Below are 56746 nucleotides of genomic sequence, written 5' to 3' on the forward strand. Positions count from 1 at the left end.
CACCAGGGCATATGTACTGGCCAGCCACTGGGCGATCGGCGGGCCCGGTATCTCGAAGAGGGCCTTGTGCAAGGCATTGCCCACCTCGACCCACATCGAAGAAGCCCCGTCCGGATCATGCTCCAGCCACACCGCGACATCGCCCTGGCCCGCTGTGGCCGTGAGCCCTTCGGCCAGCAGTTCCCTGGCGAACACCCAGCGCACCGGCCGTTCGCCTTCGGCATCGAAGATCAGGGTCACGGCGTAGGGGTCCCTGGGGTGGAAAGAGAACTCGCAGTTGATGGGCACGGGCAGCCGTCTGGCGACCCAATGCGTGCTCTCCACGGTGAGGTGGCACTTCCTCATCTGTTACCTCCAAATACCGAGGACCACGACGGCTCGGTCGGGAAATTCGAGCGATATTTCAGTTGGATGAACGAAATCTCTAAGGGCGCGGCCGGAGGGCGCTCACGGCCTCACTGAAACGAACAGAAGCAAGCAAGACAACGCTTGTCAGATGGCTGCGTAGGAAGGAGGGGATGCGGTCACGCGCACCGGCAAGCGTGGAGATCCGCTTCTCACACGAGTCCGCACCACCGCGCCCGCCCGCGCACTGAGGCGAACGGCCCGCGTTTCATACCGAGTGATCTCCAACTGTGCCATCGATTCACTTCCCAACACCTCGAGGCCCGGTGCATCAAGCACACCCGGCGCGCTCCCCATCTTGCTGGTACGGCCCTGCGCCTTCCCATACGTCATCTGACTGTGAACGCCCAGGGTCACCCTCGGGCAACCGAGCAGCAGCCGGTGACCTGGGAACGCGCGGTCGCCGAGGAGGCCGGCGCCCCTGTCGACGCGGCCGTCGGGAACGGCGTACAAGGGTCCCCAACGGGCCAAGGGCTGTCGCGCGCCCTTACGGCGAACAAAAAAACGTCATCGCACGAAAGGGTGCCGATTCACGGACCGAATTCCTGTCCCCGGTTGCGATACGGGATGCCCTGGAACGAGGAATAACCCACATATCGTCGTCGGTCTTGCGTCATCAGGGATCCTTTTCCAACCTCAGGTTGAGGCGTGATGAAGGACGAGAACGGTCTTCACGATGTCGGTGATCCGGTTGGTGCTGCAGCGGAGCTTTCGCAGGAGGCGCCAGCCTTTGAAGGTGGCCGTGGCCTGTTCGCGGATGCATCGGATCTTGGCATGGCTGCCGTGGCGGAGGCGTACTGGCCGACGGCCGCGCCCGCGAGGAGACGGCGAGGCCGTTCCCGGTGACATGCACCGGGGACGGGCCCTCGCCCGTTTGTTCAGGAAGCCCGGATCGCCCGGTCGATCTCCGCGCCGGTACGGGCCGTGACGACGGGCCACTCGTCCCTGAGGGAGGCGGGCAGAAGCTCTCGGTCCTCGTCCCGCTGGATCATGGTCGGCCCGCCCGGGACGACGAGCACGGCATCCAGCCGTTGCAGCAGGACGGCCAGGAGGTCCATGATCCCGTCCCCTCCGAAGCGGTTGAAGGTGATGCCGGTCGGGTTGTTGAAGTACACACCCGCCTCCTCCCCCTCCGCCGTACTCACCAGCAGGAAGTCCGTCTCGGGGTCCCGCACCACCGTGTAGGGGCCGAGGACCTCGTGCGCGGCACTCATGTCCAGCGGCGCCGGCTCACCGTTCTCGAACCGGCACACGAAGATGTCAAAACTCATGGAGTCCTTTCTAACCTCAGGTTGAGGCGTGGTGAAGGACGACGACAGCCTTCACAAATGTCGGTGATCCGGTTGGTGCTGCAGCGGAGTTTTCGCAGAAGGCGCCAGCCCTTCAGTCTGGCTATGGCTGTTCGCCGAGACAGGGATCTTGGCATGGGTGCTGTTGTGCCGCCGCTTCCAGCGTTTGAGCCGACGGCCCCTGGACGGCACCCGGACGGGGCGCCCGGCGCCCTGGTAAGCCTTGTCCGCCCAGCACGTCACGTCGGCCTCGGCGAGCGCGTCGATGATGCCGTGGCGCCGGGCGGCGGTCAGGTCATGGGTCGATCCGGGCAATGCCGGCGAGGCCCACAGCAGTCGGCCGAACGGGTCGGTGAGGACCTGGACGTTCATGCCGTGGCGTTTGTGTCTCCCGGAGTAGTACGGGGTGTCGGCGGCGATCCGGTCGATCGGCAGCAGGGTGCCGTCCAGGATCACGAAGGCTTTCGCCCGTACGGTCTTCATCGCCTCGGTCAGGGTCGGCGTGGCGGCGGCCAGGACGTCGATCACCTCGCGTATGTATCGGTACACGGTCGCGACGCCGATGTCGAACCCGGCGGCGAGCCGCGCGTAGGTGTCCCCGCACCGCAGGTGGGCGGGGACGAGCAGGGCCTGACGGCCGACAGGCAGCCGTCGCCACCGGGTCCCGATCTCTCGCTGCCGGGCACGCAGCCGTGTGGTCAGGAAGCGCAGGGTGCGGCCGGACAGATCGATCGACGACGGGTAGACAAGCACGCGAAGTTCCTGGCGGACACGGGTGATCTTGGTCGAGAACCCGTCTACCAGGAGCTTCGTCGTTCCGTACAGCTGGCAGCCTCCAACACCTCACCGCCGCAGTCAGGTTGGAAAAGACTCAGGGTCTCTGTCCCGGCCCGCGCCGCCTGTAGTGCGTCCCTGAGAACCGCGGTGGGGAAAGCAAAGCGTCCGACGTAGGCCTGACCCCACATGTCTTCGAGGTGGGCACGAGACGGCGCAGGCCACCCGCCCCGAGTGATGACGACGGCGGTACGGGCCCCGGCAGGCGGTGCGGTCCAGGGTGTGCCCACCGGCCTGTGGGGTTGTCCCGACATGTCCCGTGGGGAGACCCCGGAGCATGAGTCAGGTGGCCTCGACAGCCACTGGACACCCGGTCCGCCCACCATATGGAGGACGCGGGAGACGTCGCGCGCCCTGCACAGATCCTGCTTCAGCCGAGCGGACGAACTCTCGATCGTCAGACCGTCAGACCGTCAGGCCGTCGGACCGTCAGGCCGTCGGCCCGCCGCACGGCCGGTGTCGCAACTCTGCCGCCTCGGGCCGTTTCTGCCCGTCCGTCGCAGCGAACAGGACCAGTGGAGGGTGCCTTGAACCAGGCGATCGACATCTCATGGACGGCGTCGGGTGGCACCGACGAGGCTGTGCTCCCGGTGCGCGGACGCGCAGCGGAGCAGGAACGCATCACCCAGTGGGTACGCCGACTCATCCACCGCCGCGCCGGAGGCGTGCTGTGGATCGAAGGACCGGCGGACGTCGGCAAGTCCCGCATGCTGGCCTGTGCCGCGGACGAGGCGGCATGGGCCGGCGCCCGGGTACTGGTCGGCGCCGGCCTGGCGGGCGGCGAGATGGCTCCGCTGGCGCCGCTGCTGGACGCGCTCACGCACGACGTCGACGACTTCGCCCATGGCCTGCGTATCCGCTCCTTCCAGCGGAACGTCCCCTACTGGCTGGTGCAGGAGATCAGGAACCGGTTGCGGGTCCTGACGCGCGACCAGCCTGTCGCGCTGCTCCTCGACGACCTCCAGGACTGCGACGAGCTGACCCTGCTGACGGTCCGCACGCTCACCGTGCAACTCGCCGACCTGCCGGTTCTGTGGGTGCTCGCCGCCCGGGCGCATGGCGAGCGTCCCGCCGTGGAAGCACTGCGCCGGAACCTGCTCACCGGGCGCGCCGCCCACCTCGAGCTCCTGCCGCTCGCCGAGGCGGCAGTCCGGGAGATGGCCCAGGACCTGCTGGGATCACGTGCCGTCGAGGCGGCTCCCTATCTGGGTTACCTCGACGGGTTGCCGGGCGCGGTCCGGCACGTGTGTGCGTACCTGGCGAGCGAGCCACCCGCCACCGGGCCCGGCTCCCTCGGCACACCGGGGCACGAACAGACGGTCGTCGCAGCGGCCGTCTCCCGCCGTCTGAACCAACTGTCCGACGACGGACGGCAGTTGGTGCAGATCACGGCCGTCCTCGGCGAGAGTCTGTCCGCCCGGCACCTGGCACGGGTGCTCGGCCGTTCCGAGTCCGCCCTGCTCAGGCCGTTGCGCGAGGTGCTTGCCGCCCGCCTGCTCAGCACGGACGAGGACCGTCTCGCCTTCCGCCACGCACTGGTCCGGCAGACGGTGTCGGCCACCCTGCCCCGGCCCGTGCGGCAGTCCGTCCGCCGTCGTTCGGTCGACCTGCAGTTGAGGGCGGGGGTACCGGCCGCCTCGGTCGCCGCCGAACTGGGCGACGTGGCGGAGCCGGGCGACACGCGCGCTCTCGAGATCCTCCGGACCGCCGCGCGGGAGCTGGCCCCCGTGTCGCCGTGTGCCGCGGTCGGCCATCTGCGGCGCGCGGTGGCCCTGGCCCAGGGCGTCCCCCAGGAGCGGCAGCGGCTCGCGGCGGAGCTGATCCCCCTGCTGTGGCAGGTGGGCGAGGTCGGCCAGGCGCGCGACCTGGCCCACGAGGTCCTCCAGGCACCGCCGGACCCCGTGGCGCACGCCGAGGCATGTCTGCAACTGGTGCGCATGGGCAGCCAGTTCCGCCTGCCCCGCCCCGACATGCACCTGCGCTTTGTCCATCGCCGCCGCGACGTCCCGGTGCCCCTGAAGGACCAGTTGCTGTCCATGACGTTGCTCAGCGAGCTGCTCACAGGGGACGCCGAGGAAGCCGGCGGGGGCATGTCCGACGCGCTGATGCGGACCCGCGGGGTGCATGCGGTCAGTGAGCTGACCCTGCGCACCGTGCAGTCGATGAGTGCCTGCCACCGGCAGAACTGGGGCGACGCGCTGAAGCACAGCGACGGCGCGGTCGCCAACATCGCCCACCTGGACCTGGTGCACGGTTCCACCCTTCCCGAGGTCGCCCTGTCGACCAGCTGGCACGCCTCGGTGCTGAGCCTGGCCGGCCATGACCGTGCTGCCCTGGAACTCGTCGACGACGGGCTCCGGGCAGCGGAGGCGCGCGGTCGCCGCGCCTTCCTTCCGCTGTGGCGAACGGCCCGCGCCAGGCTGCTGCTCGACGCCGGCCGGCTCGCCGACGCGGCGGGCCAACTGGCCGCCGCGGAGGCGCTCGTCGCCACCACCGGCCTGCCCTCAACCGGTGAGGCCTCCGCCCTGTGCACCCTCGTGCAGGTGGCCCGTCGCCTGGGCGACGAGGCGGCCATGGAGAAGTGCGTGACGAGGGCCGACGCCTATCTCTCCGGTGACGATCCGCATCAGCGGCGCGTGGGCGCCTGGCTCACCGTGGTCACCGCAGCCCACCGCGTGGAGCGCATGACACCCGAGCACCTCAGCCTTGCCGCGGCCTGCCTTCAGCGCGGTTTCGTCCATGCTCTCTGTGCCGACCCCGGGGACGTGGTCGTGCTGGTGCGCGTCGCCCTGCACTCCGGTCAGCGGGACATCGCCACCGCGACGGTGGAGTTCGCCGAGCACCGGGCCCGGCGCAACCCCGGCTTCGCCCTGTTCCAGGCAGCGGCCGCGCACGCGAGAGGTCTGCTCGACGGTGACCGGGACCGGCTGCTGACCGCGACCGAGCTGTACGGGGACGCACGGCCGCTGCTCAAGGCCGGGGCGCTCGCGGACACGGGGGAGCTGATGCCGGAGGCCGGGGAGGCACGGACCTGCTTCGAGCAGGCACTGGAGCTGTACGACTCGTGCGGGGCGCACCAGGAGAGCGGACACCTGCGGAACCGGCTGCGCAAGCCGGGCATCAGGTCGGCGGGAGCCGTTTCCCGCGCGCCGGAGGCCGCGTGGCGTGGTCTGACCCCGGCGGAGCTGGGCGTCGTACGGCTGATCGCGCACGGTGCGACCAATCGTGAGGCGGCGCAACGGCTGTTCCTGTCCCCGCACACGGTCAACACGCACCTGCGGCACGCCTTCGACAAGCTGGGTGTCCGCTCGCGGGTTCAGCTGGCCCGTCTCTATCTGCGGGAAGTGGACCAGCCGGGCGAGGAGTCGCGAGACGGGATCCCGGCCGGCCCCCATGGGGATGTGGGGTAAACCCCACATCCCCCGTGTGGCCGGCGCACCCACTGCTGTGGAGACGCCTCGACAGATTGATGCGCCGCGGCTCAGCAGACTGAGAACACACCGCGCGGCCCGTACTGCTCGGTGGGCCGGAGGAAGGCTCCGCTGGCCGCACACGCAGCGGGACCGGCTTCGAACCGAAAGCGAGAGACGACATGTCCCACCACCTCGATTCCCCCATCGCCCGCCAGGACCCTCGACTGGACATCACGGATCTGTATGTCTTCCGGGGTGAGCAGGGCACCGTCTTCGTCACCGACCACAGTCATTCGCTCGCAGGCGAGGACATCCCCCGGGGTCTGCACCCGGAGGGTAAGTACGAATTCAAGATCGACTCCAATGGCGACGCGGTCGAGGACGTGACCTACCGCTTCACCTTCGGCGAGGCCGACGCGAACGGCGTCCAGCCCTACCAGGTCCGCCGACTGTCCGGCCCCGACGCGCGGAACGACTTCGCCGAGGGCACGCTGCTCGGCGAGGGCCGCACGGGCGAGACGCTGGAGCTGCCCGGTGGCAGCCGGGCCTGGGTCGGCAAGGCGGGCGACCCCTTCTGGATCGAGCCCGCCGTTCTGCACGCCGTCGGCCACGCCTTCCAGGACGGCACGAAGGTCGACCTGTCCGACTGGAACCCCGCCGAGGCGACGAACCTCTTCGCGGGCCACACGGTCTACTCCGTCGTCCTGGAGGTAGCCGACGAGGAACTGCTGGGGATCGCGGGCGCCGATCGCAAGATCGACGTGTGGGCCGTGGCCTTCCTCGCCACCGACGCCGGCGGCTGGCGTCCGGTCAACCGGGCGGGGCTGCCGATGATCCACCCGCTGTTCACGCAGTACAACGAGACGCTCGGCGACCGTCTCAACGAGAACGTGCCGTCCGATGACGTCGAGCTGTACGGGAAGGCGCTCACCGAGTCGGTGGCCGGTGTGGTCCGTGCCTACGGCACGGCGGAGGACCCGGAGGCGTACGCCAGGACGGTCGTGGACCGCATCCTCCCCAACGTCCTGCCCTATGAGGTCGGAACGCCGGCGTCGTACGGCTTCGCACGCTGGAACGGCCGCACGCTCACGGACAACGCGCCCGACGTGATGTTCTCCTTCGCCGGCAACACCCCGGTGACGCTGGGCATCACCAAGGAGTCGGTGACCGCCAAGCCCACCAAGACCTTCCCGTACGTGCCTCCGGCTGCGTGAACGGTCTGACGCAACAAGCCGTGCGGGCCCGAACCAGGTCCGCACGGCTTGCTCATGGCCGCTCGCCGCTTGCCGCTCGCCGCTCGTGCCCGCGGCCGACACCACAGCCCACGGGAAGAGGAACCGACATGTCCGCCGCACCCAACTTCCCCTACGGCTGGGCGTTCAGCAAGCCGGTCCGCAAGGCGTACTGCCACCTGACCATCACCGGGCTCTCGGTGGCGGTCGCCCTTCTGGTCGGCACGGTCGAACTGTTCGGACCCCTTGCCTCGAAGGCCGGCCTGCCTGCTGCCGCTGGCCCGGTCCGCCGGCAGCGGCCTGACCGTTCTGATGGACCGTGTCGCGGTCTTGGACGGTGCCCTTGCGATCGACGCGCCGCCGGGAACGGGCACGTCGGTACGTGCGAGATCCCCGTTTCCGACCGGCGGAAAGCGTGGGGCTGCCCCTATGGTTCCCTACTCGGCGGACGAGGCATCCTGGTGAGCATGTCCGTCAACATCGTCGTCGTGGACGACGACCCAGGTTTCCGTCGCATCGCCAGGACGCTGCTGACGGCGCGCGGTCTGCACGTCGTCGCGGAGTCGGAGGACGGAGCGTCGGCCTTGGCGGCAGTGCGCGAACACCGACCGGACGGCCTGCTGCTCGACCTGCACCTTCCCGATCACGACGGCGTGGCCGTCGCCCGTATGCTGCGTCGCGAGGACCGCCGTCCCAGGATCGTGCTCACCTCCACCGAGCAGTCGTTCTGGTCGGCGGAGGAACTGGAGCAGGCGGGCGTCGAGTCCTTCATCGCCAAGGACCGGCTCTTCGACGCCGATCTCAAGGGCATCTTCGGCAAGACTGCCTGACCTACCGCAGGACGGACTCCCACTGCCTGAGGTACCGCAGGACGGTCACTGCTTGAGGTATTGCAGAACGGCCAGCACCCGGCGGTGCTGACTTGAGGTGGCCTGGCTGAGGCCGAGTTTCATGAAGATCCCCGTGACGTGGCGTTCCACGGCGGGAACGGTCACGAACAGCCGGCGTGCGATGCCGCTGTTGGAATGTCCTTCGGCCATCAGGGCCAGCACCTCCCGCTCCTTCGGGGTCAGCGAGGCGAGCGGATCCTCTCTGCGCTTCCGGCCGACGAGGGTGGCGATGACGTCGGGATCGAGGGCCGACCCGCCGGCGACCACCCGCTGGACGGCGTCGGTCAGGATCTGCGGGCTCGCCACCTTCTCCTTGAGCAGATAGCCCACGCCACTCGCGTCGTCCCCCACCAGGTCGAGCGCGTACGAGGCGTCGAGGAACTGCGAGAGCACGATGACGGCGGTCTCCGGCTGGGCGGTGCGGATCTCCCGCGCGGCCTGGAGACCGTCCGCATTCAGGTTCGGCGGCATCTGGATGTCGGTGATCACGACGTCGGGCCGATGCTCCTTGGTGACGGAGACCAGGTCCACGGCGTTGTCCACGGCCGCGACGACAGTGATGCCGGCACTGCGCAGAATGGTCGCGATGCCCTCGCGGACGATGGCCTGGTCTTCTCCGAGCACTGCTCGCAGAGGTTCACTCATGAAGTGCATCCTATGTCAGTCATGTGTCTCCGCCCCAGGGGCATGCTGACTCAGCCACCTAAGCTCACTGGTCTGTTCATGCGTCCATACCTGTTCGGCTGAGGCGATTGTGCAGCCTGTAGTTGGCAGATAACTCAATAAGCGTGTGGTGTGATGCCTTTTGTTACGGCAGCGTGAGACTGTCGGGGCTGATCGAAGACCTGACCTTCGTCACCGTTGAGGGCGGTCCGCACAGCATCCATCGCGTGGACCCACCCCCGAAGAGTCAACCGAGCAGTCCTGGACTACCTCGCGAAGTGACCTCCCGGCCACCGCACCCCCTTTCGGCTCGTCCCACGGAGTTCGGTGGCGGCCGATGGCGGGTTCGCGCCCTGCCCGGACCGGCCCCCGCGCGCTCGGCCGGTTCCCCTCTCCGCGCCCGCAGAGCGGCTGTCATCTCCCACCAGGCGGGGCTGTCCGAGGGGGCACCACACCGCACCGCGGGCCTCACGCAGGAGGAGGTCGCGCTCCTCGCCGGGGTTCAGCAAGGGCCACTACGCCCGGCTGGAGCAGGGCCGCGAGACGTCCCTGTCGAACCAGGTCCTGCGGTCTCCCGCCCGTGTCCTGCTGGGTCTGATCGAGCTGAGGGACGCGGTGACGCAGGACCGACCACGCGTTGGATGTCCGGCGTTCGTTGTGGGGTCTTCCCCACACAGGGGCAAGGCGGGCCACACGCCGTAGGTCCAGCCTGCTCGATGGTGACCCATGTGTCCCGGCGGAAGACTGGGCTGCGTGCTGAAGGACTCCGGCCGGGGAGCGAGGTTTAGGCCAGCTCCCCTGCCCGGCAATGCCGAACCGTTCCCGGCCGAGTGTGTTATCGCTGCCCACAGATCGATGTTGTCACTGATGCACTTCGGTGTTATCGTCGATAACGAAGAACCGAGATCGGTGATGTGATCCATTGGTCGCGCACCCCACCCCACGCAAAGGAATGACCACCATGACTGAGACCAACCCCCGCGTCGCCCTGGTCACCGGCGGAACCGGAGGCATCGGCCGGGCCGTCGTCGACCGCCTGGCGAAGGACGGCTTCGCCCTCGCGGTGCACTACGCCGGCAACAAGGCCAGGGCCGACGAGACCGTCGAGGCCGTCAAGGCCGGCGGCGGCAAGGCGATCGCGGTGGCCGGCGACGTGGCCGACGAGGCCGCCATGGCCGCGGCCTTCGACGCCACCGAGGCGGAGTTCGGCGGCATCGACGTCGTGGTCAACACCGCGGGCATCATGCTCCTGTCGCCGATCGCCACGCTGAATCTGGACGACCTGGACCGCATGCACCGCACCAACATCCGCGGCACGTTCGTCGTCTCCCAGCAGGCGGCCCGGCGTCTGCGCAGCGGCGGTGCCCTGATCAACGTCTCCTCGTCCCTCACCCGGCTGCAGTTCCCCACCTACGGCGCCTACGCCGCGAGCAAGGGAGCGGTCGAGGCGATGACTCTGGTGCTCGCCCGCGAACTGCGCGGCAAGGACATCACCGTCAACGCCGTGTCGCCCGGACCCACCGCCACCCCGCTCTTCCTCGAGGGCAAGGATCAGGCCGCGCTCGACAACCTCGCCAAGGCGGCCCCGCTGGAACGGCTGGGCGGCCCCGAGGACATCGCCGAGCCCATCGCCTTCCTCGCCGGCCCGGCGCGCTGGATCAACGGCCAGACCATCTACGCCAACGGCGGCATCATCTGAGCCCGCGACTCCCCGCCGCCGCTGCTCCAGCCCTTCTGCTCGATCCCTCAGCCCCCTGACAGCCCACCTGTGTGGTCAAGGAGATTCCCATGAGCAACATCGTCGTCATCACCGGTGCGTCCAGTGGTTTCGGTGCCCTCACCGCCCGCGCACTCGCCGACACGGGCAACACCGTCTACGCCGGCATGCGCGCCACCACCGGCCGCAACGCGCCCCAGGTGCAGGCCGCCGCCGACTACGCCAAGGAACACGGCGTCGACCTGCGCGCCCTGGAGATGGACGTCAACTCGCAGGAGTCCGTCGACGCCGCGATCAAGCAGATCATCGAGGAGCACGGCCGGATCGACGTCGTCATGCACAACGCCGGTCACATGGTCACCGGTCCGTCCGAAGCCTTCACCCCCGAACAGCTCGCCGAGCTCTTCGACATCAACGTGCTCTCCACCCAGCGCGTCAACCGCGCCGTCCTGCCGCACCTGCGCAAGGCCGGCCGGGGCCTGGTCCTGTGGGTCTCCAGCTCCAGCGTCAAGGGAGGCACCCCGCCCTACCTCGGTCCGTACTTCGCCGCCAAGGCGGCCATGGACTCCCTCGCGGTCACCTACGCCGGCGAGCTCGCCCGCTGGGGCGTGGAGACCTCGATCGTCGTGCCCGGTTCCTTCACCAGCGGCACCAACCACTTCGCCCACTCCGGCCACCCGGCCGACGAGGCCGTCGAGGCGGAGTACGAGACCAGGTACGCGGGGCTGATGGAGCAGGTCTCCCAGAAGCTCGCGGCCCTCGCCCCCGAAGACGCCGACGCCTCACTGGTCTCCGACGAGATCGCTCGGATCGTGGCGCTGCCCGAGGGCACGCGGCCCTACCGCGTGCACATCGACCCGGCCGACGACGGCTCGGAGGAGGTCTCCAACACCGCCGACCGCATCCGCCGCGACTTCCTCACCCGCATCGACCTGGACGACCTGCTGACCGTGCACCCGGCAGGCGCGTGACAGCACTCGTCTCGTGAGCAGAGGGGCCGACCCATAAGGGTCGGCCCCTGCGCCTCTACCGCGTCTGTATACGCCCGGACCTCACGGGACCGACCGAAAGAGAGAACCCGGCGCCTTCGAACAGACATGTCTGATCGAACTGGCTGCTCCTTCGAAGAGACACGCTCTAGTCCTCGTCGGCGGGTCGGCCTTCGCCGGCCATGAACCTCCAGACCAGTCCGTGTCCCAGGACAACCAGCAGGATCAGCAGAACCGCCTCGGTCTGGATCGGCTTCAGTCCGACGATGTCGGCAAGCTCGGGTTTGGCGCCCACAAACGCGATCAACGCGTAGAACAGCGCCGCCACCGCCTGCGCCAGGACCAGGAACACGGACGAGCCGTCCGGGTTGCGCCCGGTCAGACGCAGCATCGACACGCAGCCGATCACGGCGAGCGCTACGAAGCTGGCCCGCCAGATTTCCGGGGTCTCGGTGCCGCCGACCTGCGCGAACAGGCCCATGAGCGCGGGGAGCAGGAACGAGATGTAGATACCGCCGACGATCCGGCGCAGCGCCGGATCGAGCAGCCAGTCCCGGTGCCCCTGGATCACGTTCCACCAGAGGCCGACCAGCGTGAAACAGGTGGCCGAGAAGAGTGCGTAGAACGTGCTGACATCCACCGGGCCTCCCACGTCAGGATTCGCACGGCGCCGCGGGGATCGCCTCGGAGGGGTCACAGCCCCCGCGACGTGGCCCCGTGATGCGGCCCGGTGCGGAGTGAAGCGAACGTCTCATGACAACGCCGCTGCTGTGGTGCACCGACACGCGTCCCGCACCCCAATGGACGGCCCGTGGGCCGCCGATGCGGGTCCGCACCTGGCGCGGCCGAGGGCAGCGGCGGCGCGATCAGGTGGCCTCGTCCACAAGGTGAGGGCCGTTGTTGCGGACGTTGTTGACGGCCGGGGAGACGGGCCGGGCTTTGAGGTTTCCGTCCGCGGGACGGGTGAGCAGGGCGCGGAGGTCCTCGGTGTCATGGTGGTGGGGGTCGAGCCAGGCGTCGTAGTGGTCGGGGGTGAGCGCGAGGGGCATGCGAGGGTGCACGCGGCCGGCCGCGTCGGTGGCCTCGGTGGTGATGATCGTGCACGTCATGAGCCAGGCATCCGGGTCGTCGTCGCTCGTGACGTCAGGGTTGCGCCAGTACTCGTACAGGCCCGCCATGGCCATCACCTGTCCGTCGGCGGGGTGGATGAAGTACGGCTGCTTGCGGGTCCTGCCCGTCGTCTCGTCCTTCAGCGGCTCCCATTCGTAGAAGCCGTCGGCCGGCAGCAGGCAGCGCCGCTTGGCGAAGGCTCGCCGGTAGGCGGGCTTCTCGTGCACGGTCTCGACCCGGGCGTTGATCATTCGGGAACCCACCTTGGGATCCTTCGCCCACGACGGCACCAGACCCCACTTGATCGCCCGCAGCTCACGCCGCACCTCCTGTTCTTCGTCCCGTGCGGCGCGCTCGAGGACCGCGTAGACCTCGTCGGTCGGCGCGACGTTCCAACTGGGCGCCAGCGTCTCCTCGGGGCGCCAGTCGGTGACGTCGAAGAGCCTGGTCAGGTCCTCAGGTGCACGGGTGGAGGTATAACGGCCACACATACCGCCACTGTGTCACGACGCCCGCGGCCGAGGCGCGGAAACCGCGGTTTCACGCCCGCCGCCGTCGGCTTCCCCGCACGCCCCGGACCTTTGCCCGGCACAGTGTGTGTCCGACGCCCGCTGGGCCGTGACGGAACCGGCCTTCACCGCCTGGCGGGCGGGCGGGCGGGACGGACCGGACCCGGCACGGCAGTTCGGGTGCACGACTACTTACCGTCGGGGCGTGAGCGTTCCGCCGTGAGGCCGGTGCGGACGACGGGCTGGTCGCCGTGGGGGCCGAACAGGTGGAGGATCTCGACCGCTTCGGTGTCGGCGGGGCCGAACCAGTGCGGTTCGCTGGTGTCGAACTCGGCCACCTCGCCCGGCCGGAGGGTGATCTCGCGTTCTCCGAGGATGAGGCGGAGTCGGCCGGCGAGGACGTACAGCCATTCGTAGCCGGCGTGGGTCACCGGTCTTGGTTCGCGGTGCGAGAGCACCTGCTTGAACACCTGGACCCGGCCGGGGTACTGCGTCAGCGGTACGAGGACGCTGCCGCGCTCCCGGCTGCGCGGCTTGAGATGGACCCGTGGATCACCGGTGGCCGGAGCCGCCACCAGCTGGTCCAGGGCGACGCGGTGGGTGCGGGCGAGCGGGATGAGCAGGTCGAGGGTCGGGCGCCGTCGGCCTGACTCCAACCGCGACAGGGTGCTCACGGATATTCCGGTGTCCTCCGCGAGGGCTTCCAGGGTGAGCCCGCGGTCGCGCCGCAGGGCGCGCAGGCGTGGCCCGATGCTGTCGAGGATCTCCTCGAGTTCCGTGTCCATGCAGCCACTTTGCGGTCTTCGCAAACTTGCTGGGCCTGGGCCCCTCCCCGAGTCGAGCCTGGGCGGCATCTGACTCGCACCTGAAGGGGGACATCCCTTGACCACAACCTCCCTGACCGCTCCACCCTCTCCGCTGCGCGTGCGCCGACGCTGGACCGTGCTGGCCGTCTGCGCGCTCAGCATGTTCCTCGTGGGTGTGGACACCACCATCGTCAACGTGGGCCTGCCCGCCATCGGGCGGGGCCTCGGGGTCGGCGTACGGGGACTGGAATGGGTCGTCGACGCCTACACCGTGGTCCTGGCCGGCCTCCTCATCACCTCCGGCGCACTCGCTGACCGCTTCGGACGTCGGCGCGTCTTCCGATGTGGACTGATCCTCTTCGGCCTGGCCTCCCTCGCCTGTGCACTTGCCCCGTCGCTCGGCCTGCTCGTCGCCGCTCGGGCCGTCCAAGGGGTCGGGGCCTCGATGCTCAGCCCCGTGGCCCTGGCGATCGTGGTGAACGCGATGCCCGACCCACGGGAGAGGGCTCGGGCGATCGGCGTGTGGGCATCGGTCTTTGGGCTCAGCATGGCGGCGGGGCCGGTGACCGGCGGGGCGCTGATCGCCGCGTTCGGCTGGCGTTCGGTCTTCTGGATCAACGTGCCGGTCGTCGTCATCGCGCTCGTCCTGGTCGCCGTGTTCGTGCCGGAGTCCCGGGGGCAGCGCACCCGGCGGCTCGATCTGCCCGGGCAGGTGCTCCTCACCGTGGTCCTCGGTCTCGGTGTCGGCGTCCTCATCGAAGGCCCCCGCTTCGGCTGGACCTCACCCGCGGCCCTCGCCGGCTACGCCTTGATCGTGGCGGGGACGGTGGCGTTCGTCCGTGTCGAGCTGGGCCGGAACGAACCGCTTGTGGACGTCGCCCTCTTCCGCCGGCCGTCGTTCGCGACGGCGGTGCTGGGCGCCACGGCCGTGTTCGTCGCGTTGAACATGAGCCTGCTGCTCAACACGCTCCACCTGCAGCACACCCGCGGCTGGACACCGCTCGCCACCGGCGCGGCGTTCCTGCCGATGGCGCTCGGAGCGATCCTGTGCGCGCCCTGGTCCGGCAGCCTGGTCGGACGCCACGGACCACGGCGTCCGCTGATGCTCGCGGGCGGCTTCACCGCGGCCGGCGGCCTGAGCCTCCTCAACCTGGGTGCCGACACGGGCGTTGCCCAGATCCTCTGCGCCCACCTGCTGATCGGCGTCGGGTTCGGCTTCGCCAACGCCCCCCTCACCCACACCGCGGTCGGTGGTCTGCCGACGTCCCGGGCGGGGGTGGCAGGTGCGATCACGTCTACCGCGCGCCAGGTCGGTGCGGCGGTCGGCATCGCCGTCGCCGGCGGCCTGGTCGCAGAAGCCGGTCCCGCCGAGATCGCTGCCACGTCGCGACCGGGATGGCTGGTCGTGACGCTCTGCGGGCTGTTCCTCTTCGTCGTGGCGCGCGCCTCACAGCCGACGACCGCCGGCGCCCCGTCCGTTCCGTCCGGCTCGCGATCTCGATGAACCGCACGCGGTCGCGCGGAATGGGAGTTTCCCGGGACAGCCAGGCCGAAGGGTCCTGCCCGCCTCGACGGCGACGTCGGACCCCGAATGGCCCGATGCCGGTAACGCGTAGTCGGGGAAAACCTCGCAGTGACGGGCACCGACTTTCAGGGACTCACCAGTTGCTGGTCGTGTGATCACCGGAGGTCGAAACCGTCCGCCTTGCGGCAGAAGCTCACTGAGTGGGGAAGGTGAGCCGTAGAACGATCTCGCCGTCGTCGATCTCCCCGGTGGGCTCGAATCCGAACTTCTCGTAAAAGGGCCACGGTTCGCCGTCGCCGGGCCAGTAGCTGGTCAGCAGTTCCGTGGCGCCGTCCGCACGTACCAGGGCGACGACCTGCGTGAGCGCCTCGCGGCCGATCCCTCGTCCCTGATACCGCTTGTCGACGAGGAAGCGCCAGAGGAAGTACCGTCCTTCGTACAGGCCGCCCGGCGGTTTCCACGACAGCATCACGAAGCCGACTGGCTCGTCGCCGCGGTACACGGCGCGGTACCAGGGATTGGTCTCCGGTTTCTTTGCCGCCTCCTTGAGCGACTTGGACACGGAGGCGACGAACTGCTTCTGGCGCTTTCGGACGTGGAGGGCGCGAACGGCATCCCGGTTGTCGTCGGTGATCTCCCGTAGGTGCACGTCTGGTGATCTCATGCCACAGTCCCTCCGCGTCCGGCGGTTGTGCCGTTCGGGCCTACGGGAAGAGCCGCCGGCAGGCGGCATTCCATGCGTCCGCGTCATCGAGGACGCCAGGCCGCATTTCGCAGCGTATTCGACACAGGCGATCCGAAGCGGGACTGGCACGCCGCGCCGTGACCGCGTCCCCAAGCGTGTCGCAGAAGGCCGTGATCAGGGCAATTCCGTTACTGACTGGGGTGTTGAGGGCTGAGCGGGTGTGCCTGAGGCGGCCACATGTTCCTCCGAAGCCGCCTACGATGCGGGGCATGCCATCGTCTGGGATCACTCCGGAAAGCCGTCGCGGGGGAACGAGGTCGACCGGTTTGGTGCCTGCACGAGCGGATCGGATCATCAGAGCGCTGTCGTGGTGGTGGGTGTCTGCGCCCCTCCTCCTGTTCGCTCCGGCGATCGCGCATGCGTGTGGGTTTCCGGGCGTTCGAAGGGAATTCGGTTGGGTGTTCGGCCTGATGGCTCTGGTCACTGCCGTGCTCGCGTCGGCAGCGGGGCTCGTGGTGGCTCAGGTCAGAGACCGGCGAGAGGCACGCGGGCGATTCTTGATCATGGCTGTGGTGTCCAATGTGCCGATTCTTTTCTACTTGGTCTTCGGAGTGCTGTTCGCCGAGTGCCCGGACGGATACCACTGCTAAGGGCTGCCTCGTACCTGCTGGTCAGGTGTGCCGTGAGGGTTTGCGACCGTCGCGTCCCGCTCCGAGGCGACTGCGTGGCGGACGGTCGGAGACGCACGGACGCGGCCGCCCCATCCGGGTCAGAGGCCCCGCACCCCTCGTTCGGCCCGCCGGTCGCGGGTCAGTGCGCGAGCTCGGCCACGGCCATGGCCTCGAGGCGGGCCTCATCCGCGCTCGCGCAGTCGTCGAGCGCCGCGAGGTACCGCTCGGCGTCCAGAGCCGCCGCGCAGCCGGTCCCGGCGGCGGTGATGGCCTGCCTGTACTCGTGGTCGACGACGTCGCCGCAGGCGAACACGCCGTTCAGGTTGGTGCGCGTGGAGTGGCCCTCCACGGCGACGTAACCGGCGTGATCGAGAGAGACCTGGTCCTTGACCAGTTCGACGCGTGGATCGTGCCCGATGGCGATGAAGATCCCGGTCACCGGCAGGTCGGTCTCGTCCCCGGTGTTCACGTCACGCACGCGGACGCCGGTGACTCTGTCCTCCCCGAGCACGTCGACCACCTTGCGGTTCCACAGGAAACGGATCCGGTCGTTGCGGCGTGCCCGTTCCTGCATGATCTTCGAGGCGCGAAGCCTGTCACTCCGGTGCACGACGGTGACCGAGCGGGCGAACTTGGTGAGGAAGGTGGCCTCCTCCAGAGCGGAGTCACCGCCGCCCACGACCACGACGTCCTGGTCGCGGAAGAAGAAGCCGTCGCAGGTGGCGCACCAGCTCACGCCGTGTCCGGACAGCCGCTTCTCGTTCTCCAGCCCCAGCTCGCGGTAGCGGGACCCGGTGGCGAGGATCACCGCCCTGGCCCGGTGCGTCCGCCCCGCGCCGTCGACGACCTCCTTGATCTCCTGGTCGAGACGGGCTTCCACGATGTCCTCTGGAACCATCTCGGCGCCGAAACGATGCGCCTGGGCCCTCATCCTGTCCATCAGGTCCGGGCCCGACACCGCCTCGGGGAACCCCGGGAAGTTCTCCACGTCGGTGGTGTTGATCAGCGCACCGCCGGCGGCGACGGACCCCTCGAACACCAACGGGTTCAGCAGAGCACGGGCTGCGTAGAGGGCGGCGGTGTAGCCGGCCGGACCTGAGCCGACGACGATCACTTGCCGGGCAGTCTCATCCACGTCGATCACCTACCTGAGCCTGGAGGAAAGGAACGAGACCGGCTGGCAGCCACAGGCACAGCCTCAGCAGCAGACGAATCCACCATGCACCGGCGGAAATCCCGGCGCATCCCGTCGCCAGGGACAGGCAGGAGAACCGGTCGGCCTGCACCGTCAGACGTCCTCGATCGTCCGATCTCAGGCCTCCTTGATCGTCGCGGTCACAGGGGTGCCGGTCTCGACCGTGCGGCTGACCGTACAGAGACGGTCATGGGACGTCTTCACCGCACGGGGAAGAATGGTGCGGGCGCGATCCGCACCCTCACCGTCCGGGAAGGCGACGGTGAAGGTGATCGTGAGGTCGACCATGCGGTTGCCGAGATCGTCGCTGATCTTGTCTCCGGTCACCGCGACGGAGAACTCGCTGGGCTCCGCATGGCGACTTGTCGCCGTATCGACGTCCGCGGCCGTGCAGCCGCCGAGCGCGGCGAGGAACAGTTCGACCGGGGTGAACCCGGTGTCCGGGTCCGCATCGGAGGCCGTACCGAAACTGATCGTGCCGCCGCGGGCGTTGGTCGCGACGAAGTGGCCGCTGCTTGTGCGCTCGACGACGACGGAACGCTGGGATGTCTCGCTCATGTCGCCGACAGTAGTCCCCCAGACGCACTGGGGCCCGACGGCCGACCGGAGCACGCGCGGTCCCAGGCCGCCGCCAGGCCCATGACAGCGCACCCCTGGCCTGGGCGTCGTCGCTTCTTCGGCCCTGCTCACAGACAACGGAAGGCGTGCTGCCCGCGCAGAGGCCGGAAAGAGGAGTTCGTGCCATCAGCCTGAGGGGACCAACGGTCCACAGCACAGCGGAGCCGCATGGCGCACGTGCGTCGGCCGGTCGGCCGACTCCGACGAAACTCACCCTGCGAGATGCTGTGCGGGGCGCTGTCCGGGAGAATGGAGAAAGCCCGGTTCTGAGAACGGGGGCACGACATGCCCATCATTTCACGCGGATTTCACGGCCGAGCGCGGGATGCGCGACACAAACTTCCTCCTGGGCAATACGAGACGGCCGACTTTCCCGTCCTTTCCGCGGGACCCACACCCAGAGTGGACCTGGACGAGTGGGAGTTCACCATCCGCACGGAGACGGGCGATCGGCACATCTGGAACTGGGCCGAACTCATGGCGTTGCCCAGCCAGACACCGACCGTCGACATCCACTGCGTCACCAAGTGGTCGAAGTTCGACACGGAGTGGCAGGGAGTGTCCCTCGACGTCCTCTTCGAAGATGTCGAGACCGGCGCCGAGTATGCGCTCGTTCACTCCTACGGCGACTACACCACCAACCTGCCCCTGGAGGACCTCCTCGACAGCCAGGCGTGGATCGCGTACCGCTTCGACGGCGAGGAACTCGACCCGGAGCACGGCGGCCCCGCCAGACTGCTCGTTCCGCACCTCTACTTCTGGAAATCCGCGAAGTGGGTGCGCGGCATCCAGTTGCTCGACGAGGACGAGCGGGGCTTCTGGGAGAACGTCGGCTACCACAATTATGGGGACCCATGGCGCGAGCAGCGGTACCACGGCGACTAGGCGGCCGACTGCGCTGGAGGACCGCCCGTTTGACCGATCGGCGCATCGAGTCCCAGGTCGCGCGCACCCTCGTGTTCGACGTGCCGGACTGGCCGGGCCATCTGGCCGGGCAGCACGTCGATGTGCGGCTCACCGCGGAGGACGGCTACAGCACACAGCGCAGTTACTCACTGGCGTCGGCAGCCGACGGCGAGCGCGTCGAGCTGACCGTGCAACGTGTCGATGACGGCGAGGTCTCCCCGTACCTGACGGAGGAACTCGCCGTGGGTGACGTGGTGGAACTGCGCGGGCCGGTCGGCGGCTGGTTCGTGTGGCGCCCCGAGCAGAAGGAACCGATCCTGCTTGTGGGCGGCGGCTCCGGACTGGTGCCCCTGATGGCGATGATCCGCATGCGTCGCGCGGTCGGCAGCCGCACGCCGTTCCGGTTGGTGTACTCCGTGCGCAGCCCGGAGTACCAGCTGTTCGTCTCCGACTTGCGACTGGACGACCCGGGCCTGGACAAGACGTACCTCTACAGCCGCTCGACCCCACCGCAGTGGCCGCGTCCTCCCGGCCGGTTCACCGCTTCCGACCTGTCGAGCGCCGGGTGGCCACCGGACTTCGAACCCACCTGCTACGTCTGCGGTTCCACCGGCTTCGTCGAAACGGCCGCCGGTCTGCTCGTGGCCCTCGGCCACCACCCCGGGCGTATCCGGACCGAGCGTTTCGGCTGAGCCGATGAGGAACCGTCCATGGCCGCACTCACCGAGGCGGCGATCAATGTGAGAAGAACACCCCCGTGATGACCACCGGTTCCCCGGCTCATCGGTACGGAAGACGGAAGGGAGGTGAACCCCCATGAGCCAGACCCCTCACTTTCTCGACGGCAACGCCGCCGCCGGGGAGCTGCAGTCCTTGTTCGGGACCGACATGACCCAGGCCTCCGGACGGTGCCGCGGGTGCAGCGCAGAGATGGTGCTCGCCCAAACACACGCCTACCTCGGCGGTCCAGGGACGGTGCTTCGGTGTCCCGGCTGCGAGGGCGTTCTGCTGCGCCTGGTCCGCTCCCCCTCCCGGATGTGGCTCGACGCCGGCGGACTGGCGTACATCCAGATGCCGGCACCGGCATGACACGGAGCATCACAACGGCTCACCACTCTGGTCCCGTTTCCGTTTCCTACGCCAAGGCCGTACGCCGGCTCGGGAGACCTGATGGCAGACATGAACGACCGCGTGCAGGATCTCGCCTCGCGAGTGCGTACCCCCGACGTCGTCGATGCCATGGGACGCACGCACCGCCACCGGTGTCACATCGACAACCTGGTGAGCCCGACCCCGGGGCGGGTTCTCCTGGGCCCCGCCGTGACGATCTCTTATTTTCCCGCGTGCCGGGAGACGTTGCCGCCTGATCAGTACAGCTTCTCCCGGCTGTTCCGTGAGGCCGTCCGAGATGGCGCACAGGGCAGCGTCTTGGTCCTGGCCGCCAACGGGTATCCCGACGTATCCCTGGGAGGCGGGTCGAAGCTGGCGCTGGTGGCGGCGCACGGTCTTGCCGGCGTCCTGGCGGACGGGCGGCTCCGGGACTTCCCCGAGATCGCGGCCTATGACTTCGCCGCCTATTGCCTGGGACAGACGAGCAGGTGGGGCGGCGATGTCGTCACGCCGTTCGAGACCAACCGGCCGGTCGTCATCTCCGGCGTGGCCGTCCGCCCGGGAGACTACGTGTTCGCGGACGCGTCCGGCGCCGTCGTCATCCCCGCCGCGCACGTGATCAGCGCGCTCGAGGAAGCCAACCGCGTGGCCCAGGTCGAGACAGACTTCGTCGAGGGACTGCGCCAAGAAGGCCCCGCCGACTGACGGCCACCTGGACGTACGTTGGACGTTCTCGCCGACACCCTCGTGCTCAGCGCCAGTCATGCGCCGGACCGCGCCGACGACATCGCGCGTTGAAGCGGGGGGTGCCGCCCTCGGTAAGGACGTCGACAGCGCCGGACTTCGGTTCAACTGTCGGCCGACCATGGAGCCGCCATAGACTCCAAGGACCGGCTTCGGAGCGCGGGAACTGAGAGCTCGGGGACGGGGAACTCGCTATCCGGACCGGGGACCGGGGGGCCACCCCAGGAGGACGCGATGTTGCGGCACACCAGACTGGCCGGCGAATCGGCAGACTACCTCGACGCCCGTGAAGAGCTGCGCCGGGCCGAGATCGACCTTATGCGTCACCGAGAGAAGGTCGCGGCCCAGCGACGGGCGCTTCCTCAGGGGCCACCCGTCGACGACTACGTCTTCATCGAGGGCCCGGCCGACCTCGACGCCGGAGACGCACCGGTCCGCGAGGTCACCTTGAGCGAGTTGTTCACCACCACGGACCGCCCGCTGATCGTCTACCACTTCATGTTCGGCAAGCTGCAGACAGACCCTTGCCCGATGTGCACCCTGTGGATCGACGGCTTCAACGGCATCGCCGACCACGTCGCCCGCAACGCCGACTTCGCCATCGCCGCGGCCGCTGACCTGCCCACTCTCCGGCAGCACGCCCGCAACCGCAGCTGGCACCGGCTACGGCTCCTGAGCTGTGGCGACAGCACGTTCAAGTACGACCTGGGCAGCGAGGACAAGGACGGCGAACAGGACTCCACCATTTCCGTCTTCACACGCGACGGCGACGGAACGGTCCGCCATTTCTACTCCGCCCACCCACGCTTGGCCGACGACATCGACGAGCGCGGCATCGACCTGTTGACCCCCGTCTGGCACCTCCTCGACCTGACCCCGCAGGGCCGCGACGACTGGTACCCGAGCCTCGACTACTGACCACCAACGACCGATGGCGCCGGCTCCAACCATGTCAGCGGGCGGTTCCTGCACCACGTGCCCAAGGTCGATTCCGAGAACGACGGCTCCTGATGAGGACGGCGCACGTCGTCGCGGCCGACGGCTGGGAGGTCGATCTTCCGCTGTGGCAGGACGCCGCCGAGTGCGGCCCGGGCCATCCCGGCCACGACTCGCACTGACCACCCTCGCAACGCGAACTCCCAGGAACCCGGCCGCCTGCAGCCGGTTTCCTGGGGAGTGCGCCCGGGTGACGTTTCGCCGAAGCGGCCCGCGGCCGCGCTGCGGTCGCCAGGATGGTGCGGGTGACCACCAGAACCGCAGACCTATGGCACCACTACGGCCGCGCCCGCGCCGCCAGTGACCGCGCCGTTCCCGGCACCTTCTACTGGAACTGGGGACAGGACGCCGGGCCCGGCCCGGAGGTTCTGGGCGACCTGACCGGCCGCTGTGTGGGCGACCTCGGCGCCGGCGCGGCCCGGCACGCCGCATACCTGGCTGTCCATCACCAGCCCGCCCACATCACCGCCATCGACGCCTCACCGGCCCAGCACGCCATGGCCACCGACCTGTACGCCCACCTCGCGGCCCGCCTGCGCATCGTCGCCTCCGACGCGGTGCCTCACCTGAACACGATGACCGGCACCTACGACGTGGTGTACAGCGTTTTCGGGGCCGTGGACTTCACCGACCCGCGCGTACTGCTGCCGGCGGCGGCCGCCGCTCTCAAACCGGGCGGACGGCTGGTGTTCGCCACGCTCGCCCACTACCTGAACGGGGCGCCCGCCCAGCCCGATGCGGTGGCCGCCTATGTCCCGGCGAAAACGCCGGACGGCGAAGCGGCCACGATGCGCCGCTGGGTCCTCCAGAAGCACGTATGGACGAAACTGCTCGACGAAGCCGGGTTCACCGACATCACCATCGACGTGTTGCCCGCCACCACCGACGGGCCGCGCAGCGCCGACACGCTGCTGGTGAGCGCGTGCTGCTCGTCCTGGGGCGTGTATCGACAGTAGATCTTCGTCGGCCGGGCTTCCTGCCTCTCGGCACCAACGGTTCCGGCACCGCCTATTGGTGTACGACGAACTCGCGATCCGCTACGAGGCCACCGTCCTCGTTGCCGCCATCAGCGAGTGGTTGCGACGTACTGGTCCGACGACAACTCGAACACCCGTACCCGCCGACCGCAGGTGGGACTGACGGTCTCACGGACCGGATGCATGCCCAGCTTGCTCATGATCCGTTCCGAGGCGTCGTTGCCCACTTGAGCGATGCTGACGATCCGCTCCAGCCCTCGCTCATCGAACGCGAACCGTACAGCGGCCGCAGCGGCCTCGGTGGCCAAGCCCCGCCCCCAGTGGGAACGTCCCAGCCGCCAGCCGACCTCGACCGCCGGCAGTACCTCCGGCAAGAAGTGGGGCACCGAAAGGCCGGTGAACCCGGCCAGCTCGCCAGTGGACCGGATCTCCACGGCGAACAGGCCGAAGCCCTGTGACTCCCACTCGCTCTCCCATGCCTGGATCCCGTCGCGAGTCTGCTGTTCGTCACGGACGCTGCCGTCACGGATCCATCGCATGACCTCGGGGTCGGCGTTGACGGCAGCCATCGGCGCAACGTCTTCCTCCCGCCAGCGACGCAGGATCAAACGGGGAGTCTCAAGCGTGACCATCGAATCATTCTGGATCACCAGTGGGCTCTCCGCCATCCTCGCCAGGCACTTCCGATACACGTCCTGAAGCACCGGGCCGGCGCCGCCGGCGCTGCTGAAACGGCTGAGCACCACCTGGATATGGGGCAGGACGGTGAAGCAACGCAAGGCCGCGCTCGTGACTGTGCACGACGTGCGCGTCGCCGAGGAACGAGCTGGTGCTCGCGGAGCCCGGGAGGCTGGAGGTGTGGCCGAGGCGCCTGCACGGGGTCTGGGTCGGCGGCCCCGGGGCGGATCTGCCGTGGTGGCACATTGTGGGGGCGGGAGCCGGTCGGTATGCGGTCGTCTTACCTGAGCTGATGGCCGTCGGGACGCCAGGCTGCACCCCGGTCATGGCGGAGCTGGTGTGAGTGCAGGCGTAGCAGCGGCAGTGGGTGTACTCCGGCTGCCCCGGCAGGTCGGACCGGAGGCAAGGGCGCGGAAGCGGGTCGGGTGGTCGAGCCGGACATGCAGGGCGGTGTTATGAAAGGTGTATGCAGGTATCTGTCAGGCGATGTCTGACACCGTGGCGTCATCCGCCCACCGGACGTTCGCGTGATCGCAGCGTCTCCCTGCTGAGCCCGCGCAGCGCGGCCGGGCAGGTGTTCCTTCTCCAGGTCGTGGTCGTGGTGCTGTTGGTCGTGGCCGCCGTGGCCGCCATAGTGCTCCAGGCGGCACATGACGCTCTGCAGCAGGGGCGCAGGGAGTCGGTCGTCGCGGCCCGGTCGTTCGCGCGTGCCCCCGATGTGGTGGAGGCGTTCCGCAGCCCGGACCCGACCGCCGTGCTGCAGCCGCGAGCCGAAGCGGCACGGAAATGGGCGGGCGTGGATTTCATCGTCGCCATCAGCACCGAGGGCATTCGTTACACGTATCCCTACCCGCAGGAGATCGGCAAGAGGTTCGTCGGCACCATCGAACCGGCGCTGGAAGGCCGCACCGTCGTCGAGCAGGCCGGCGGCCCGCCGCTGCCCGCGGGCCGGGGAACGGCCGTGCAGGCGGTGGTGCCGGTGACCGACTCGCGCGGCACGGTCGTCGGCCTGGTCTCCGCAGGGATCACGGTCAAGAACGTGTCGAAACGGTGGATGCCACAGCTGCCGATCACCATCGGCTCCGGCGCTGCGGCGCTCGCGCTGGCCACGGTCGGGACGACGCTGGTGGCCCGGCGGCTGCGGCGGCAGACGCACGGTCTCGCCCCGGCGGAGCTGGCGCGGATGTACGAGCACCACGACGCCGTCCTGCACGCGGTGCGGGAAGGGGTGCTGATCACTGACGCCGACGGGCGGCTGATGCTGGCCAACGACGAGGCGCAGCAGCTGCTGGGCCTGCCGGCGGAGGCGCAGGGGCGCCATGTTCGGGAACTGGGACTGCCGGAGCAGATCACACATCTGCTCACGTCGCCGCAGGTGGTGACCGACGAGGTACATCTCGCGGGCGACCGTTTGCTGTCGGTGAACAAGCGTCCGACATTCCCGCACGCGGCCCGAGACGGCAGCGTGGTGACGTTGAGGGACACCACCGAGCTGACCGCCGTCTGGGGGCGGGCCGAGGTGGCGCGGGAGCGGCTGAAACTGCTGTACGAGTCAGGGGTGGGGATCGGAACGACGCTGGATGTGCGGCGTACGGCGCAGGAACTGGCCGAAGTGGCCGTGCCGCGGTTCGCAGACGTCGTCACAGTGGACCTGCTGGACGCGGTGCTGCGAGGGTGGGAGCCGACGGCCGAGGGAGGGCGGCACCTGCGGCGTGCGGCGATCAGCGGCGAGCAGCAGATGATGCCGGTGTATCCACTCGGCGAACTGATCCCTTTCCTGCCCGGCACTCCGCAGATGCGGACGCTGCAACAGGGACGGGGCGTTCTGGAGGCGGACCTTCGACAGGCGCGCGGCTGGCAGGAGCAGGACCCCGATCGAGCTCGTGAGGCCCTGGAGCGCGGGGTGCATTCCCTGGTCAGCGTGCCGCTGCAGGCGCGGGGTGTGCCACTGGGCGTGGCGAACTTCTACCGGACGGGGGACTCACCGGCGTTCGAGCCGGAGGACCTGTCCTTCGCGGAGGAGCTGGCCGCGCGGGCGGCCGTGGCCGTCGACAACGCCCGACGGTTCACCCGCGAGCACACGATGGCGGTAACACTGCAACGCAGTCTGCTGCCGCGGGGGCAGCCCGACCAGGACGCCTTGGAGGTGGCCTGGCGGTATCTGCCGGCGGAGGCGGGTGTGGGCGGGGACTGGTTCGACGTCATCCCGCTCCCCGGAGCCCGGGTGGCGCTGGTGATGGGCGACGTGGTCGGTCACGGGCTGCACGCGGCGGCGACGATGGGGCGACTGCGCACCGCGGTGCACAACTTCGCCACGCTCGACCTTCCCGTGGAGGAAGTGCTCGGGCACCTGGACGACCTGGTCGTGCGCATGGACAAGGAGGAGCCCGCCGGCTATGCCACGGACGGCCACGAGGGAGAGGGAGTGACCGGCGCGACGTGTCTGTACGCCATCTACGACCCGGTTGCGGGGACGTGCACGATGGCCCGTGCCGGACACCCCGACCCGATGGTGGTCGGGCCGGACGGGACCGTAGCCTTTGCCGACGTGCAGGCCTCCACCCCGCTCGGGCTGGGAGGCCATCCCTTCGAAACCGCCGAGGTGCACCTGCCGGAAGGTTCACGACTGGTGCTGTACACCGACGGCCTGGTGGAGGACCGCACCCGCGACCTGGACGTAGGGCTGGATGCGCTGCGCAGGGTGTTGGCCGGGGCCGGGAGGCGCACGCCGGAGGAGGCGTGCCAGGCGGTGATCGATGCGTTGAGGCCGGCACACCCCTGCGACGACATCGCGCTGCTCGTGGCTCGTACCCGGCTGTTCCCACCGGCGCACGTGGCCGAGTGGGACGTGCCGTCGGACCACGCGGTGGTGCCCTCGGTGCGGGCACAGTGCAGGGAGAAGTTGTCGCAGTGGGGTCTGGACGACCTCGCCTTCACGACGGAGCTGATCATCAGCGAGTTGGTCACGAACGCGATCCGGTACGCATCGCCACCCGTCAAGGCGCGGCTGCTGTACGGGCGCTGTCTGATCTGCGAAGTGTCGGACGGCAGCAGCACCTCGCCGCGCCTGCGGCGAGCGACGACCACGGACGAAGGTGGACGAGGGTTGTTCCTCGTGGCCCAGTTCGCACAACGATGGGGCACTCGGTACACAACCCGGGGCAAGGTGATCTGGGCGGAACAGACTCTTCACGTCGGCGCATCCCCAGCTATGGGCTGCACACCGGTCGACGTACTCCTCGAGCAGTTCGGTGATCCTGTCCTGTGAGTCAGGACAGCGCCCTGAGAGGGGCGACCTGCCGCTGGGACACAGCAGGCGACACGCGGCCGGCACACAGGAGCCTCGGTGGGCGCGGCCTCCCGCGCCTTCCGGACGTGTGTGGCCGGGCCGTCCCGAGAGACCGTGGACGCCGGGGCGCCCACGGCCGAGGACCGGCCGCGTTCCGAGTATGGGGTGACAGGTCGCTGGTGGGTCAGGTGTCCGGGCCGGTCTGCGGGACGCGTAGGGCGAGCAGGGCGAGGTCGTCGTGGCCGTCGCTGGGGTGGTGGTCGGCCAGGGTACGGCACCACTCGTGCAGAGGCAGTCGGCGGTGGGCGCGGGCCGGTGGCGGCCAACGCGTCCAGGCACTGTTGCAGGGGCCTATCGGGATGCTCGACCAGGCCGTCGGTGAAGTGCAGCACGGTGTCCCCGGCGGCCAGCGCGTCGGTGTGGTCGGGGCGGGGCAGGTGCTGGTCCACCCCGAGCGGGACGCCGGGATCGCCCTGCAGGTAGCGGGTGTCGCCGTCGGCGGTCATCACCAGCGGGGGCAGGTGGCCGGCGAGTGTGTGGGGTCGTGCGGCCAGGGCGAGATCGTGCATGCGGGCGACGGCCTGGACGGAGTGGTGGAGGCCGCCGCCGCGCTGCCGGTGGTCGTCGAGGGTCTGCCGCCGGAACCCCGCGACCGCCCCGGCACGGTCGAGGTGTCGGCCATGGTCGGCAGGCGGGGGTCCTGTCAGATCCGGACGCTAGCCTCACGCCATGTCGCGTACCACACCGCCCCGTCCCGTCGAGATCGCCGCACTCTTCCCCGAGCTGGCGCCGCTGGCGCGTCCCGCCGTTCGTCTGCACCCACGGCCGGGGGCGCCCACGGCGGACGACAGCTCCGTGGGCGGGCCGCTGCTGTGGCCCGAGGACGAGCCGTGGCCCACCTGTCCGGAGCACACGGGCCCCTGGCTGGTCGGCTACACCCCCGAGGACCTGCGCGAGCGGCGACGCGTACTCACCGAGGGCTGGGCCCGGCCCAGAGTCCCGGGGACCGACTTCCTCACTCCCGACGAGCGCGCCTTTGTCGACGGTCTCGGATACACGGGTGCGCGTCTGCCCGTCGACGGTCCCGTGGCCCTGCTGCCGGTGCTTCAGGTGTACGCCCGCGACGTTCCCTCGCTGCCCCGTCCGCCCGGCACCGACCTGCTGCAGGTGCTGTGGTGCTCCTTCGAGCACGGCGAGGACTGCATGCCGGGTGTGCAGCTGCGCTGGCGCTCGGCCGAGACCGTCGGCGCGGTGAGAAAGGCCCCGCCGCCGGTTGTGGTCAGTGAGGACGAAGCGCTGCCGGAGCCGTGCCTTCTCCACCCGGAGACGGTTGTCGAGTACCCCGCCCCGCACGAGCTGGAGGAGGACCTGCGCAGGCGGATCCATTCCTGGGAGGAGGGCCGCCCGTACGAGTACCACAGCGACCTCGCCGTGGCTCCTGGCTGGAAGCTCGGCGGATGGGGCAACTGGAGCTTCTGCGACCCCTGGCCGATCCTCTGCCAGGACTGCGGCAGCGCGATGCGCCCCTTCCTGACGGTGGACAGCTCCGAATGGGACGGCGGCACGGGCAGCTGGTGCCCACAGGAGGAGCCGCCCCCGTCGGAGCGGCCGCTGTACCCGCACTCCCACGAGCCCACGATGATCTCGATCGGCCGCGGCTACACCATGCAGGTCTACCTGTGCCCCGAATCCTTCGACCACCCGCCTCAGCAGGTGATGCAGTAGGCATCCTCCTCCGTCTCCTGGCCGGTCGTGTGCCGGCGCGTCAGCGCGCCGGACGGGGTGATCCTCAGGGCCCGGGCCGAGCGGGACGTCGTGCCCTGACGACGGTTACCCATGCACTCGGCCCCGTCCTCGACACCACGGGGGCTGACGGTCCGGGCCGGACGCCGGCCGGGACCGCGCTCATCATCCCTTGAGTCCGGACCGCGACACCCCCTCGATGACCCACCGCTGGGCGATCACGTACAGCAGCAGCACCGGCAGGCTCGCCACCACCGCGCCGGCCATCAGCAGGTCGTAGCGGATGTTGTTCGCGCCCTGGAAGTTCGCCAGGCCCACCGGCAGGGTGAGCGACTCGGGGCTGAGCAGCACGTACAGCGGCCACAGGAAGTCGTTCCAGCTGGCGAGGAACGCCAGCAGGGCGAGCGTGGCGAGCGCCGGACGTGCCAGCGGCAGCACGACCCGCACGAAGATCTGCCAGCGGTTGCAGCCGTCGATCTCGGCGGCCTCCTCCAGCTCGCCGGGCAGCGAGATGAAGAACTGCCGCAGGAAGAACACCCCGAACGCGCTTGCCGCGCCCGGCACGATCACCGCGGGCAGCGTGTCGATCCACGCCAGCTCGTTGACCACCAGGAAGTTCGGCACCAGCAGGATCACCGGCGGCACGAACAGGGTCGCCACGACGACCGTGAAGATCGCGCCCCGGCCGCGGAAGTGCAGACGGGCCAGCGCGTAGGCGGCCGGCGTCGCCGTGACCAGCACCAGCAGAGCGTGCCCGGTGGCGACCAGCAGGCTGTTCAGCAGCCAGCGCAGGATGGGACTGTCCGTGGCGCTGAAGATCTCCGCGTACGCGTCGAACGTCGCCGGACTCGGCACCCAGTCGGGTGTGGTCGCCCCCGCCCCCTCCCGGGTCTTGAACGACGTGACGAACATGTAGAGCAGTGGGCTGAGATACAGGGCCGCGACCACGCCGAGGACGAGATGGAGCAGCGAGCGGCGCATCCGGCGCCGGCCGTCGCGCGGCTGCGGTGGTGCGAGGGTCATGACGTCTCCTGCCGGTCACGGAAGACGCGGAAGACGACCGCGCTGGTGGCCATGAGAGCGAGGGCGAGCAGGAAGCTCATCGCCGAGGCGGTGCCCATGTCGAAGCGGCGCAGGCCGGTCTCCGCGATGAGGAAGATGGCGGTCTTGGTCTCGTCCGCGGGCGCGCCCGTGGTGATGAGGTAGGACTGGCCGAACATGTTGGCCGAGGCGAGGATCGTGGAGTTGACGACGAACAGCGCCACCGGTCGCAGCCCGGGAAGCGTCACGTGGACGAACCGGTGCCACGGGTTCGCGCCGTCCACCTTCGCCGCCTCGTACAGCTCCGCCGGGATGTCCTGCAGACCGGCCAGGTAGATCACCGCGTTGAAGCCGAGCGTCCACCACACGGTCACGCCCACCAGCGCCCACCACGCCGCCGGAGTGTCGGTCGTCCACTGGAAGTCGTCCGGCAGACCGAGAACCCCGAGATAGTGGTTGACCAGCCCGATGTTGCCGTCGAGCAGGAAGCGCCACAGCAGACCGACGACCGCGACGCCGAGGACGTACGGCGCGAAGTACACCGCCCGATACAGGTTGCGGCCCCGGAACCGGCCGTTCATCAGCAGCGCCACCAGCAGGGGCACCACGATCAGGAACGGGAACGACAGGGCGGTGAAGATCCCGGTTGCCTTCATGGCCAACCAGAACCTGCCGCCCTCCACGCTGCCGGAGTCCAGCAGTTCGGTGTAGTTGGCGAGCCCCACGAACGGCTTGGCGGCGAAGTTGATGTCCCAGTCGTGCAGGCTGATCCACAGGCCCCAGCCGATCGGGACCAGCATGAAGACGACGAACAGCAACAGGTAGGGCGTGAGGAAGGCGTACGGCGTCCACCAGCGGTAGGAGCGGGTGGCCACCCGGGCGGCGCTGCTCACCGCGTGTACTTCTTCTTGTTGTCGGCCAGCAGCTTGTCCGCCGTCGCCACGCCGTCCTTGAGCGCCTTGGCGGGGGAGGACTTCTTCAGCACGGCCTGCTGGACGGCGAGCTCCAGGGCCTTGGCCTGCACGTCACCGACACCCGGCAGGGCCGGCAGAAAGCGGAAGACGTCGACGTTCTCGGCGAGGGCGATCTGCGGCAGTGAGGCGACCGCCGCGTCGGCGCGGACCGAGTTGCGGGCCGGGATCATGCCCGCCTTCGCCCACTCGGTGGACTGCTTGCTCATGTAGTCGATGAAGAACTTGGCAGCGGTGACCTTGTTCTTGTCCTTCGCGCCCTGAGAGGTCAGCACGAAGTTGTGCGAGGCGCTCCACACGGCCGGTGTGCCGCCGATGTTCGGTATCGGACCCATGCCCCAGCGCAGGTTGCGGGCGTTCGTCTTCAGGTCGTTGATCTGCCAGATGCCGTCCCAGGTGAAACTCACCTTGTTGTTCTTGAAGGCGTTGTACTGGGCGTCCTGCGCCACCTGAGCCGGGCTGTGACCCTTGTCGATCTGGGCCACCATCCACTGGAGCGCCTCCACGCCGGCGTCCGACCCCCACAGCGCCCGCGCACCGTCCTCGCTGTACAGCTCACCACCGAACTGCCACAGCAGCGCCATGAACATCAGGTGCCCCGGCCACTTGTTGGGCATCCAGAAGGGCTCGGCGACCTTCTGCTTGCGCAGGTCGGTCAGCGCCCTGTCGAACGCCGCGCCGTCGGCCGGGGCCTCCTTCAGGCCGATGCGCGCCAGGTGGCTCTCGTTCCAGTAGTCGGCCAGGCAGTGCACGTCCAGCGGGACGCTGTAGCGCTTGCCGTCGTAGATCCCGGCCTGCCAGACGGCCGGGATGAAGTCGGATTCGCTCAGCTTCAGGGCGCCGACCACGTCGTCCAGCGGGACCAGGGTGTTGCGGGCGGCGAAGGTGGCCACCCAGTCGTTGTGGATGACGGCCACGTCGGGCCCCTTGCCCGCGGTGATCGCGGTGGGCATCGCCGGGTACAGGTCCTGCCACTGCCGAGTGGTGTTGCGGACGGTGATGCGGCCCTCGTACTCCTTGTTGAAGGCGGCCAGCATCTGCTTCATGTGCGGTCCGTCGCCGCCCGTGAAGCCGTTCCAGTACTCCAGGGTGACCTTCGGGCCCTTGTACTCGCCGCCCTTGAAGGAGGGGCCCGCGTCGGTGCCGCCCTGGTCCGCGCCGATCTTGGTGCCGCCGCTGCACGCGGTGAGCAGGCCGGTGGCGGCGGCAGCGGCGCCGATGCCGAGGAAGCCGCGGCGGCCGAGGGAACCGGTGGCCGGCTGGGGGACGCTGTTCATGCTTGGCTCCTTGATACGTGCGGGTGAGCGGTTCAGGCGGTGGGGGCGGGGGGAGTGGCGGGGCCGGTGGCCGGGACCAGCCGCACCATGGACCAGGAAGCGGGCGGCAGTGTGACCGTGAGCTGGTCACCGTCCGTCGCCGTGCCGTCGACGGCCACCGGCCGCACCCGCTCCGGCTCGGCGGCGGTGTTCACGGCACCTGCCCGCTCGCCGGAGCCGTCGAGGACCAGGTGCTCGGCCACGCGCAGGCCCGGCAGCGGCCGCAGGTCGGCGGTGAGCGTGAGGGGCGCGGTGCGGTCCCGGTTGACGGCGAACAGCGTGACGGCGCCGCTCTCCTCGTCGTGGGTGGCCGTCGCCCACAGTGCGGGCACCTCGCCGTAGCGGGCGGTCTCCAGCACCGGTGACTGCGGCTCGACGCGCAGCACGGTGCCCCGGGCGTGGCGGGCCGTCAGCGCGAAGGGGTGGAAGATCGTCTGGCGCCAGGCCGGGCCGCCCGGCTCGGTCATGATCGGGGCGATGATGTTGGCCAGCTGGGCCTGGCACGCCACGTCGACCCGGTCGGCGTGGCGCAGCAGGGTGATGAGCAGGCTGCCGACCACGACGGCGTCGACGGTGTCGTACACGTCCTCGATCAGGCGCGGTGCGCTGCTCCACTCCAACGCGGACTCGCCGGGGAACCGGCTCTGGTACCAGACGTTCCACTCGTCGAAGGACAGCTTGATCTTCTTACGGCTGCGCAGCCTGGCGCCGATGTGGTCGGCGGTGGCCACGATCGAGTCGATCATGCGGTCCATCTCGGTGCCGCTGGCGAGGAAGGAGTCGACGTCACCGTCGACCGGCTCGTAGTAGGCGTGCAGGGACACCATGTCGACGTGCTCGTAGGTGTGCTCCAGCACGGTCGCCTCCCACGAGGCGAAGGTGTCGATGTAGGCGTTGGAACTGCCGCAGGCCACCAGTTGCAGGGCGGGGTCGAAACGCTTCATGGCACGGGCCGTCTCGGCCGCCAGCCGTCCGTACTCGTCGGCCGTCTTGTGGCCCATCTGCCAGGGGCCGTCCATCTCGTTGCCCAGGCACCACACCCGGATGCCGTGCGGCTGCGGCGCGCCGTGCGCGCGGCGCAGGTCCGACAGGGCGGTGCCGCCGGGGTGGTTGGCGTACTCCAGCAGCGCCAGGGCCTCCGCCACACCGCGCGTGCCGAGGTTGACGGCCATCATCGGCTCGACGGCCGCCTTGCGGGCCCAGGCCATGAACTCGTTGAGCCCGAAGGCGTTGGACTCGACGCTGCGCCAGGCGAGGTCGAGCCGGGTGGGGCGTTCCTCGACCGGGCCGACCCCGTCCTCCCAGCGGTAGTTCGAGACGAAATTGCCGCCCGGGTAGCGCACGGTGGTGACGCCCAGCTCCCGGGTCAGTTCCAGGACGTCCTCGCGCAGGCCGTCGGCGTCGGCCGCCGGATGCCCCGGCTCGTAGATACCGGTGTAGACCGAGCGGCCCATGTGCTCCACGAAGGAGCCGAACAGACGCCGGTCGATGTCACCGATGCGGAAGCCGGGATCGAGGGTGAGGCGGGCCGTGCGCAAGGAGCACTCCTTGAAGGCGAGTAGGGCGACGCGAGTCCGTGCGGAAGGGGCCGCGGCGCTGCTCTGCGGGCGTGTGGTGCGGACACCGTTGACCTGGGGCGCTGCGGCTGGGGGTAAGGTTTACATCGTTGGAACAGCGTTGTAAATAGATTGCGCTCTCTCTCACCGTGGCCTCGGCGTCCCGAAGGGTGACCGGAGTGATCGGCGCGGACGCGACATGTGTCACCGTGGTGTCCCGCGCGGCGGTGCGGCGGTGGTGGGCGGGGACGGACGTCTCCTGGACGACGAGGGAAGGTGGGGCGAGCGGTGGCGAGCCTGAAGGACGTGGCACAGCTGGCCGGAGTCTCCGTGAAGACGGTCTCCAACGTGGTCAACGGCTACGCGTACGTCTCCGCCCAGACCCGTGAGAAGGTCCAGCGGGCCCTCGCCGAACTCGACTACCGGCCCAACCTCTCCGCCCGCAACCTGCGCGGCGGCCGCACCGGCGTGATCGCCCTGGCGGTGCCCGAGCTGGACGCGCCCTACTTCGCCGAACTGGCCCGCTCCGTCATCAAGGCCGCGTCGCGGCACGGCTGGATGGTGCTGATCGACCAGACCGACGGCGACATCGAGCGGGAGCGGCGTCTGCTCGAAGGGGTGCGCGACCAGTCGGTCGACGGGCTCGTCCTCAGCCCCGTGGCCATCGACCACGACGACCTGGCCGCCCGCACCGACCGCACCCCGCTCGTCCTGCTCGGCGAGCGGGTTCTCGACGGCCCCGCCCGGCACATCGCCATCGACAACCAGCGCGCCGCCCGGGAGGTGACCGAGCATCTCATCGCCCTCGGCCACACCCGGATCGCCGCCATCGGCGCCCAGGACCGGCGCGGCACGGGCACCGCCCGGCTCCGCCTGGCCGGCTACCGCGACGCGCTGCGCGCCGCCGGGCTGCCCTACGACGAGCAACTCGTCGCGGCGACCCCGTCGTACGGCCGCGCCGACGGCGCCGAGGCGATGCGGGGGCTGCTGAGCCTGCCCGAACCCCCGCGCGCCGTCTTCTGCTTCAACGACCTGCTGGCCCTGGGCGCCCTGCGCACGGCCCTCTCACAGGGGCTGCGGGTGCCCGAGGACGTGGCGGTCGCCGGCTTCGACGACATCGAGGACGGCCGCTACTCGACACCGAACCTCACCACCGTCGCGCCCGACAAGCTGCAGATCGCCCGGGTCGCCGTCGACTCGCTGCATTCCGCGATCAACGGTGGCGGCCCGGCCGGGGGTGCGTCGGACGAACGGGAGGTGGTGGCGGACCACCGCCTGCTGGTGAGGGAGAGCACGGCCGGGGTGCCGGCCTGAGGGAGGGCATGGCCGGGGTGTCGTGTTGAGGTTCCGAAGCGGGCGGCCGAGCCGAGGGCTGGTGCCGCGGTGCGCCGGGGTCGAGCCGGGCGGGGCCGTGGTGCGCGGGGCGCGCCGGAGCCGGGGCCGTGGTGCGCCGGGGCGAGCCAGGAGCCGGGGCTGGGGTGCGCCGGAAGGCGGTTTGTCCCGCAGCGCAACACATTGTCGGGATCCTGAACTGCAGGCGTTACTGGTTGGGACCGGACCAAGCCCGCTGACTTTCTTGAAATGAACCGGTCACACAGGCGCGGCCGGGTATTCGCAGCGCGACGGCGTGTGCCCGTACTTCTCCCGGCATGCCGGCGAGGCCTGCCGCCAGCCCTCATTCCCCGGGAGGCCGGTGCACCCCATCAGAGTGACACCCAAGGTAGTGCAACCCTAAGGTTGCGCATCATAGCCCGACGTGCAACCCTGAAGTTGCACCCGATGGTGACGACGACGGCGAAGGAGCCCCTCATGGCTGACGACCGAATCGAGCGCGACATTCTGATCGAGGCGCCCCTGGAGCGGGTCTGGTCGCTGGTGGCCCAGCCCGGCTTCTGGGTGGCCGACAAAGCGAGCCTGCCCGGCACCGTGGCCGAGGAAGGCGCGTCGATGGTGGCGAGGAACGCCGAGCACGGCGACTTCCCGGTGCGGGTGGAGAAGGTCGAGCCGCCGACGTACCTGGCCTACCGCTGGACCAGCGCGTTCCCCGGAGAGGAACTGCGCGAGGACAACAGCACCCTCGTGGAGTTCACGCTGACCCAGGAAGGCGATCGGACGCGGCTCCGCGTCGTCGAGAGCGGTTTCGCGGCGCTGGCCGGGTCCGAGGAACTGCGCAGCCAGAACCTGAAGGACCACAGCCAGGGATGGCCCCTGGAGCTCGACGCGCTCAGGTCCCGCGCCGAAAAGCCCGCCACGTGATCGACGAACCTCCCGCCGCCGAGGCCGTCGACAGTGTCCTCGGCGCGCTGGCCGATCCGACGCGACGCCAACTGCTCGACCTGCTCGCCGCACAGGGCGAGGCCACTGCCACGACCCTCGCCGAACGGCTTCCCGTGTCGCGGCAGGCGGTGGTCAAACACCTCGCTGTCCTGGATGCCGCCGGGCTGGTCTCGGGCGCCCGGGTCGGACGCGAGGTGCGGTACTCGGTGCGACCCGCGGCGCTGGACACGACGGCACGGTGGATGGCCTCGCTCGCGGCCGACTGGGACCGGCGGCTGGCGCACATCAAGCGCGTCGCCGAGGCGGCGGAGCGGGACGGGAGTCCGACACCCCCCGACTGAAGGGAAAAACCTCCGTGGACACGAGAGGACTGCGCGGCGCCTACGACAGGCTGCTCGACGCGGCGGCCCTCCCCGACCTCGGTGACGCCGCCGACGGAGGATGGAACGCCGACCGGATCCTGGCCCATCTGCTCAGCATCGACGCCTCTGTCGCTGCGGTGGCCCTGGGCGTCGTCGCGGGCGCGCGCCCCACCTTCGACAACCGAATCTGCCTCGACACCTGGAACCTCGACCGGATCATCGCCGAGCACGCGGACCGGGCGGACCTGATCGATCATGTCCGGGGTCAGGCCGCCGTCCTGTGCGACATCGCCGATCGGCTCAGTGAGGAAGCCGCCTCCGTCCAGGTGCCGTCGCTCCTCCTGTCCGACGACGCACTCGTGCTGGACCAGCCGATACCACTGGCCGCCCTCATGGACGGCCTCGCCGAGAACCACGTGCCCGGGCACACACGACAGCTCCTCGATCTGCGCGTCACCGTCCCCGTACCCACCTGACGGGCGGCGCGCGACGCCGGCTGCCACTGCTCGAGCTTGTCGATGTACTGCGCGACAGTGTTGCGCTGACAGGCAGTGAGCCCGGCGGAGCACGACATCGCAATCTGCCGGGCGCGGCGTACGCGCGGACCGTGAAGAACGCCTCTGCAGGCGCACGGCGGGTGGAATCCGAATCCACGCTTGAGTGGCGCCGGGACCGCGTGCTCCTTGTCCGAGTGGGGCGTCACGAGCCTGGCGTCCACGTCCCGCGGCCACCAGCGGCGAAAGGGCGGATAGCCGTTTCGGCGCGTTCCGCCGTCTGCGGCCCAATGACCCAAGTCGGCATACCGCTGCCGGCAGTGCGGACGGCAGAACCCCGCCGCTCGCCGATCTGTCACTCACTGCCGCCTGTCAGGACGGCGCCTGCTGCTTGTGGTCCGTTCGGATTCGCCCGAGGTGCGCCCTCCTCGGGAGTGGGGAACAGTGGTCGCAGCGCCGAGATGCTGCCGGCCCCGTTGCCTACCGAGGGGAAGATGAGATGTCACAACGCAATACCGTCCTGCGCAGCCTGCACGACCTTGGGCTGGCCGCGTGGTTCGGCGGCTCCTTGATGGGCGCAGTAGGCCTCAACGGCGCGGGACGTACTGAAGGTGCCGCGCAAGCGGCCACCGTACGGTTCGTCAGTTCAGGTTGGGCGAAGTGGGCGCCGATGAACGCCGCCGCCATCGGGACCCACCTGGTCGGCAGTAGCGGCCTGCTCGCTGCGAACGCGGCACGGGTTGCCACCCAGCAGGGAGTGGCCGCCTCCACCGTGGCCAAGACGATCCTGACCGGAGCTGCCCTGGCGACCACCGCCTACAGCCGGGTGCTGGGCAAAAAGATCGAGCTGGCCTCCTCCAACGACCCGGAAGACGCCGAAAAGGCCCGCGAGCACCCCGTCGACACGGAGAAGGCGCAGCGGCAACTCGCCTTCCTGCAGTGGGCGACCCCGGCGCTCACAGGAGGCCTGCTCATCCTGAACGCGCTTCACGGAGAGCAGCAACGCCCCGAGGAGCAAGTCCGGGGGATGTGGCAGAAGGCCATGAGCAGAGCACCGCACATGCCTTCCATGCCCCCGATGCCGCACATGCCCTCCATGCCTTCCATGCCGGACTGGCGCTGGACACAACACTGACGACCCTGGGTCTCCTCTTCGCGACGGAAGCGGGCAGCGACGAAGCTGCTGATGGGCTTCGGTTCCGGCTGCTTCCGGGTTTCGGTCAGGCCATGACGAACCGTGCAGCCGGGTCCGAGTCCGGCCCCTGCTCGCCCTCGAAGCGGCCCTCACCCACGGCGTCGACGTGACCCAGGTCCGTGCCAAGAGCCCGTCCCTGACGGGCTTCTTCCTGGGCTGAGCGGACGAACTCCTGACCCCCTGCGCCTCACCTCGGTCACCGCGGCGGCCCCAGTCGCCGCGGCAGCAAGGTCACCCTCCACCACCCCCGCCCGCAGCTTCGTCGGGGCCCTCGCCGAGCACGGCGTCATCGCCGACATGCGCGCGCCCGACCTGCTGCGCTTCGGCGTCAACGCCCTCCGACCAGCCACCCGGGACCTGCCCACCGCCGCTTCGCGCCTGCGAGCCCTCACCCGGGACGCCGCCTGCGATCCTGCACCGCCGACCGCCGGGCCGGTGACCTGAGAAGACCCGCCCGTGCCTGCCCGCCGGGACCACTGCGAGCGTGTCGTGATCTCCATGCGGGAGACGGTGCACGGGTGCCGCGGCTCGGCCGGCACCCGCCGCGCCGGGCCCGATTCCACGAGCGCCCGCGCCCGGAACGGCGAATGCGGCACCGCTCGGGTCAGGGCGGCCCGCTGCGACTTCCTCCAGCCACTCCCGGGCGGGGTCACCCTCATCACCGGCCCGGGCGCCGAACGCCGAAGGCTGCCAGGCGCTGCTCGACACTGCCGAGCCGACCCAACCCGCCACCGAAGACGCCGACCGCCCGGCGCTCTGGACGTCATGGGGACGCAATTCACAGGCGTGACCAGGGATTCGTCCGGCGCAGCCGGGTACCCGGCGCCGGATCACACAGCCCCTTACCTACGTGGCGCGCCGGCCGTGGCCGGCCCCCAGCAGAGGAGCGATAGCGGATGAGCCAGCCCAATCCCATCAAGCGGGCGGCGGACAAGGTCACCGAAGCCATCCAGGGCACCGGCGCGGGACCGGAGGAAGGGATCCCCGGCAAGCCGGCCCCGGAGTCCCCCGGTGTCGCGGAACCGACGGAGCCGCGCGAGCCGCTGCCGCCGAAGCCGGACCAGAGCGGGCCCGACACGATGTCGCCCACAGGGCAGGCGACCGGCGCGGCGCAGGCCCGCATGGCCCAGTCAGGCGCCTACCTGACGGATGCTCAGGGCACGCGGCTGTACGACACCGACCACTCGCTGAAGGCCGGCCCGCGCGGGCCGGTGCTGTTGCAGGACCATCATCTGCGCGAGAAGGTCATGCACTTCGACCACGAGCGCATCCCGGAGCGGGTCGTGCACGCCCGTGGCGCGGCGGCGCACGGCGTCTTCAAGAGCTACGGCACCGCTGCCGCCGTGACGAAGGCGGCGTTCCTGGCACCGGGCGCGGAGACGCCCGTGTTCGTGCGCTTCTCTACGGTGCTGGGGTCGCGGGGCTCCGCCGACACCGTGCGGGACACCCGCGGGTTCGCGACCAAGTTCTACACCGAAGAGGGCGTCTTCGACCTGGTCGGCAACAACATGCCGGTCTTCTTCGTCCAGGACGCCATCAAGTTCCCGGACATCATCCATGCCGGCAAGCCGCACCCGGACCGGGAGATCCCGCAGGCGCAGAGCGCGCACGACACCTTCTGGGACTTCGTCACGCTGCACACCGAGGCCACTCACCACACCCTGTGGAACATGTCCGACCGGGGCATCCCGCGTTCGTACCGGATGATGGAGGGCTTCGGCGTCCACACGTTCCGTCTGGTGGCCGCCGACGGTTCGACGACGCTGGTGAAGTTCCACTGGAAGCCGAAGCTCGGTGTGCACTCCCTGGTGTGGGAGGAGGCGCAGATCGCAGGCGGCGTCGACCCCGACTTCCACCGCCGCGACCTCGCCGACGCCATCGAGGCGGGCGCCTACCCGGAATGGGAGCTGGGCATCCAGACCTTCCCGGACACTCCCGACCAGACCTTCGAGGGCATCGACCTGCTCGACGCGACCAACCTCGTTCCCGAGGAGCTCGCCCCCGTGCAGCCGATCGGACTGCTGACCCTCGACCGCAACCCGTCGAACTACTTCGCCGAGACCGAGCAGGTCGCCTTCCACGTCGGCCACCTCGTGCCCGGCATCGACATCACCGACGATCCGCTGCTCGCCGGGCGGCTGTTCTCCTACCTGGACACCCAGATCACCCGGCTGGCCGGACCGAACTTCTCGCAGATCCCCATCAACCGGCCGCACGCGCCGGTCAACGACATGCTGCGGGACGGCTTCCACCAGGACGCGGTGCACCGGGGCGTCGCCCCGTACCGGCCCAACTCGCTCGACGGCGGCTGCCCGTTCCTGGCGGGGGCGGAAAACGGGGCGTACATCGAGACGCCGGTACGGGTGCCGGAGGCGACGAAGGTCCGGGAGGCCCCCGAGTCGTTCTCCGACCACTTCAGCCAGCCGCGCCGGTTCTGGCTGAGCATGAGCGAGGTCGAGCGGGAGCACATCATCGGCGCCTACACCTTCGAGCTCGGCAAGTGCTACGAGCAGGCCGTCAAGGAGCGGGCTCTGCAGGTGCTGGCCAACATCGACGCCAAGCTGTGCGCCCGTGTCGCCGAGGGCCTCGGCCTGCCGGCGCCCGAGCCGACCGTGCCGCCGGCCGATGTCGAGCCGAGCCCCGCACTGTCCCAGGTCGGGCGGTCCTGGCCCACCGACGGCCGCCTCATCGGCATCGTCACCGGCCCGGACGGGGATTGGGACGGTGTGCGCGCGGTGCGCGAGGCGGTGCTCGGCGCGGGAATGGTGCCGCTGGTCATCGCTCCCACCGGCGGCAAGCTGGGCGTGGGCGACGACGCGGTGACAGTGCAGCGGACGTTCGTGACCGCGCGGTCCATCGAGTTCGACGCGCTGCTGGTGGCCGGTGCGCCTGCGGCGGGCAGCGACGCCTATGGTTCCCGCGACGCCAAGGCACTGCCCGCCGGTCTGCCGGGGGCCGCCGACCCGAGGGTGGGCCTGCTGCTGTCGGAGGCGTTCCGCCACGGCAAGGCGATCGGCGCCTGGGCGGGTGGCGGCGCGGCACTGGAGGCGGTCGGGATTCCCGCCGACGCGCCTGGAGTCGTGGTCGGTCAGAACGGCACGTCCGTGCTGGAGCAGATGCAGGAGCTGATGGCCACGCACCGCGTCTGGGAGCGGTTCGTCACGACCGCCTGAGGCGGCGGGTCAAAAGAGAGAGACCCATAACCGCCCGTACACCGCCGGGTCCGCGCCCTTTTGGAGCATGCCTGCGCCCATGAAGACCTTCAGGTCCGCCGCATGTCGCCGGACCTGAAGGTCCGGCGCGTGTCGCCGACAGCAGCAGGGCGACGGCGACAGTGCCCGGCCGCCGACCCGGCGTACCACTCCCGGCGGGGCGCCGTGGGGCGTTGGCGCATGCGGGGCCCGGCGTGCCGCGGACAGGCGGCTCGCCGGCGCGTGTGTCAGAGGCCCGGCGCGCCCGCTCGGGGTGCGGGGGAGAGGGCGTGGTAGCGGGGCCGTCCATCCCCTCCGCAGCGCCGAAGGCCGGAGCCGCAGCCGCTCATCCGCTCGGACGCAGCGGGCCTTGGCGCAGGCATGCGCCTGCCAGCGTTCTCGTCCCTTCTCCATCGGGTGCATGACACCGTGGGGATCTTCACATCCGTGTCCTGCCACCATTGGATCCAGGGAACCTGGTGGCGGATCTGCACATCCGTGTGTCCCCACCAGGTCCCCTGGATCCAGTGCTGGCAGGACCGCGGCTGACGCGGCGGCTTCGCACAGGCCGACGCGGGGGAGGCGGCGATGCGCCGGCCCGGCAGGTGCGACAGGCGTGCCGGCGGGCGAGCCGATCAGCGGGCCTCACTGGAACGCCCCGCGGGCTGAGCGCAGTCGGACGGTCAGGAGGACTCGCGCACCACCAGCTCCGTCGGCAGCGTGACCTGCTGCCGCGGCGCACCGTGCTGTGTGATGTCTATCAGTATGCGGGCCATGGTGCGGCCCAGTTCCTCCACCGGCTGACGCACTGTCGTCAGGGGCGGGTTGGTGTGGCGGGCGAGGACGGAGTCCTCGAATCCGACGACGGCGACATCCCCCGGCACCTGTCGTTTCCACCGGCGGAGTTCGGCCAGGGCGCCGACCGCCATGAGGTCGGAGGCGGCGAAGACGGCGTCCAGGTCCGGGGCGCGTTCAAGAAGCAAACGCATGGCGCGAGCGCCGCCCTCCTCGGTGAAGTCGCCCGCCTCGATCATGAGGTCCGGTGCGGGAACGCCCGCTTCCTCGTGTGCGGTGCGCCAGCCGGCGAGCCGGCTGCGGCCGACGTCCATGTCGAGCGGGCCGGTGATCGTGGCCACTCGCCGCCGTCCGCGGTCCAGCAGATGCCGTACCGCCGCGGCCGCTCCGCCGGCATTGTCGGAGTTGACGTAGCTCAGCCGCTCGCCCGCGTCGCGGCGGCCGGCCAGCACGGTGGGCAGCCCCATTTCCTCCAGCATGCCCGGCAGCCGGTCCTCGGAGTGCACGGAGACCAGCAGCACACCGTCGACGCGGCGGGTCGCCACCGACTCGGTCAGCTGGTCCCGTTCGGCCTGGTCGCGGACGAGCATCAGCTGCAGCTGGGTGCGGCTCTCGGCGAACGCGCCGCTGACGCCGCGGATGAGCGCGGCGAAGAACGGCTCCGAACCGAGGCGGCTCTCCGACTCCGGGATCACCAGGGCCACGGCGTCGGTGCGGTTGGTCACCAGACCGCGGGCGACCGAGTTGGGCACGTAGTTGAGTTCCTTGATCGCCGCGAGAACCCTGGCGCGGGCGTCGGCACTGACCAGGTCCGAGCCGTTGACGACGCGGGACACCGTGGTGCGGCCCACGCCGGCGCGGGCGGCGACCGTTTTGATCGTTGGACGGCGGTTGCCGCTCATGTGCTCCCCCACCCTCGGCGCCGCGGAGGCATGACCTGCCGCGGAGGTGACCTGCGGCAATTCTTGCAGACTCGGTCGTCGGCAGAGCACCCCGGGATCCATGGGGAGCCGCTCGAGCCCTGCGCGGCGACGACGAGTTGCGTTCAAGTCATTGACAGATCCGCCCCCTCCCCACGAGTCTTCGATGCGCGATGGGAACGTGCCCACCCATAAATGGGCACGTTCCCATCCTGTCAAAACCGTCGTGATCGTCATCGCTGTAGCCATCGCAGTAGTCAGCGCAGAACTCGTCACTCCGATGTGTCAGCGCCGTCGCTAGGAGGAGATCCATGGGCACTCTCGGTTCGTTGCGCAGAAAGGCGGTGGCGACGGCCGCGACCGTCGGCGCACTGGCGCTCGTCGTCGGCTGCGGCGGCAGCGACGACTCCGCCACCGGCGGCGGGAAGAAGGACGGCAAGGTCACCATCACCATGGGCCTGTACGGAGTGATGGGCATCAAGGAGACCGGCCTTCTCGAGCAGTACGAGAAGGAGAACCCCGAGGTCGACATCAAGGCCGAGATCGCCGGTGACGAGCAGACGTACTACACCGCGCTGCAGACCAGGCTCGCCGCCGGCAAGGGCCTGAAGGACATCCAGGGCATCGAGATCGGGCGGGCCAAGGAGATCACCGAGACCCAGGCGGACAAGTTCGCCGACTTCGCCGACGTGTCGGGCACCGACCACTTCCTGCCGTGGAAGGAGTCCCAGATCAGCACCGGGGACGGCAAGGTGCTGGGCCTGGGCACCGACATCGGCCCCATGGCCGTCTGCTACCGCAAGGACTACTTCGAGAAGGCGGGCCTGCCCACCGACCGCGAGGAGGTCGCGAAGCTCTGGGAGGGCGACTGGAAGAAGTACGTCGAGGTCGGCCGCACCTTCAAGAAGGACTTCAAGGGTGACGGCGTCGCCTACATGGACGCGGCCAGCGGCCTGTTCAACGCCATGGTCTACGGCTACCCCGAGCAGTACTACGACGACAAGGGCGAGCTGATCTACGACAGCAACCCCGCCGTCAAGGAGGCGTGGAGTCTCGCCGCGGACGCGGCGGAGGACGGCCTGACGGCCAAGCTCCGTCAGTTCCAGCCCGGTTGGGACCCGGGCCTGGCCAACGGCACGTTCGCCACGGCCGTGTGCCCGGCGTGGATGCTCAGCCACATCAGCGAGAAGGCCGGTGCGGCGAACAAGGGCAAGTGGGATGTGGCCAAGGCCCCCAAGGGCGCCAACTGGGGCGGGTCCTTCCTCGGTGTGATCGAGCAGAGCCCGGTGAAGGAGGAGGCCAAGAAGCTCGTCGCCTGGCTGACCGCCCCGGAGCAGCAGGCCCACATCTTCAAGGAGATCGGCAACATCCCGTCCTCGCGCCAGGCACTGGAGAGCGCAGACGTGAAGGACGCCAAGTCGGAGTACTTCAACAACGCGCCGATCGGCCAGATCTTCGGTGCCGCCGCCCAGGAGATACCGGACAAGCAGGTCCTCGGCCGCAAGGACGGCACGATCAAGGACACCTTCTCCCAGGGGCTGACCCTGATCGAGCAGCAGGGCACCCCGCGTGAGAAGGCGTGGAAGACCACCGCGGAGCGCATCGAGAAGGCGGTCGGCTGACCCCTGGCCCCCGCGGCCGTCCGTGCCCGCCGACGGGCACGGACGGCCGGCTCACACATCCGCCTTCAGGAAGGAAATCCGGTGGCCACCTCCACCACCAAGGCCCTGGCCGGGGACGAGTCTCCGGGTCCGTCCCCGGACGACGACACCGCCCGGCGGCGCGGCGCACTGCTGCACCGGCTCGACATCAAGGGCGCCCCGTACGTCTTCGTCGCGCCGTTCTTCGTGGTCTTCGCCGCGTTCAGCTTCTACCCCCTCGTCTACACGTCGTGGATCTCCCTGCACGACGTGGAACTGGCCACCCTCGACGTCATGGAGTGGGTGGCCTTCGACAACTACGTCGAGCTGTGGGGCGACTCCAGGTTCTGGAACGCGCTGCAGAACACGATCACGATCGGTGTCATCTCCACGGTGCCGCAGCTGCTGATGGCACTCGGGCTGGCGCACCTGCTCAACTACCGGATGCGCGCCTCGCTGTTCTTCCGCGTCGCCTCGCTGGTGCCCTACGCCACCTCGGTGGCCGCGGCCGCCCTCGTTTTCACGATGATCTTCGAGCGGGACTTCGGGATGATCAACTGGGCGCTCGGCTCGGTCGGAATCGACCCCGTGGACTGGGAGGCCGACAAGTGGCCCGCCCAGGTCGCCATCTCCACCATCGTCATCTGGCGCTGGACCGGCTACAACGCGCTGCTCTACCTGGCCGCGATGCAGGCCATCCCCGCCGAACGGTACGAGGCGGCCTCCCTCGACGGCGCCTCCCGGTGGCAGCAGTTCACCCACGTCACCGTCCCCGGCATCCGCTCCACCATCGTCTTCACGATCGTGCTCTCCACCATCGGCGCCACCCAGCTGTTCGGCGAGCCGCTGATCTTCGGCCAGGGCCCCAACGGGGTGAGCGGTGGCGCGGACAACCAGTACCAGACGCTGGGACTGCTGCTGTACGAGGAGGGCTGGAAGAACTACCAGATGGGCCGCTCGGCGACCGTGGCCTGGGCGATGTTCCTGCTGCTCGTCCTCGTCTTCCTCGTGCAGCGCCTCGTCAAGCGCGCACGCTCCTGTACGTCCTGACCTGGAGTCACCATGACCATTCAGAGTCTCCCGGCCCGGACCAGCTCCACGGCCCGGACCTCCGCCGACAAGCCGGCCGGCCGCGGGGGCCGCCGACTGTTGCGCCAGCGCGCCGGCCGTCAGCACCACGCCGGACCCCTCGCCTACGTGCTGCTCGCCATCATGGCGGTGCTGTCGATCTTCCCGCTGTACTGGACGATGGTGGCCGCATCCACCGACAACACCCGGGTCAGCCAGACACCGCCGCCCTTCCTGCCCGGCCCGAACCTGTTCAGCAACCTCGCCCGGGCCTGGGACGAGGCGGCGATGGGCAAGGCGATGATCAACAGCCTCATCGTGGCCGGGGTGATCGCCCTGTCGACGGTGATGTTCGCGACGCTCGCCGGGTTCGCCTTCGCCAAGTTGCGGTTCAAGGGGCGCAACGCCCTGCTCATGCTGGTGATCGGCACCATGCTGGTGCCGCCGCAGCTCGGCGTCGTACCGCTGTTCATGATGATGGCCGAGCTGGGCTGGTCGCAGCAGCTGCCCGCCGTCATCTTCCCGACGCTGGTGAGCGCGGTAGGGGTCTTCTTCATGCGGCAGTACCTGTCGGAGGCGCTGCCCGACGAACTCGTCGAGGCCGGACGCGTGGACGGGGCCCACTCGCTGCGGATCTTCTGGAGCATCGTGCTGCCCGTCGCCCGGCCCGCGATGGCCGTTCTGTTCATGATCACGTTCGTGCACGCCTGGAACGACTTCTTCTGGCCGTTCGTGGTCCTCGACATGACCAACCCGACGGTCCCCGTCGCCCTCACCCAGCTCAGCGCGGGCTATGTCCGGGACCAGTCGCTGATCATGGCAGGCGCGCTGCTCGGCACCCTGCCGCTGCTGGCGATGTTCATCGTCTTCGGCCGCCAGATCGTCAGCGGCATCATGGCGGGCGCCGTCAAGGGCTGACCCGCCGCCGCGCGGCCCCGAACACGGGCCCGCACCCCACCCCCCCCCGTTCCGGCCTGGCGTGCCCGCGCCTCACCCCGCCGGCCCCCACGCACCCACGAACACCACCACCTCGAAAGGACTCACGTGGTCACCGCAGCACAGCAGACCGCGTCCGCCCCGGACGCCGCCCGCACCTTCCCCAAGGGCTTCCTCTGGGGCTCCGCGACGGCCGCCTATCAGATCGAGGGCGCAGCGGCCGAGGACGGCCGCACGCCGTCCATCTGGGACACCTACGCCCGCACCCCCGGCCGGGTCCGCAACGGCGACACCGGTGACATCGCCACCGACCACTACCACCGCCGAAGCGAGGACGTCGCCCTCATGGCCGAACTCGGCCTGGGCGCCTACCGCTTCTCCCTCGCCTGGCCCCGGATCCAGCCCACCGGCCGCGGACCCGCCGTGCAGAAGGGCCTGGACTTCTACCGGCGCCTCGTCGACGAACTGCTGGAGAAGGGCATCCAGCCCGTCGCCACTCTCTACCACTGGGACCTGCCGCAGGAACTGGAGGACGCCGGCGGCTGGCCCGAGCGCGCCACGGCCGAGCGGTTCGCCGAGTACGCGGCCATCGCGGCGGACTCCCTCGGCGACCGGGTGAAGACCTGGACCACGCTCAACGAGCCCTGGTGCAGCGCCTTCCTCGGGTACGGCTCCGGCGTGCACGCCCCCGGCCGCACCGACCCGGTCGCCGCCCTGCGCGCCGCCCACCACCTCAACCTGGGACACGGCCTGGCCGTCCAGGCGCTGCGCGACCGCCTCCGCGCCGACGCCCAGGTCTCGGTCACCCTCAACATCCACCACGTCCGCCCGCTCACCGGCACGGACGGCGACGCCGACGCGGTCCGCCGGATCGACGCGCTCGCCAATCGGGTCTTCACGGGTCCGATGCTGCGGGGCGCCTACCCGGAGGACCTGCTCAAGGACACCGCCGAGCTGACCGACTGGTCCTTCGTCCAGGACGGCGACCTGCACCGCATCCACCAGCCGCTGGACTTCCTCGGCGTCAACTACTACACCCCCACCGTGGTCTCCGAGACCGACGGCGATGGCACCCACACCTCCGACGGACACGGCAACAGCACCCACAGCCCGTGGCCGGGAGCAGACCGGGTCGCCTTCCACCAGCCGCCCGGCGACACCACCGCGATGGGGTGGGCCGTCGACCCCAGCGGCCTCTACGACCTGCTGCGCCGGCTCGCCTCCGATTTCCCGGAGCTGCCGCTGGTCATCACCGAGAACGGCGCCGCCTTCGACGACTACGCCGACCCTGCCGGCCAGGTCAACGACCCCGCCAGGATCGCGTACGTACGCGGCCACTTGGCCGCCGTTCACCAGGCGATCCTGGACGGCGCGGACGTACGCGGCTACTTCCTGTGGTCCCTGCTGGACAACTTCGAGTGGGCTCACGGCTACAGCAAGCGCTTCGGCGCCGTGTACGTCGACTACCCGACCGGCACCCGCATCCCCAAGGCCAGCGCCCGCTGGTACTCCGAGGTCGCCCGTACCGGGGTACTGCCCGGCGCCTGACCGGCCGGTGCGGCACGCACAGCCTGCCCGCGCCCAGCAGGCTCCTGCCGGCGATCGATGCGCCCCGCCCGTCCTGGCTCGACGGGCGGGGCTGGGCGGCGGGGCTGGGCGCAGAGGGGTCAGCTGGTCGGGAAGTCGTCAGGGGTGCGGATCTGGTCCCTGATCCACGCCCCGGCCGGCTTCAGCTGTGCTGTGCCGGTCCAGGGCCCGTTGGCGTTGCACGTTCCGGGCTTGAACACGGCGCCAGAACGCTCGTCGTCGGAGAAGTTCCAGTTGACCCAGCTGATCTTCTTCGCTGCCATCAGGTCGATGTAACGCTTGGTCATGGTGAAGTCGTTCGCACCTTCACCGGCGGAGTTCTGGGAGCCGAACTCAGTGACGAAGACGGGCAGCTTGTCGGCGGCGCGGGACAGGGTGTTGAGGTACTCGTCGCGGTGCGAGGACGCGTAGAAGTGGAAGGTGTACAGGATGTTGGTGGCGTTGACCGGGTTGGCGGTGATCTCGTTCTCGTTGCTGCCGTCGGAGACGCCGAGCGAGGACCAGGCGCGGGTGCCGACGAGGATGGGGGTTTCAGGGTCCTGCTGCCGGATGACCGGGATCAGCTGTTCGGCATAGCTCTTGATGTTCGACCAGCTCACACCGTTGGGCTCATTGGCGATCTCGTAGAGCAGGTTGGTCTTGCTTCCGTGACGCTGAGCGATCTCGGTGAAGAACGTCCTGGCGCGGGACAGGTTGTAGTGGGGGTCGCCCGGGGTCAGCTGGTGCCAGTCCACGATCACGTACAGGCCGCGGGCTGTGGCCTGCTCGATCAGGCTGTGCGCCAGGTCGGTGAAGCGCCGGGGGTCGCTCTCGTAGCCGCCCTCCTGCACGTAGGTGGACACGCGCAGGACGTCGGCGTGCCAGTCCTTGGCCAGCGCGTCGAGGGATCCGCTGGTGAGGCACTGGCTGTACCACTGCGTGCCGTGGCTGCTCATACCGCGTAGCTGGATGGGCTTGCCGTACCGGTTGCACAGCTTGGTTCCGCACACCTTCAGCTGCCCGTTGACGGCGGCGGGCGTGTCGCCGGTCGGTCCTCCGGAGGTCTCCAGGGAGATGTGGTCGACGTTCGGTCCGCCGTTGGAGGTGGTCGCGGTCGCTCTGATGATGTTCGCCCCGGCTGCGAGGTTCACGTTGAGCGTGGTGGTGTTCCAGTTGGTCCACGCGCCCGTGCCCGGGAAGGCTCTGCCGCTGGAGGCCACCGCACCGTTCACCGTGATGTCCATGGGGCGGTTGGTGGCAGTGCCGTTGGCGAAGCGCAGGGTGAGGGCGGACGACCCGGCCTGTGTAGCGCTGACGGTCCACTGAACGTAACTGCCCTGGACGTTGTCATAGTTGACGAAGCCGTCGCCGGTGAAGCCGGTGTGGTTGGACTCCACCGCACCGCGTGAGACGGTGGCGGATTCCGCTTCGTGCACGGTGGCGGCCCGAGGCGAGGCGACCGCACTGTCGGCCGAGACGGCGGCAGTGGCGGGAAGGGCAGCGGTCAGTGCCAGTGCCATGGCGCCGGCTGTGACGGCGCCGCGCAGCTTGGGATGGGACGAGCGTAGCCAACTCATAGTCAGGACTCACTCCGTCGGAGAGGGGGGCGGGATCCTGCGGCCGCGGTACATGGGGGCGGCCGGCTCCCGGTTGAAAGGAAACCTTCCTAACGATTAAAGGAGTAGCGCAGGTTCAGCGCGCTGGGCAAGAGGTGGGAATCCGTGTCATGCACACGCAATAGCCGAGCAGGACACAACCGAGTGGTCACCGGGCCAGGCCTGGAAACTCGCCGACGGACGGCGAGTCGCTGCAGCGACGTTCAGGCCGTGCGGCACAGCACCGCCGAGCCGGCTGCCTGCGAGGCACGGCCCATGGGCGAGCAGGGGACGACGGTGGGGGAGGGGGTCGCGGTCCGTGAGAGGTGCCGCGCGAAGACGACGAAACGCAGGACCGCGAACCGTGCGACACCGGCGAGTGCGGAGGCGGACAGGTAGACGACCTGCTCGACCAACGCACTCGGTGCCACGACCAGTTGATGCAGGACGCACATCGCCACGCAGGTCACCGCATACGCGGCAGCAGCGGACCCGGCCGACTGCGCATGCTGACGCAAGGTCACATGCCGACCTGCGCCGAAGGTGAACCGGGCGTGCAACACGGTGGCGACGAGCGTGGACGCCGCGGTGACCAGGGCGTTGGCCAGAACCCAGGGCATCCATGAAGCGAGGGCCACCACGGCGAAGCTGGAGGCGAGCCCCACCCCGCCGCCGCAGAGCACGAAGCGGGCAAAGGCGTTGAGGGCACCAGGTGCCACCTGTTGCTGTCTCTGCGCTGCCGCCATGATTCCCCCCGGTCACCCACTCCGCGACAGGTCCGTCTCTCGACCTGCGCGCCCCCTGTTCATCTTTCCGTGAATCGAAAAGCTACGTTGCATTCGCGAGTTCGGCAACGCAATTTCCGGGCGCAGTCGGCCTTTGTGCAGGTGGAAGCGCGGAAATCATTGCAATGGAGCGTGGGGTAATGCAACGAGCCCGCCTGTTCGTCGTTGCAATGGATGGGCATCGTCGGCGACCTCGGGCTTGGACCTACGTGAGAATGGCCGAGGTTGGTAAAGGAGCCACCAGCCGTTCGCTCACCGACGGTGCCGCGGTACTCCCGCTCTTCGCTCCGGTCCTCTCCGCCGTCGTGACTGTACGGGGCATCCGAGGAGCCGGCGATGTCCGGCGGACAGGCATCTCCGGCCCGACCGAGGGCATGAGCAGGGCCAGGAGCATCGGGCGGTCGGATCGCCGCCAGTCACCACATGACACGAGGAGAGGCGAAGATGACCCTCGAGCATCCGGCCGAGAGAGGTGGGCGCAAGCGCGGCCCCTTCGAGGAACTCGCCGAGCGCGCGTCGAACTTCACCAGCAGCCCGGCGTTCTTCGGCATCTGCCTGTTGCTGGTCGGCATCGTCATCGGCGTGCACATCGCCAAGGCGCCCCTGACCTGGATGATGCTCGCCGGTGAGTCCATGACCGCCGTCACGCTCCTGCTCCTGGCACTGCTCAAGAACAGTGAGCGGCGTGCCGAGCACGCCGTTCAGCAGAAGCTGGATGCCATAGCCGCCGCCCTGCTGGAGACGGGACGCGGTGAGCCGGGCCCGGCCCAGCGCTCCCTGCGCACCGCCATCGGCATCGAGGAACAGACCTGACTCCACCCCATGGCGCGCGGGCCGTCGGAAGCTGTCGGCGTGAGGCGCACTCGCCGAGGCGCGCACCCCCCGGACGAGTCCGCTGTGCCCTCGACCCGGTTCGGGCCGGTGGGCCCGGCTTCGTCGCTGATGTCGACCTGGTGGTAACGGACTTCGACGTTTGCTGCGCCCCGGGTCTCGCTCATCGGGGTGCAGTCCGACTCCTGTGGACCACGAGGCCCACTCGTCGACGCACACGTAGCGCCGCCAGACCGTCTCCGGGACCGCCGGGCCCGTGGCGTGGAGAGTCAGACGTCCCATGACCGTTCCGGCAGCCGACACGCCGGCCGGACAGACCGCGTACTGATCACCGGATCTGATCTTGCAGGTACTCGGTGAGGGCTGTCCCCGGCCGGAACGTGGCCACGCCGTCAGCGGCCTGGAACGTGCCGAAGCTCCCGAGGTGGACGGGCTCCCTGCCCTTGAGCGCCTGGGCGATGGTCCCGGCCTGCTCCACGGTGCCGAAGAGCAGGTCGAGGATCCGGCTGATGTCGTCCGCGGCGAGGTGCCGACCGTTCGGGTCGTCGGCGGCACGGCGAGCGGTCATCTGGGTGAGCTCCGACTTGTCCACGTTGGCGTTCCCCTCGCGTCTGGGTGGCAGCGCTTCAACGCTTCCACCATCGCGGCAGGCCGGACCGGACGCATCTTCGGGCGGGCGCCGGCTCACCGGGCGGCGCCACGTACTGTGCCCACGGTTCGCGGGTGGCGGAGGCGTCGTAGGACTCGGCATCGATGCCGTGGGCTCTCGTCGTGGTCGGACTCCATGCCGGTCGTCTCGGCCGGGGCCGGCGGCGGTGCGCGGTCGTGCACAGGTGTGTTGGGCACGCGCGCGCAGCAGCCGCCGGCTTTGGCGACGGTGGCTCAGATGCCGCAGTTGGGGGCGGACCAGTAGGGGGAGGGGTCGAGTGCGACGTGGGTGTGGTCGTTGTGGCCGGGGTAGCCCGGGCCGAGGATCTCCGAGAAGCCGTGCGTGCGGGCCTGCTGGGCGAGGCGGCACAGGGTGGGGGAGCCCGTCAGGTCGGCGGCGTCGCCGTACAGGTGGCGGCTGGTGGACGAGCCGCCTACGGCGCTGTTGCAGGCGTAGGAGCGGAAGCCGCTGGAGACGGTGAGCGGGACGTCGCCGAGCGCGTGCCGCATGGCCTCCAGTTTCCACATCGTCTTGAGCGCGTTCGCCTTGGCGGTGGCCGCGGAGACCGCGCCGCCCGACCAGTCGGAGTTGCAGCGGTTGAGCTCGGCGTAGGAGAAGTGGATCGGCGTGCAGTCAGCGTCCTGCAGCGCGTAGAGCTTGCTGAAGGTCGCCGGTCCCGCGACCCCGTCGGCGGCGAGGCCGTAGGCGGACTGGAACTTGCTCACGGCGGCGGCCGTGCGGGCGCCGTACTGGCCGTCGTAGGAGAGGCGTTCGCCGGACGTGACCCAGCCCGCGACCCGGATCTGCAGCTGGGTGACATCGCTGCCGGAGGCGCCCTGGGAGAGGGTGCGACTCCAGGTGTAACACTCGTCGGCGTGTGCGGTGCCCGCGGTGGCGCCCACGCCGACCACCACACCCGACGTGATCATGACAAACGCGGTGAGGAGACGTGCGATCCGTCTGAACATCCAGGCCTCCGGGTCGTCGACTTCCGGTCGGTGTGACCACCGCTCTCGCGGCGGTGATCGGTGCCCAGCCTGAGCCCAAGTGCTACGCGCGTCAACGGTGCGGCCGTGGCGGGACGGTGAACGGTGGCGGCTTTTGGGGCTTCCCCACGTGATGGACCGTGACTGGCTCTGACAAAAGCGTTGATCATGTGACCGTCGGCTTGTCCGCTCGCGTGCGTCCGCACCCTGGACGCCGGCTCCGGGAACCCGAAGGAGCATCAGGGCGCCTACAGCGTCGCGTACCTGGAATGACAGCCAGACCTACGTCAGTGACTACGGGTCGGCGGTACTCGGTCCGACCCTCACGATCGGGCTGGGCCTGAGCTCGCCTTCATGCAGCTGACGTCGCTTGCTGTCGCCGAAGTACGGCCGGCCGACTCCGGGCTCGCCGGGGCCTGGTGGACACCACCCGGCAGATCGGCAGCCCTGAGCATCCTGGCCGCAACCGTCACCGCCGCCTCCGAGGCACATCAGCCCCACCTGCACGCTCTGACCGCCGGACACCGCACCGTCTTCGGGGCTCCGCGCTGGTCCTGGTGGCCGCCGCAGCCCTCGTTCCGCTGCTCATCGCCACCGTGCCGGTGCCCCCTTGCCGCTCACCACCACCGCGCAACGATGCCGCCCACCTCGCACCCGGAATCGCAGCCAGTAACTGGCTCCGAGGACAAGCTCCTCATGGACCTGCAGCACCTGCACTGAATGCCCCACGGGCGAACGAGACGTCGAACGGGTCAGAACGCGAATTGTGGCCGGGCTGGCGCCGGGGCGAGCACGCGCCGAGTCGGGATCAGGCGGGCGGAGGCGCCGGGTGCTGGTCCGTAAACCCTCCAGGGCACGCCAGGCTGGCCATGTCCCAGCCGGCGCGCCCGGCTCCTGCCCGGTGGGCACTGTCGTAGGTGGTTGCGTCGAACGCTGGCAGCGAGCCGAATCTTGCCGACGACCTGCGCAAACCGGTGCAGCGCCTCCTTGCAGTCCCGCCTTCCGCCGAGCGGAATCGGCGGGAAGAGCTCCATGAGCCTTCCTTCCTGCTCTGAGGCTCTGGCTGAGCGCGGATACCGGCGGACTTATCCATATGGCGGACCCCGCCGCGCAAGGCACGCCACCAAGCTCGGCTGTGGAAAAGCGTCGGCTTGGCGCGGTTGTGCTCGGGCATCGGAAACTGGGGACCGGGGAGCGAGTCCCGCGGGAGTGATCAACGTTGGGTGTCCCTTGGAAGGCAAGCGCCCTGCGGACGTGCTCCGGTTGCAGTAGGCCAAGGCATCACTCACTGACCTGCCGGGCAGGCAAGACGTTGTTCAGTGCGGAACCCGTCTCGGGGGGAGCAGTCGTGTCCACAGCCGGGCGGGATGCCACCGCTTCACCGAGGGAAGGGGATGACACCCCGCTGCGGCGCGTCCTCGGTCCCAAACTGCTCGTCCTGTTCGTGATCGGTGACATCCTCGGCACCGGCATCTACGCCACCACCGGTCAGGTCGCCGGCAAGGTCGGCGGGGCGCTATGGCTGCCGTTCGTCATCGGGTTCGCCGTGGCCATCCTGACAGCGGCCTCGTACGTCGAGCTCGTCGGCAAGTACCCGCAGGCGGCCGGAGCCGCGCTCTACACGCAGAAGGCGTTCCAGGTCCCGTTCCTCACCTTCATCATCTCCTTCATGGTCATGTGCTCGGGCCTGTCCTCGGCGAGCGCGGCGGCCCGCGCCTTCAGCGGCGACTACCTCGCCGAGTTCACGGACGTCCTGCCGTCCACCCTCGTCGCGATCCTGTTCATCCTCTCCCTGGCGGCCCTCAACCTGCGGGGCGTGTCGGAATCCGTGAAGACCAACATGGTGCTCACCCTGGTCGAGCTGACCGGCCTGCTCGTCATCCTCACGATCGGCGCCGGGGCGGTCCTGACCGGTGACGGTGACCCGGGTCGGCTCGTCGAGTTCCAGGCGGAGGGCACCGGTTCCGCCCTGATCACCAGCGTGCTGGGGGCGACCGCCCTGGGCTTCTTCGCCTTCGTCGGCTTCGAGGACTCGGTCAACATGGCCGAGGAGACCAAGGACCCGGCGCGGACGTTCCCGCGCGCCATCTTCACCGGCGTCGCCGTCACCGGCACCCTTTACGTCCTGGTCGCCCTGATCTCCTCGCTGCTCGTCGACTTCCGCGTACTGGAGGACTCCAGCGGCCCGCTGCTGGAGGTCGTCAAGGCCGGCGGCATCGACTTCCCGCCCAAGCTGTTCGCGCTGATCGCCCTGTTCGCCGTCACGAACTCGGCCCTGATCAACATCATGATGGCGTCCCGCCTCTGCTACGGCATGGCCAACGAACGCATCCTGCCCCGCGGCATGGGCCGTGTCCTCCCCCGGCGCCGCACCCCGGTCGTCGGCATCGTCTTCGTCTCGCTCCTTGCCGTCGGCCTGGTCTCCACCGGAGAGATCGCCGGCCTCGGCGACACCACGGCCTTCCTGCTCCTGTGCGTTTTCAGCGTCGTCAACATCGCCGTCCTCGTCCTGCGCCGCGATCGCGTCGAGCACCAGCACTTCCGCACGCCGACCGCCCTGCCCGTGCTCGGCGCGATCACCGCCCTCATCCTGGCCAGCCCGCTGTCCGACCGGCCCGCGGACGTCTACATCAGGGCGGGCGTGCTGCTGGCGATCGGAATCGGCCTGTGGGTAATCAACAAAATGGTGATGAGACTACGCGGCGAAGCGTGAGTCGCACCGTCTTCCCGGTGAGGTGGGAACATACCGAGCAGCCGGGCAAGCCACGAGACCCCCAGCCTGCGAAGGTGTCCCGCTCGACGTTCTGATCGCCGGCGACGGCTCCGCAGCCAAAGGAGAAGGTCGTGACGGCCGTGGTCGGTCAGTGCCATCACTGCGGTTACGGGCGCGGGCAAGCCTTGGACGCCGCCTCCACGGGATGACTCCGCGGATCATGTCCCAACGCGGCACCGGTGTTCCCGTAGGGGACTTCTCCGGTGCCCCGCGATCGCAGCGGACGGAGCGGGCAGCCGTGGCGGTCATGCCGTGAGCGCGGTGCTCGCTGACGTTCGGGCAGAGCCCTACTCCTGCCCCGGGACCGCCATCTCCCCGAGGAGCGACCAGTCATCCTGCGGAACGGTCGCGTTCACGATGCGCGGCGTCTCGACAAGGTGTGGCGGCAGCGTCTGCTGCGCAGCCTTGAAGTGCGCGGACTGCACATGTGCGGCCCCGGCCGCGTCGTCGCGGAAGGCCTCGACCAGGACGTACTCCGTCGGATCGTCCACGCTGCGCGACCAGTCGAACCACAGGCAGCCGGGCTCGGCGCGCGTCGCCCGGGTGAAGTCAGTGGTGATCTCGGGCCAGCGCTCAGCGTGCTCGGGCCGGACTCGGAACTTGGCGGTGATGAAGATCATGGGATTCCTTTGGCTGAGTTCTGTGCGCCCGGCATCAAGACAGGCGTTGTGTAGGGCACCGGCAGGACGACGAACCGATCCGAGGGCAGGCTGACCTCGGTCACGTTCCGCCCACGCCGGCAGGCTCGCGCCGACACGATCGTACGAGCTCGGCCTGCCGGTACCGGCTTGTGGACTTCACGACG

49 protein-coding genes and 4 pseudogenes (1 of these 53 cut by a window edge) are annotated in these 56746 nt (G+C 69.5%); 28 read left to right on the forward strand and 25 right to left on the reverse strand.

Going from position 1 to position 56746, the window contains the following annotated elements; all coding sequences use genetic code 11:
- The 3 genes and pseudogenes from ACIHAR_RS07585 to ACIHAR_RS07595 form a co-directional block, all read right to left on the reverse strand.
- Positions 1-345 carry the 5' portion of an SsgA family sporulation/cell division regulator gene (locus ACIHAR_RS07585; RefSeq protein WP_400017736.1) on the reverse strand. It extends 60 nt beyond the left edge of the window, so the window shows 345 of its 405 coding nt (coding positions 1-345); its start codon is at positions 343-345; its stop codon lies beyond the left edge, outside the window.
- Positions 346-1283: 938 nt separating this feature from the next.
- Positions 1284-1676, reverse strand: coding sequence for a hypothetical protein (locus tag ACIHAR_RS07590; protein ID WP_400017738.1), 393 nt, complete (start codon positions 1674-1676; stop codon positions 1284-1286).
- A gap of 16 nt (positions 1677-1692) precedes the next feature.
- A pseudogene (locus ACIHAR_RS07595) lies at positions 1693-2447 on the reverse strand (transposase family protein).
- Between the two features lie 608 nt (positions 2448-3055).
- Here ACIHAR_RS07595 and ACIHAR_RS07600 point away from each other — a divergent pair.
- The 4 genes and pseudogenes from ACIHAR_RS07600 to ACIHAR_RS07615 all read left to right on the forward strand — a co-directional run bounded on the left by ACIHAR_RS07600 (position 3056) and on the right by ACIHAR_RS07615 (position 8003).
- Positions 3056-5938 carry a response regulator transcription factor gene (locus ACIHAR_RS07600; RefSeq protein WP_400017740.1) on the forward strand — a complete coding sequence of 961 codons (2883 nt, stop codon included), beginning with the start codon at positions 3056-3058 and terminating at the stop codon, positions 5936-5938.
- A 182-nt stretch (positions 5939-6120) separates the two neighbouring features.
- The gene (locus tag ACIHAR_RS07605; RefSeq protein WP_365453118.1) at positions 6121-7155 is read left to right on the forward strand and encodes a DUF4331 family protein; all 1035 of its coding nucleotides are present in this window, start codon (positions 6121-6123) and stop codon (positions 7153-7155) included.
- Between the two features lie 143 nt (positions 7156-7298).
- Positions 7299-7448: pseudogene (locus tag ACIHAR_RS07610) on the forward strand (HoxN/HupN/NixA family nickel/cobalt transporter); the annotation flags it as partial.
- Entirely contained in the window at positions 7437-8003 is a 567-nt protein-coding gene (locus tag ACIHAR_RS07615) for a response regulator transcription factor (RefSeq protein ID WP_400017884.1), read from the forward strand. The pseudogene ACIHAR_RS07610 and the gene ACIHAR_RS07615, both read left to right, overlap by 12 nt.
- A 45-nt stretch (positions 8004-8048) precedes the next feature.
- Here ACIHAR_RS07615 and ACIHAR_RS07620 read toward each other — a convergent pair whose 3' ends face one another.
- A complete protein-coding gene (locus tag ACIHAR_RS07620; RefSeq protein ID WP_400017743.1) occupies positions 8049-8708 on the reverse strand; it encodes a response regulator in 660 nt (219 codons plus the stop codon).
- A gap of 979 nt (positions 8709-9687) precedes the next feature.
- Here ACIHAR_RS07620 and ACIHAR_RS07625 point away from each other — a divergent pair.
- Together ACIHAR_RS07625 and ACIHAR_RS07630 are read left to right on the forward strand one after the other, a co-directional pair.
- A complete protein-coding gene (locus ACIHAR_RS07625) occupies positions 9688-10425 on the forward strand; it encodes an SDR family oxidoreductase (protein WP_400017745.1) in 738 nt (245 codons plus the stop codon).
- An 89-nt stretch (positions 10426-10514) separates the two neighbouring features.
- A complete protein-coding gene (locus ACIHAR_RS07630; protein ID WP_365453107.1) occupies positions 10515-11414 on the forward strand; it encodes an SDR family oxidoreductase in 900 nt (299 codons plus the stop codon).
- A gap of 166 nt (positions 11415-11580) precedes the next feature.
- Here ACIHAR_RS07630 and ACIHAR_RS07635 read toward each other — a convergent pair whose 3' ends face one another.
- The 3 genes from ACIHAR_RS07635 to ACIHAR_RS07645 all read right to left on the reverse strand — a co-directional run bounded on the left by ACIHAR_RS07635 (position 11581) and on the right by ACIHAR_RS07645 (position 13836).
- Positions 11581-12072 carry a hypothetical protein gene (locus tag ACIHAR_RS07635; protein WP_365453104.1) on the reverse strand — a complete coding sequence of 164 codons (492 nt, stop codon included), beginning with the start codon at positions 12070-12072 and terminating at the stop codon, positions 11581-11583.
- 226 nt (positions 12073-12298) lie between these two features.
- Positions 12299-13033, reverse strand: coding sequence for an SOS response-associated peptidase (locus ACIHAR_RS07640; protein WP_365453101.1), 735 nt, complete (start codon positions 13031-13033; stop codon positions 12299-12301).
- Between the two features lie 206 nt (positions 13034-13239).
- Positions 13240-13836 carry an XRE family transcriptional regulator gene (locus ACIHAR_RS07645; protein ID WP_365453098.1) on the reverse strand — a complete coding sequence of 199 codons (597 nt, stop codon included), beginning with the start codon at positions 13834-13836 and terminating at the stop codon, positions 13240-13242.
- A 97-nt stretch (positions 13837-13933) separates the two neighbouring features.
- Here ACIHAR_RS07645 and ACIHAR_RS07650 point away from each other — a divergent pair, with 97 nt between their 5' ends.
- Positions 13934-15361: an MFS transporter gene (locus ACIHAR_RS07650; protein WP_400017749.1), complete on the forward strand. Its 1428-nt coding sequence runs from the start codon at positions 13934-13936 to the stop codon at positions 15359-15361.
- Between the two features lie 214 nt (positions 15362-15575).
- On the opposite strand, the gene ACIHAR_RS07655 is transcribed toward ACIHAR_RS07650, so the two are convergent.
- From ACIHAR_RS07655 to ACIHAR_RS07665, 3 genes are all read right to left on the reverse strand, one after another.
- Positions 15576-16046, reverse strand: coding sequence for a GNAT family N-acetyltransferase (locus ACIHAR_RS07655; RefSeq protein ID WP_400017751.1), 471 nt, complete (start codon positions 16044-16046; stop codon positions 15576-15578).
- A gap of 831 nt (positions 16047-16877) precedes the next feature.
- Positions 16878-17873: a thioredoxin-disulfide reductase gene (trxB, locus tag ACIHAR_RS07660; protein WP_400017754.1), complete on the reverse strand. Its 996-nt coding sequence runs from the start codon at positions 17871-17873 to the stop codon at positions 16878-16880.
- A 177-nt stretch (positions 17874-18050) separates the two neighbouring features.
- Positions 18051-18491 carry an OsmC family protein gene (locus ACIHAR_RS07665; RefSeq protein ID WP_365453086.1) on the reverse strand — a complete coding sequence of 147 codons (441 nt, stop codon included), beginning with the start codon at positions 18489-18491 and terminating at the stop codon, positions 18051-18053.
- 345 nt (positions 18492-18836) lie between these two features.
- On the opposite strand from ACIHAR_RS07665, the gene ACIHAR_RS07670 reads away from it, so the two are divergent.
- The 6 genes from ACIHAR_RS07670 to ACIHAR_RS07695 all read left to right on the forward strand — a co-directional run bounded on the left by ACIHAR_RS07670 (position 18837) and on the right by ACIHAR_RS07695 (position 23263).
- Entirely contained in the window at positions 18837-19436 is a 600-nt protein-coding gene (locus tag ACIHAR_RS07670) for a sulfite oxidase-like oxidoreductase (protein ID WP_400017757.1), read from the forward strand.
- Complete coding sequence (locus tag ACIHAR_RS07675; RefSeq protein WP_365453080.1) at positions 19406-20149, forward strand: ferredoxin reductase; 744 nt, start codon at positions 19406-19408, stop codon at positions 20147-20149. The genes ACIHAR_RS07670 and ACIHAR_RS07675 overlap by 31 nt, the downstream gene beginning before the upstream one ends.
- A gap of 124 nt (positions 20150-20273) precedes the next feature.
- Positions 20274-20546 carry a DUF6510 family protein gene (locus ACIHAR_RS07680; protein WP_400017760.1) on the forward strand — a complete coding sequence of 91 codons (273 nt, stop codon included), beginning with the start codon at positions 20274-20276 and terminating at the stop codon, positions 20544-20546.
- 81 nt (positions 20547-20627) lie between these two features.
- A complete protein-coding gene (locus tag ACIHAR_RS07685) occupies positions 20628-21272 on the forward strand; it encodes an RraA family protein (RefSeq protein ID WP_400017762.1) in 645 nt (214 codons plus the stop codon).
- Between the two features lie 273 nt (positions 21273-21545).
- Positions 21546-22229, forward strand: coding sequence for a DUF899 family protein (locus ACIHAR_RS07690; RefSeq protein WP_365453071.1), 684 nt, complete (start codon positions 21546-21548; stop codon positions 22227-22229).
- 323 nt (positions 22230-22552) lie between these two features.
- Positions 22553-23263: a class I SAM-dependent methyltransferase gene (locus ACIHAR_RS07695; RefSeq protein WP_400017764.1), complete on the forward strand. Its 711-nt coding sequence runs from the start codon at positions 22553-22555 to the stop codon at positions 23261-23263.
- 110 nt (positions 23264-23373) lie between these two features.
- Here ACIHAR_RS07695 and ACIHAR_RS07700 read toward each other — a convergent pair whose 3' ends face one another.
- Positions 23374-23916 carry a GNAT family N-acetyltransferase gene (locus ACIHAR_RS07700; RefSeq protein ID WP_400017886.1) on the reverse strand — a complete coding sequence of 181 codons (543 nt, stop codon included), beginning with the start codon at positions 23914-23916 and terminating at the stop codon, positions 23374-23376.
- 512 nt (positions 23917-24428) lie between these two features.
- On the opposite strand from ACIHAR_RS07700, the gene ACIHAR_RS07705 reads away from it, so the two are divergent.
- Complete coding sequence (locus tag ACIHAR_RS07705) at positions 24429-27230, forward strand: SpoIIE family protein phosphatase (protein WP_400017767.1); 2802 nt, start codon at positions 24429-24431, stop codon at positions 27228-27230.
- Here the strand turns inward: ACIHAR_RS07705 and ACIHAR_RS07710 are convergent.
- Entirely contained in the window at positions 27152-27820 is a 669-nt protein-coding gene (locus ACIHAR_RS07710; RefSeq protein ID WP_400017769.1) for a SpoIIE family protein phosphatase, read from the reverse strand. The two genes, ACIHAR_RS07705 and ACIHAR_RS07710, sit on opposite strands and share 79 nt — an antisense overlap.
- 160 nt (positions 27821-27980) lie before the next feature.
- Between ACIHAR_RS07710 and ACIHAR_RS07715 the strand changes: the two genes are divergently transcribed.
- Positions 27981-28976 (forward strand): hypothetical protein, encoded by a 996-nt coding sequence (locus ACIHAR_RS07715; RefSeq protein ID WP_400017771.1) that lies wholly within the window; start codon positions 27981-27983, stop codon positions 28974-28976.
- Here ACIHAR_RS07715 and ACIHAR_RS07720 read toward each other — a convergent pair.
- From ACIHAR_RS07720 to ACIHAR_RS07740, 5 genes are all read right to left on the reverse strand, one after another.
- Positions 28958-29089, reverse strand: coding sequence for a hypothetical protein (locus ACIHAR_RS07720; RefSeq protein WP_365453056.1), 132 nt, complete (start codon positions 29087-29089; stop codon positions 28958-28960). The genes ACIHAR_RS07715 and ACIHAR_RS07720 overlap by 19 nt on opposite strands.
- Positions 29090-29159: 70 nt before the next feature.
- Positions 29160-30017, reverse strand: a complete 858-nt coding sequence (locus ACIHAR_RS07725; RefSeq protein ID WP_365453053.1) for a carbohydrate ABC transporter permease — start codon at positions 30015-30017, stop codon at positions 29160-29162.
- On the reverse strand, positions 30014-30928 hold the full coding sequence (locus tag ACIHAR_RS07730; RefSeq protein WP_365453050.1) for a sugar ABC transporter permease: 915 nt from the start codon (positions 30926-30928) through the stop codon (positions 30014-30016). The genes ACIHAR_RS07725 and ACIHAR_RS07730 overlap by 4 nt, the downstream gene beginning before the upstream one ends.
- Positions 30925-32283, reverse strand: coding sequence for an ABC transporter substrate-binding protein (locus ACIHAR_RS07735; protein WP_400017773.1), 1359 nt, complete (start codon positions 32281-32283; stop codon positions 30925-30927). The genes ACIHAR_RS07730 and ACIHAR_RS07735 overlap by 4 nt, the downstream gene beginning before the upstream one ends.
- 32 nt (positions 32284-32315) lie before the next feature.
- The gene (locus ACIHAR_RS07740; RefSeq protein WP_365453044.1) at positions 32316-33860 is read right to left on the reverse strand and encodes an alpha-N-arabinofuranosidase; all 1545 of its coding nucleotides are present in this window, start codon (positions 33858-33860) and stop codon (positions 32316-32318) included.
- Between the two features lie 306 nt (positions 33861-34166).
- On the opposite strand from ACIHAR_RS07740, the gene ACIHAR_RS07745 reads away from it, so the two are divergent.
- The 7 genes from ACIHAR_RS07745 (at position 34167) to ACIHAR_RS07775 (ending at position 41379) form a co-directional block, all read left to right on the forward strand.
- Positions 34167-35192, forward strand: a complete 1026-nt coding sequence (locus ACIHAR_RS07745; protein ID WP_400017776.1) for a LacI family DNA-binding transcriptional regulator — start codon at positions 34167-34169, stop codon at positions 35190-35192.
- A gap of 495 nt (positions 35193-35687) precedes the next feature.
- On the forward strand, positions 35688-36134 hold the full coding sequence (locus tag ACIHAR_RS07750) for an SRPBCC domain-containing protein (protein WP_400017778.1): 447 nt from the start codon (positions 35688-35690) through the stop codon (positions 36132-36134).
- Positions 36131-36496 (forward strand): metalloregulator ArsR/SmtB family transcription factor, encoded by a 366-nt coding sequence (locus ACIHAR_RS07755; protein ID WP_365453038.1) that lies wholly within the window; start codon positions 36131-36133, stop codon positions 36494-36496. The genes ACIHAR_RS07750 and ACIHAR_RS07755 overlap by 4 nt, the downstream gene beginning before the upstream one ends.
- A gap of 14 nt (positions 36497-36510) precedes the next feature.
- A complete protein-coding gene (locus ACIHAR_RS07760) occupies positions 36511-36993 on the forward strand; it encodes a hypothetical protein (protein WP_365453035.1) in 483 nt (160 codons plus the stop codon).
- A gap of 517 nt (positions 36994-37510) precedes the next feature.
- Positions 37511-38146: a hypothetical protein gene (locus ACIHAR_RS07765; RefSeq protein WP_365453032.1), complete on the forward strand. Its 636-nt coding sequence runs from the start codon at positions 37511-37513 to the stop codon at positions 38144-38146.
- Positions 38147-38503: 357 nt separating this feature from the next.
- A complete protein-coding gene (locus ACIHAR_RS07770) occupies positions 38504-38650 on the forward strand; it encodes a hypothetical protein (RefSeq protein WP_365453029.1) in 147 nt (48 codons plus the stop codon).
- A gap of 452 nt (positions 38651-39102) precedes the next feature.
- A complete protein-coding gene (locus ACIHAR_RS07775) occupies positions 39103-41379 on the forward strand; it encodes a catalase (protein WP_400017782.1) in 2277 nt (758 codons plus the stop codon).
- A gap of 701 nt (positions 41380-42080) precedes the next feature.
- On the opposite strand, the gene ACIHAR_RS07780 is transcribed toward ACIHAR_RS07775, so the two are convergent.
- Positions 42081-43094 carry a LacI family DNA-binding transcriptional regulator gene (locus ACIHAR_RS07780; protein ID WP_400017784.1) on the reverse strand — a complete coding sequence of 338 codons (1014 nt, stop codon included), beginning with the start codon at positions 43092-43094 and terminating at the stop codon, positions 42081-42083.
- Positions 43095-43423: 329 nt separating this feature from the next.
- On the opposite strand from ACIHAR_RS07780, the gene ACIHAR_RS07785 reads away from it, so the two are divergent.
- The 4 genes from ACIHAR_RS07785 (at position 43424) to ACIHAR_RS07800 (ending at position 48304) form a co-directional block, all read left to right on the forward strand.
- Positions 43424-44734: an extracellular solute-binding protein gene (locus tag ACIHAR_RS07785; protein WP_365453020.1), complete on the forward strand. Its 1311-nt coding sequence runs from the start codon at positions 43424-43426 to the stop codon at positions 44732-44734.
- Between the two features lie 81 nt (positions 44735-44815).
- Positions 44816-45802, forward strand: coding sequence for a carbohydrate ABC transporter permease (locus ACIHAR_RS07790; protein ID WP_400017786.1), 987 nt, complete (start codon positions 44816-44818; stop codon positions 45800-45802).
- 12 nt (positions 45803-45814) lie between these two features.
- Positions 45815-46738 (forward strand): carbohydrate ABC transporter permease, encoded by a 924-nt coding sequence (locus ACIHAR_RS07795; protein ID WP_400017789.1) that lies wholly within the window; start codon positions 45815-45817, stop codon positions 46736-46738.
- Between the two features lie 126 nt (positions 46739-46864).
- Complete coding sequence (locus ACIHAR_RS07800) at positions 46865-48304, forward strand: GH1 family beta-glucosidase (RefSeq protein WP_365453011.1); 1440 nt, start codon at positions 46865-46867, stop codon at positions 48302-48304.
- Between the two features lie 119 nt (positions 48305-48423).
- Here the strand turns inward: ACIHAR_RS07800 and ACIHAR_RS07805 are convergent, their stop codons facing one another.
- The 3 genes and pseudogenes from ACIHAR_RS07805 to ACIHAR_RS07815 form a co-directional block, all read right to left on the reverse strand.
- Positions 48424-49473: a cellulase family glycosylhydrolase gene (locus tag ACIHAR_RS07805; protein WP_400017888.1), complete on the reverse strand. Its 1050-nt coding sequence runs from the start codon at positions 49471-49473 to the stop codon at positions 48424-48426.
- Positions 49447-49899 (reverse strand): annotated as a pseudogene (locus ACIHAR_RS07810) (CBM35 domain-containing protein); the annotation flags it as partial. The pseudogene ACIHAR_RS07810 and the gene ACIHAR_RS07805, both read right to left, overlap by 27 nt.
- A gap of 242 nt (positions 49900-50141) precedes the next feature.
- A complete protein-coding gene (locus tag ACIHAR_RS07815; RefSeq protein ID WP_400017792.1) occupies positions 50142-50663 on the reverse strand; it encodes a GtrA family protein in 522 nt (173 codons plus the stop codon).
- A gap of 483 nt (positions 50664-51146) precedes the next feature.
- On the opposite strand from ACIHAR_RS07815, the gene ACIHAR_RS07820 reads away from it, so the two are divergent.
- On the forward strand, positions 51147-51515 hold the full coding sequence (locus ACIHAR_RS07820) for a low affinity iron permease family protein (RefSeq protein WP_365453002.1): 369 nt from the start codon (positions 51147-51149) through the stop codon (positions 51513-51515).
- A gap of 346 nt (positions 51516-51861) precedes the next feature.
- Here the strand turns inward: ACIHAR_RS07820 and ACIHAR_RS07825 are convergent, their stop codons facing one another.
- The 3 genes and pseudogenes from ACIHAR_RS07825 to ACIHAR_RS07835 form a co-directional block, all read right to left on the reverse strand.
- Positions 51862-52125 carry a hypothetical protein gene (locus ACIHAR_RS07825; protein WP_365452996.1) on the reverse strand — a complete coding sequence of 88 codons (264 nt, stop codon included), beginning with the start codon at positions 52123-52125 and terminating at the stop codon, positions 51862-51864.
- 290 nt (positions 52126-52415) lie between these two features.
- The gene (locus ACIHAR_RS07830) at positions 52416-53150 is read right to left on the reverse strand and encodes a D-Ala-D-Ala carboxypeptidase family metallohydrolase (RefSeq protein ID WP_400017794.1); all 735 of its coding nucleotides are present in this window, start codon (positions 53148-53150) and stop codon (positions 52416-52418) included.
- Between the two features lie 920 nt (positions 53151-54070).
- Positions 54071-54202: pseudogene (locus tag ACIHAR_RS07835) on the reverse strand (DUF5996 family protein); the annotation flags it as partial.
- Positions 54203-54516: 314 nt separating this feature from the next.
- Here ACIHAR_RS07835 and ACIHAR_RS07840 point away from each other — a divergent pair.
- Positions 54517-55881, forward strand: a complete 1365-nt coding sequence (locus tag ACIHAR_RS07840) for an APC family permease (RefSeq protein WP_400017796.1) — start codon at positions 54517-54519, stop codon at positions 55879-55881.
- Positions 55882-56228: 347 nt separating this feature from the next.
- Here ACIHAR_RS07840 and ACIHAR_RS07845 read toward each other — a convergent pair whose 3' ends face one another.
- Complete coding sequence (locus ACIHAR_RS07845) at positions 56229-56561, reverse strand: putative quinol monooxygenase (protein ID WP_365452987.1); 333 nt, start codon at positions 56559-56561, stop codon at positions 56229-56231.
- Positions 56562-56746: the final 185 nt, after the last annotated feature.

Origin of the sequence: Streptomyces sp. NPDC052016, from assembly GCF_044548445.1 — a bacterium.
Taxonomy (GTDB): Bacteria; Actinomycetota; Actinomycetes; order Streptomycetales; family Streptomycetaceae; genus Streptomyces.

Coding starts and splice junctions, on each gene's coding strand:
- ACIHAR_RS07590 (WP_400017738.1), bottom strand. CDS start 1,676: ATGAGTTTTGACATCTTCGTGTGCCGGTTCGAGAACGGTGAGCCGGCG.
- ACIHAR_RS07605 (WP_365453118.1), top strand. CDS start 6,121: ATGTCCCACCACCTCGATTCCCCCATCGCCCGCCAGGACCCTCGACTG.
- ACIHAR_RS07620 (WP_400017743.1), bottom strand. CDS start 8,708: ATGAGTGAACCTCTGCGAGCAGTGCTCGGAGAAGACCAGGCCATCGTC.
- ACIHAR_RS07625 (WP_400017745.1), top strand. CDS start 9,688: ATGACTGAGACCAACCCCCGCGTCGCCCTGGTCACCGGCGGAACCGGA.
- ACIHAR_RS07630 (WP_365453107.1), top strand. CDS start 10,515: ATGAGCAACATCGTCGTCATCACCGGTGCGTCCAGTGGTTTCGGTGCC.
- ACIHAR_RS07640 (WP_365453101.1), bottom strand. CDS start 13,033: ATGTGTGGCCGTTATACCTCCACCCGTGCACCTGAGGACCTGACCAGG.
- ACIHAR_RS07645 (WP_365453098.1), bottom strand. CDS start 13,836: ATGGACACGGAACTCGAGGAGATCCTCGACAGCATCGGGCCACGCCTG.
- ACIHAR_RS07655 (WP_400017751.1), bottom strand. CDS start 16,046: ATGAGATCACCAGACGTGCACCTACGGGAGATCACCGACGACAACCGG.
- ACIHAR_RS07665 (WP_365453086.1), bottom strand. CDS start 18,491: ATGAGCGAGACATCCCAGCGTTCCGTCGTCGTCGAGCGCACAAGCAGC.
- ACIHAR_RS07670 (WP_400017757.1), top strand. CDS start 18,837: ATGCCCATCATTTCACGCGGATTTCACGGCCGAGCGCGGGATGCGCGA.
- ACIHAR_RS07675 (WP_365453080.1), top strand. CDS start 19,406: ATGGCGCGAGCAGCGGTACCACGGCGACTAGGCGGCCGACTGCGCTGG.
- ACIHAR_RS07680 (WP_400017760.1), top strand. CDS start 20,274: ATGAGCCAGACCCCTCACTTTCTCGACGGCAACGCCGCCGCCGGGGAG.
- ACIHAR_RS07685 (WP_400017762.1), top strand. CDS start 20,628: ATGGCAGACATGAACGACCGCGTGCAGGATCTCGCCTCGCGAGTGCGT.
- ACIHAR_RS07690 (WP_365453071.1), top strand. CDS start 21,546: ATGTTGCGGCACACCAGACTGGCCGGCGAATCGGCAGACTACCTCGAC.
- ACIHAR_RS07700 (WP_400017886.1), bottom strand. CDS start 23,916: ATGGTCACGCTTGAGACTCCCCGTTTGATCCTGCGTCGCTGGCGGGAG.
- ACIHAR_RS07705 (WP_400017767.1), top strand. CDS start 24,429: ATGCAGGTATCTGTCAGGCGATGTCTGACACCGTGGCGTCATCCGCCC.
- ACIHAR_RS07710 (WP_400017769.1), bottom strand. CDS start 27,820: ATGCACGATCTCGCCCTGGCCGCACGACCCCACACACTCGCCGGCCAC.
- ACIHAR_RS07715 (WP_400017771.1), top strand. CDS start 27,981: ATGTCGCGTACCACACCGCCCCGTCCCGTCGAGATCGCCGCACTCTTC.
- ACIHAR_RS07720 (WP_365453056.1), bottom strand. CDS start 29,089: ATGGGTAACCGTCGTCAGGGCACGACGTCCCGCTCGGCCCGGGCCCTG.
- ACIHAR_RS07725 (WP_365453053.1), bottom strand. CDS start 30,017: ATGACCCTCGCACCACCGCAGCCGCGCGACGGCCGGCGCCGGATGCGC.
- ACIHAR_RS07735 (WP_400017773.1), bottom strand. CDS start 32,283: ATGAACAGCGTCCCCCAGCCGGCCACCGGTTCCCTCGGCCGCCGCGGC.
- ACIHAR_RS07750 (WP_400017778.1), top strand. CDS start 35,688: ATGGCTGACGACCGAATCGAGCGCGACATTCTGATCGAGGCGCCCCTG.
- ACIHAR_RS07765 (WP_365453032.1), top strand. CDS start 37,511: ATGTCACAACGCAATACCGTCCTGCGCAGCCTGCACGACCTTGGGCTG.
- ACIHAR_RS07770 (WP_365453029.1), top strand. CDS start 38,504: ATGCGCGCGCCCGACCTGCTGCGCTTCGGCGTCAACGCCCTCCGACCA.
- ACIHAR_RS07775 (WP_400017782.1), top strand. CDS start 39,103: ATGAGCCAGCCCAATCCCATCAAGCGGGCGGCGGACAAGGTCACCGAA.
- ACIHAR_RS07780 (WP_400017784.1), bottom strand. CDS start 43,094: ATGAGCGGCAACCGCCGTCCAACGATCAAAACGGTCGCCGCCCGCGCC.
- ACIHAR_RS07785 (WP_365453020.1), top strand. CDS start 43,424: ATGGGCACTCTCGGTTCGTTGCGCAGAAAGGCGGTGGCGACGGCCGCG.
- ACIHAR_RS07795 (WP_400017789.1), top strand. CDS start 45,815: ATGACCATTCAGAGTCTCCCGGCCCGGACCAGCTCCACGGCCCGGACC.
- ACIHAR_RS07815 (WP_400017792.1), bottom strand. CDS start 50,663: ATGGCGGCAGCGCAGAGACAGCAACAGGTGGCACCTGGTGCCCTCAAC.
- ACIHAR_RS07820 (WP_365453002.1), top strand. CDS start 51,147: ATGACCCTCGAGCATCCGGCCGAGAGAGGTGGGCGCAAGCGCGGCCCC.
- ACIHAR_RS07830 (WP_400017794.1), bottom strand. CDS start 53,150: ATGTTCAGACGGATCGCACGTCTCCTCACCGCGTTTGTCATGATCACG.
- ACIHAR_RS07845 (WP_365452987.1), bottom strand. CDS start 56,561: ATGATCTTCATCACCGCCAAGTTCCGAGTCCGGCCCGAGCACGCTGAG.